Raw genomic sequence first — 56087 nt, 5'->3', positions numbered from 1 at the left:
AAATGAGTATTTATACAACGCTCCTCAAAGAGGTGAAAAACAATAAGATAAATTATGAAAAAATAGAAGAAGTCTTAAAACAGATAAAGGAAGAGATAGAAAAAGGGAATCTTCCTTCAAAAGAAGATTACACTCGTTTCAAGGAAGCTCTCCAAATTATTGAAGCCAAACATTCCATTCTACGAGAAAAGATAAATGGCTTTCAAACAAAGAAAAAGGTAAATGAAACGTACCGCCGATTTGAATGAAAAAAAAGCTGAGTAATCATTATCACTCTATTCTTACAGTTGGTATAAACCACTCACAGTAGATTTTTATTTTTCCATCTATTTTCTTCAAACAAAGTGCTTTTCTTGCTTTTGATTTTATTAAAGAAGAAGAATAAAGCTGTCTAAAAGTAATACAAACTGAATTATCAGGATTAGTGCGAATATGTAAATCTTCTATATCTACTTTAATGTTCTTGCTCTTTTTCCAGATTCTTTTTTTGTATCTTATAAATCTTTCAAAATCCATACATCCTTGAGGAGAGTAAAGCTTAAAATATCTATCGTCTTTTCTTTCCCATAATTTTTTCCAAGTTTCAAGAAATTCTAAAATTTCCTCTCTTTTTATTGGCTGATATACAGCAAGCTCTGTTTCCATTTTTTGAGGTTCTTGGGCAATTTTAGTTTTTTGTTGACTCTTTACTGTTTCTTCTATCCTCTCGTCTAAATAACTATCTAAAACTTCATTTAGATTCTTTTCTGCTATTTTATACTCAGGATCAATCACCGTTGCAAGAGTAAAGAAGGAAATGGCTTTTTTCAGGTAATTCTCATCCTTGCTCTTTTCAAACAACTTAACATAAATTACACCTATATTATTATAAATTGAAGCAGAAGAAACTCCCGTCTTTAATATTTTTTCATAAGTTTTAAGAGATTGCTGATAGTTACCTGTATTGAAAAATCTTGTTGCCTCTTTCAATAGTTCGTCTGTATTTTGAGCAGATACGGGAAAAAGAAGAGATGAGAAAAGAAAACAGATAATAGAGATGCGAAATATGTAATGCGGAATGGGTAAAAGACGTAATATGGATAACAAACTATGCACTAATCTCTCATCTCGCATCTTTTATCTCTCAATTATCATTGAACTATAAACTCCCTATAGAAGATATTTCTAACCTGAACTCCTGATAGTACAGAATTAATTTTAAGGAGGAGATTTTCTTTAAGGAGCTCTTTACCTTCAGGAGAAATAAGTTCCTTAGAAGACATCGCACCTACAGTGGTTATAAGAATATCATTGATTGCAGGTAACTTGCTTTTTAGTTCCGATTCTTTTCCAGTATAACCCAATGCTATTGCTATTCTAATGTAATGACCATCAGATAAATTTATCACTATCGGTTCAAGCTCCATTATTTTAAAAGAGGCAGCTGTTTTTTGTTCATCTTCTCCCTTCTGAAGAACATAAAATAAAACTCCTCCACCTCCTACAAAAACGAACACCGCTAACAAAAACAATAAAAATTTTTTCATCCCTTCTCCTCCGTAACTGAAACCTTAGGTAAATAAATCTTTATTTCTACTCTTCTATTCATAGCCCTGCTATTCTCATCCTTTTCCTCAACCAAAGGTTGAGTATCCGCAACACCAACTGCTCTTAACATTTCTTTTTTAACACCTTTTTTAACGAGGTATTCTACCACAGATATGGCTCTTCTTGTTGAAAGTTCCCAGTTACTACCATTTTTTACTGGAAGACTGTCGGTATGACCAACAACAATGACTTTCGTTCCTATAGGTAACTTCTTTAAAATTTCAGCAAGTTTATCAAGAGAAGGAATAGAACCTTTTAGCTGATATTTCCCTCTTTCAAAGAGAAATTTTTCAGGAAAAATTAACACTATTTCGCCTTCTTCTCCCTTTCCAACTTTAACACCTTCTTTTGTTAACTTTCTTTTCATAATAGTTTCTGCAAGATGAGGAGATATGTCCGGAAGTTCGATTTTTGTTCTATCACTCCCTTCAAAAATACTTCCTTTTCTAAAGAAAATAGAAATCTCAGGAGGATAAGATATAGTGGTAAAGGATAAATAAAGAGCAAAAAACGCTATTAAAATAAATAGGACGTCCATAAAAGATGTTAACCATACGGGATCCTTTCCCTTATTTTCCTTCTTCTCTTCCAGAGACAACCTGCTCTCCTTTAAAGACCAATTCTATTTCCACTCTCCTATTTTTCGCTCTTCCGGAAGGAGTATCATTTGGAGCTATAGGTTCTGTATCTGCACACGCCATTAATTCCAACTTATTGGGAGAAATCTTACATTCTTTTAAAATTACGTTTAAAACTGCTTCCGCTCTTTTGGCAGAAAGAACCCAGTTATCAGTTCCAGGAACATTATCGGTATGTCCTTTTATAATAACTCTTTCAACTGAAGAGTCGTTTAAAACAGGACATATTTCCTTAATAAATACAGAAACTCCAGGGTTCAGAGAATAAGAACCACTTTCAAAGGTTATTTTCTCAGGTAAATTGAGTTTAATGCTTTTTTCCTTTTCTATAATTTTAAACCCTTTAAGATAAGGATACTTTTCCTTTAGTTTCTCAATAGTAGTTTTTATCTTTTTCATAGCTTTCTTCCTACCTGGATAAATAGGTTTTACCATTGGAGGGCCTGAAAGTGATCTTTTCGAAGATAAAAGCCCTTTATCCCCTGAAATCTCACCCTTTCTATGTTTAAATAGAGTAAATTTATCAACATCTAAGGTTGAATGAGACAGAACAACAACAAAAAAAATTATAAGAATGAAGAGAACATCTATTACTGAAAGCTTCCATCTCGACTTAGAAGAAACGATCATTCCTTTTCTTTCTCTTCAGGTTTCTTTACGGAAAACTCAACCTTACCTTTTGTAAGAGATTCTATTAAGGAATCTCTTATCAATCTTGGAGAAAGTCCTTCAAGCATAAAGACTATGGCTCTTTCAACAAGAGTGAGGAGAACTTCTTCTCGCGATCTTAGGTATCTTAGTCTTGAAGCAAGAGGAGTAAATATCATGTTAGAAAGAATAAGACCATAAAAGGTTGTAAGAAGTGCTAACGCAAGTCCTACACCTATAGTTGAAGGATCTTTAAGATTTGCAAGCATATAAACTAGTCCTATAACCGTCCCAAGAAGTCCAAATGCAGGAGCAAGAGTCCCAAGATTTTCTACAAGAACAATTGAATTTTCTATATCCTCAAGATAAGATTTCCTCTCCAGCTCAAGAATCTCTTTTATTGTTTTTGTGTCTGAAACTTCCATGGCAAGCTGAACTGCCCTTTTTATACCTTCATAGGGAACTTTTTTTCCAACTATTTCTCTTTCAAGTCCAAAGAGACCATCTCGACGGAAAGAAATCGAAAGTCTGTTGAAAAACTCCACAAATTCTTGAAGATTAACATGCTGGTAAGAAAACGCTAAAGCTATTGGTTTTAATGTTCTAACGACAACGTCCAAAGGGAGTGAAGCAGCTCCTGCAGTAAATGTTCCAGCTACAACAAATAGTATAGAGGGATAGTTAATAAATAAGTGAAGCTCCCCTCCTAAAAGGAGGGTAACTATAAGTACAAGGAAAGGAGAAAAAAGAATAAGTATGGATAGAATCTGAAACATCAACTACCTCTTAAGATTTATTACTGTTTGAAGTATTTCATCATCGGTTGTTATAACTTTTGTGTTAGCCTGAAAAGCTCTCTGAGCAACAATCATATCTACAAACTCCTGAGTTAAATCAACGTTAGACATTTCCAAAGCCCCACCAACTATTTCTCCAAGTCCTGAATTGGTTGCAAAATCCATTTTGATAAGTGCATAAGGATCATTATTTAAAGGAACTTCTGGAGAAAACGCCCATAGATTGTCAGAAAGTCTTTTCAGAGTATCCTCTGTCATGTCTGCCAGAGGTATCTTGTAGAGCTCTATTCTCTGACCATTATCGTAATGTCCTATTAATGTTCCATCTTTTTCAAAACTTACTTCTACAAGCTGGGATGCTGCATAACCATTTTGTATTGCATTATAAATCATAGATGGTTGAGCAAGCTGAGTTGAACCTGCAAAAGACAAAGTCATAGTTATCGGATTACTTGGAGCATAGTTGGGATCAGCAGGAAGGTTTGGAGGCATTCCGTTTGTAAGCATTTCAGGTGGAATAGAAAGTGTAAAGGTTGTAGAGGGATTGCCATTAGCATCTGTTATCAGATTGCCATCTGTATCGTACATTCTTTCAATTTGTCCGGATTCGTTGAACTGAATTCCACCACTTGCAATTGGTGAATCAAGATTTCCATCAACAAAGGCCACCCACTTCCAGTAGTTAAAGTTTTGGACACCATTATCAAGGTTATCGTCCCTATCAGCCTTTACGAAAAAGAAATCAACATGATGAGCATTTCCGAGGGAATCATAGACAGTAAGAGCTGTTGAAAAGCCGTAAGAATCTGGATTTCTGGGGTCAAAACCTTCCTTTTTAATGAATGAAACAGCCTTTGGAAGTTGGGTATTTAAAACTGTTTGAGAGAAGTCTATTTTTAGAGTATCGTTGTTTCCATCACCATCAATATCTTGGTTGAGGGAAAGTTCAAAAGTAGGTTCTACGTCTTGAGTTTCATCATAGTTCTTCACGCTTACAATACTACCTGTTCCATCAAAAGTTATAATTTTTCTTGTAGTGTTAGTAGAAGCTGCTGGATCAGTTCCAACATCAGCATACCATTTAGAGTTGATAAGTTCATTCTCCAGAACAGTCATCAAATCTGCCAACCCATCCTCTGCAAATGACCCCGCTATATCGATAACCACCTTTTCATCTGGAGTACCATCATTATCAAGATCAGTTGAGACTCCATCACCATTAAGGTCGATACCACTAAATTCAATTCTTTCTGATCCTGAAGTAAGATTTCCTGCATTATCAAATGTAATTGCATCTGTTTGGGTGGTTCCAACCTGAGTATAGCTTCCGTCCTCTGGATCATAGTAGTAAAGAGATACATCCCATTGTCTGTTGGTTGCATCGTAGTTCTCAAGCCTTATAAAAAACTGTCTATCGTTTCCATCGTAGACTGGTATTGGAATATAATCGGTATTGGTTGGATTATCTTGTGTTGAGTCAGGTGCGTCAAGTTTTAGTTTTAGAGCAAGATGAACTTCTGCCTCATGCTGCTTAAAGATAATGTTTGCGTCAGAAGAACTGTTAAGAAGACTACTAAGAGTATATGCTTTACCATTTACGTCATAAACAGTCATCCCTGCAAGGTCAGCAAAAGTAGAGTTTGACTGTCTTATTCTGAATCCAGCATCTATTTTTGAAGTATGGACAGTAGATATTGGAGCATCAGCATTAAGGTTAAATGAAAGAGCTCCTTCTGTCGTTTCTTTCGCAGGAATAACCTCAAAACCCTTCAAATTCACATCTGTAAGATTAGCAGGTGTAGCAGGAGCAAAACTTCCATTTTCGTCTCTTTTTATACCCTGGAGTATTTGACCTGTTGGAGTAACTAAATTTCCTTCTGAATCGATTGTAAATTCACCAGCCCTGGTATAACGAAGCTGATTATTATATGTATCATAAGGATCATCGTAAGCATTAGGATCCCTAACTATAAAAAATCCGTTTCCATTAATCGCTAAATCTGTTGCCCTCCCGGTTGTTTCAAAAGCACCTTGAGTCATTATGTTTTGATAACCTGTTACATATGCACCGTGACCTATGTAAGAAACATTTCCACCAGCAACGTAAAAAGTATTTAAGAGATCTGCAAAATTAGCTCTTTCCTTTTTATAACCCGTAGTTTGAGCATTAGCAATGTTGTTAGAGGTCGCATCAAGAGCATTTTGCTGGGCTTTTGTTCCACTAATGGCTGTATAAAGAGATGGTAACATTTCCTCCCCTCCAATTCGATTTACAAAAATTTATCAATAACACTTAGCTCATTACCTCTATAATGTTACTAATTGGTATTTCTATACTGCCAAAAGTTATAGTTTCCTCTTGCAAATCTACAGCATTAACTATTCCTACTGAATAAACATTTACACCCTCTATTATATCTCCTTTATCGTAGGCTATAACCTTAGCTTGGTATACGCCAGATAGCTGATTCCCGTAATTATCCTTTCCATCCCAGGAAATTGTATAATTGCCTGCAAGCTGTCCAGAAATTTCTATTTCCTTTACAATATTTCCCGAACCATCAACTATTTGAACCTTTACAAGCCCTGCATTTTGAGGAAGTGTATATTCAGCGGTAATAGACCCATCAGCAGAAACTACTCCATCTCCTACTTTTACTTTTTTCCCAAGAAGAGACACAATATTTGTTTTATTCAGACTTGCTATAACATCTCCAAACTCTTTCAAAGTATCTGTAAAGTTATAAGACTGTTCAAGCTGAGCAAGAGCAGTTAACTGTTCTGTAAACTCCTTAGGATTTATCGGGTCTATTGGATCTTGGTTTTGAATCTGAGCTATCAAAAGTTTCAAAAAATCATCTTTTTGAAGAGCTGTATTTTCAGGAGTTTGAATAGCAGAAGAATCTTTAGTTGTTAATATATCCCCAACCTGTGTTATCATTGGAGCCTCCCTTTAGTTAAATCAGAAAATATTATAACAAACCATATATTAAACCATAATATCTATCCCATTTTGTACTATCAATTCTTCCTCTTCGGGTTCTACTTCTGCCACAGGTATAAATTTAGAACCTCTATTTTCTCGAAAGCTTTGATTACCATTGTTCTTTCCTTCACCGTAATAGTTGTTGTAACCTACAGAAACATTGGAAAATCCCAAATTGTTAAGAGTATTAATAAGATTTTGAATTACTGAAGAATTTATCTGGAAATTGTTTTGGGTTGAAAGAAAGAGAAGTTTTGCAATTCCAAGACGACTATTTAGAAGAACTTTTACAGAATTCTTTTCTGACATTTCTGTATAAAACCTGACAACTCCTTCCATAGGCTCGTAATGGGACTTTACAAATTCTCTTAGGGTTTGTAACTCTACTTGAGAAGCTCGAGAACCATTCAAATTAATGCTTTTTTCCTGAGAGATATTATGACTGCTATTAAAACTATCCAATTTTACAGTTAGACTATTTTTATTATCATTTCCTTTACCTTCTTTATATTCCTTAAATACTTTTGAAAATACTTTTCCTTCTCCTACAAGAACTTCTTTTTTCTTAACTATTGTACTTTCCTTATCTTGAATTAATTGTCTATACTCAACTTTTTCTGCTTTAAGTTTTAAATTTCTTTTCATCAAATTCTCAGGAAATTTTTCCGTCTGCATCGATTTTGTAACCGTTGGGATTTTTGAAGAATTATTCCGATCAGCAACTTTCTTAGCAACTTTGGAAACTCTTTTTTGCCAACTTAATTGTACAACATCCTTTTTTCTCTTTTCTACTCCTCTTAGTGTTTTCTCTTCTTTACTTTCTTTTATCCTACCTTTGTTATATTTTTTATTAAAGAAAACTTCTTCTTCTTTCAAAAAATCAACCTTTCTTTCTTCTCTTTTAGCCATCTTAGGTCGAAGAGGTTGTTTAGACTCTTCTTTCTCTATTTCACCTGACTTTATTTTTGTTAATTCTTTCAAATGCTCAAAAAAATGTTTTTCTTCAACTTTTGCTACTGCTATACCAAAAGTCCTTACAGATTTTACAGTTTCTTTTTCTCCCCCACTTGTTTGGTTCACTTGATTAGTCATAAGTCCATTTAACAGTATAACAAAAGAACTATTAGGTTCCCTTTTCTCTTTTTTCTCATTTTGCAAGTGATTAACCCTATCATCCGTTTTAATGACTAAAAGAACATTCCCATCCATCCTCTCACCTCTCACTTCTCACTGTTCACCCCTCTTAATTCTTCCTTTGTTAAAGAATCCATCAAGTTGAATATATTTTTAGCCTTTTCAGGTGCAAGAGAATAAAGAATTTCTACCACCTTCGCAGCATGTTCTACTTCCATGTTTGCTAAAAGATTGGCTGCTTGCATAGAGTTCAAGTGAAGTAGAAGAAAAGCTACAATTTGTGGTTTTACCTTAGATAAAATCTGACCTCCTTCGTCGGGAGGAAGACGGGAAATAACTTTATAGACTTGTTTTATCTCTTCATTGGAAATAGAAATAGATTTTCTACTACTTAGTGTTCCTCCACCAAATACCTTATTCTCTTCTCGCTGAGCTTTTTCGTCAAGAACATTAAGAAGGAAAGAAACATCGTCCTTCAAAGTTTGCAGAAATTTTTCTTTTACCTTCAGCTTAGCTTCTTTATTCTGAAGTTCTTTTTCTCTCTTTTTCAAAACTTTAACAAGCTCTGGAGGTGGAGATAATAGCTCCTTTTCTAAGTTTTTTGATTGAACTGGAGATGAAAGAAGAAGAAAAACTATAATTGCTGTAAACCATCTCTTAATTCTTGTGTACTCGTCAAGTTCTCTAATCTCTTTTGCTTTTTCCTCAGAACTTATCTTATCTTTCAATCTTTTCTTAACAGAATCTATCGAAATTTTCACTTTTATCTTTTCGGAAAGCGCTTCTTTAAGCTTCTTCTCTTCTTCTTCTGCCGATGCTATCTTACTTAGAACCTCTTGAGCCTTCAAAGATAGTTGATTTGTATAGTCAAGTATTCCTGCCAATTCATCGGCCGGAAATATACTGTTCTCCAGTTTTTTAGTCCAGCTATCCACTTCTTCGTTTATCTGGTTAAGTTCTTTTTGAAGAACCAATATCTGGCTCTTTACTTTTGCTAACTTTTCTCTTATTTCTCTCTCTTCTTCAGAAAGTATTTCCTCAGCCTTTTCTAAGGACTCCAGTTTCCTTTTCTCCAACTTTTACCTCAGACCAAGTAATCGACTTCTCATTTCTCGTCTCTAGTCCTTAGTTTTCCATTTTCCATCTTATCCCCACCTCTTACTACTCACTATTGAAAACTCTCTTCAAAAGTTCATAGCTTTCCTCAAAAGAATAACGTTCTGAAGGCTTTTGCTTTATAAATTCTACCATTTTCGGATAAAGTTTTATCGCTCTATCCGTTATAGGATTAGAACCAGGTTTATAAAGCCCTATACTTACTACATCTTTCACTCTCTGATATTCTGCAAACATTGAAACAAAGTCTTGAGCAAGTCGGTAGTGTTCATCAGAAACTATCTGTATCATCAATCTACTTATAGATCTGGTTACATCTACAGCAGGGAAAATCCTTTCACCTGCCAATTCTCTTGACAAAACTATATGTCCATCAAGGATAGAAACAGCAGCATCCGCAACAGGATCTGTCTTTATATCATCCCCCTCTACGAGAACAGTATATATTCCAGTTATACTTCCCCCGCTTCTAAAGTTCCCTGCTCTTTCCAAGATCTTAGGCATAGAAAGGAATACTGATGGAGGATAACCTTTTGTTGTAGGTGGTTCCCCCATAGCTAAACCTACTTCTCTCTTTGCCATGGCATATCTTGTCAGAGAATCAACAAGAAGCAGAACACTCATTCCACGATTTTTGAAATATTCAGCGTGGATGTGGGCAAGTTCCATTGCCTTTATTTTTACAAGGGGATGGTCATCAGAAGTAGAAACAACGACAATAGATTTTCTAAGTCCTTCTTCTCCCAGTATATCCTCTATGAATTCTGTAACTTCTCTTCCTCTTTCTCCAATAAGAGCTATAACATTTACATCTGCTTTTGCATTTCTTGCTATCATTCCAAGTAAAGTACTTTTTCCTACTCCAGCTCCTGAGAAAATACCTATTTTTTGTCCCTTCCCTATTGTTAGAAGCCCATTTAGTACCTTTACACCAACATCTAAAACTTCTATTATCTTTTTTCTATTCAAAGGATTTTCTGGTTCGGTAATTAGTGGCATTGTATCTTCAAAAGGAATCGTTCCTTTATCATCTATTGGTTGATTAAATGCATTTACAACACGACCCAAGAAACCCTTACCAACCTTAACAGTTCTGGAAGAAGAAAGGGGATAAACTTTTGCATTTCCATCAAGCCCATTTACTTCTCCAAAAGGGGTAACATAAGAAATCCCTTTGGAAATAGAAACTACTTCTCCCAAAAGTTCCTTTCCATCAGAAGTTTCTATGACAACTGTATCCCCTACTTTCAATCCCGGAAGGGAAATTTTCAAAGCATTTTCTTTTATTTCAAGGATCTTTCCCTTTAATTTATACGGAAAAAAAGTTTCAAACATTAAAGTTTTCCCTCAAGTAGTTTTTCAATTCCTCAAGTTTTGTTCGCAAACGTCCATCTATATCTATCGCTTCAGTTTTTATAACAACATCACCAGGAACCAGCTCAGGATCTGGTTCGAAAACAAGTTGAAAACTCTCTGCAAGCTTTCTTAGTTCCGGCTGACTTTGAATAAGATCTTCTAACTTTTTAAAGTCTTCTGGATTGAGATAAACAAGCTTTACTCCAGGAGACGATGTTAGGAAACTTGAAACTATTTCCTTTATTGAAGTAAGCGCTACATTTAAAGAATCTTTTCTCATTTCTGGAAGAAGTTTATCCACTATTTCAAAAACAATTTCTATTATAAGTTCTCTTACTCTCTGAAGTGCTTCCTCAGAAGAGATTTTTGCTTCTTGAGAAACTTTTTCAAGATTCTCAAGAAGTCCTCCAAAGTTTCTCAAAACTTCTTCTCTACCGGCTTTTAATCCCATTTCAAAGGCTCTCTTCTCCCTTTCTGTTACTTCCTGTTGAAACTTAGTAGAAAGCTCTTCTATCCGTTTTTTCAGTAGTTCATTTTCCTTCGATAATTCTTCTATTTTCTTAGAAAAAAGCTCCTTTTCCTTCTTCTTTTTTAAAACTTCCTCATTCTCATCTGCACCAAGAGGCCTAAACATCTTACCCTCAGAATTAGGTTAACATAATAACTTATCCAACTATTAAACTGATCCTTCTTCCGATTCTATATTAATTACAAGTTTCCCTTCTTTAAGGAGCTGTTTAGCTTTCTTTACAATCTCCTCTTTTGCCTTTTCTACGTCTGTAGGTGAGAATTCAGATATACTGAGATCTTCCTCAAAGGCAGCCCTCATAGCTTGAGGCATATTGCTAAGGAATTTTTCTCTTAAAGATTCATCAGAACCATAAAGTGCTGCAAGAAGAGTCTGCCTGTCAACAGAAATAATAATATTCTGAATTCCTCTATTGTTAGCATAAAGAAGAGACTCGAATGGGAACAGGATATCTTCTATTTTCTGGGCAAGTTCTGGTTCCTTGTCCCTTATCATCTCAAACAATTTCCATAGTTCGCCACCAAAAGCTCTTAGTATTTCTGCTGCTCTTTCAGGACCTCCAACTTTCTCTGAAGCTGCTATTTCTATCAGCTTCATATTGTCAACTAAGGAATCGCTTGCAATATTTATCGCTTCTGGAGATATTTTCTCCATTCCAGCAATTCTCAAGAGTATGTCAACCTTTTGTTCATCAGGAAGCTCAGATAAAACTTCCATCGCTTTCCTATCTGATAGAATGGAAATGATGAAAGCAAAAAGCTGAGGATGCTCGTACTTAAAGTTCTCTACAAGAAGCGAAGAGTCAATTATGTTAGCTACAGAAAGTTTCTTCTTGGCATCTTGAAGGGCAAGCGTTTTCTCTACTATTTTCTTAACGTTTTCATCATTTTTTGAGATAAGTTCAAGAACTTTTTGTATAAACTTCTTACTAGGAGTCTTCGCAAAAGGTCTATTGTAAAGCCTAAGGAAATCTACAGCAGCCCTCATTATCAACCTTGGAGGTACAGACTTGGCTTTCATCATAAGGAAAGCAATCTTTTGGACTTCACTTTCCTCAAGATGTTCCATTATTTTAAAAGCAACTTCTTCATCTAAGGATAGAAGCAAAATAGCCGCTTTCTCAAGATTTGTCATCTCCATCGTCTCCTAACAAGCTTTTCTAAACCTCCTTTAACAGAAAGCTCCTTCTTCTCTTTAAGCTTTTTAATGAGAATAGCAACAAGCTCTTCTACTGATCTAACACTCTTTCTTTCAAGAGTTACTTCATGAATTGTAATACGATGCTTAACACTGATAGTATTTAGAACTTCTCGAAACTTAGAGAGATCTTTCTTTGAAACAATTCCTAAGAAAGTTCCTCCCGTGAATCGGCAGAAATTTCCTATTCTATTTTTTTGAAGCTCGTGTCCTATGTCTCCAAGTATCTCATCTCCCTTTTCCCATCCTCGGGCAAGGTTGATAAGAAGAAGTCCTTTTATATCAAAAGCCACATAGGCTATATCGGTCCCTTTATAAGTTACCGTAAACTTCTCTTTCCATCTACCAAAAGTAGGAAGTCCTGTTACAACATCTGTAAAGAAGGCTTCCTTTCGAAATCTCTCCAGATCCTCTGTAAGGAGGGAACCACGGAAAATATCCAGCACTCCTACTCTTTTAATTACTTTTATTCCAGCTTCCACAACCTCAGGATAAAACGCCTTTCCAGAATCCCTTCCTATGATTGAAAGAGTCTCTTCAAGAGACAGCGCTTTCCTATACGGTCTATCAGTCGTAAGAGCATCAAAAACATCTGCAACACTTACAATACTTACAGTGAAAGGAATCTTTCTATAGTCTATCCCTAATGGATATCCCTTTCCATCAAGTCTTTCATGATGTTTTAATACAATATTGAGAATAAAGGGAAAATCATATTCTTTCAGAAGCTCGTAACCAAGTATAGGATGTCTTTCAACTAGCTTCCTTTCGGTAGAGGTCAAAGGAGTAGGTTTCAGAAGAATAGCATCCGGAATCCCTATCTTTCCTATATCATGAAGAAAAGCACCAATATAAATTTTAGATAATTTTTCTCTATCAAGACCAAGTTCTTTTCCTATAAGGTATGAGTAAATAGCAACCCTACGGGAATGACCTTCAGTATATGAATCTCTGATAGAAAGTGCTTTCAACAAGACATTGAAATTTTCAAGCCACTTCTGTCCTCTTTCAAGTTTATTTATTTCCTCAAAAACTTCCTTTAACAATACTTCCTTACTTCTAATCAACTGTTCAGCCATCTTCTAATAATCTCCGCTGCTTTCTTCGGATCTTCCTTAACCTTAGACTCTATGTGTTTAAGTATTGCATTCAGAGTTTTATCAACCTTAACACTTTCGGGTTCGTACTTCAGGTCTTCTATCTTTAAACCGGGAACAAGTTTAGCAAGTTCTGAGAGAGTAACAGGAACTTTTTCAGTATCAACTTTTTCAAGGAAAGATTCTATACCTTCTTCTGGCTCAACAGGTGCTCCAGTCGGAATCTGCGTTGATAAAAATTCTTCAATAGATTTTGTAGCAATAGTTTTTTCCTTCCTTTTCTTTAAGATTATGGAGCCGATTATTACCAATAACAGTAAAAGCACTCCAACCGCAGCAAGAATTACCCATTGAGGAATTCCCAATTTCTCAGAAAGAGTTTTAACCGGAGCTGAAATTGTTACTTCTTCTGTAACTTTCACCTGCGTCGATTCCGCTACACTTTCAAATGGTAGTGAAGCAACAGTTACTATATCTCCTCGAGAGGGGCTGTACCCAACAGCTGTTTTTACTGCCTTATCAATTTCTTGAAGTTCATCCTCTGTTAATGGAACATATTTTAGCTTTCCATTCTTTACAACATATTTACCGCTAACTAAAACAGAAACAGTTAATCTTTTTATCGTTGGAGAATTCAAAATCCTTTTTCTCCTTACTTCCCCTGTATTGTAGTTCACAATGGATTTCTTCTTTTCTACTTTTCCTCCTTTTCCAAGGCCAAGTTCTCCTGCAATCTCAAAATCTCTTCCTACAGGAGGTGGAAGATTTGATGTTGAACCAGGGATTCCACCAAGAGACGGGGAAGTGGAGCTAATTTCTTTCTCACGTTTTTCACTCACAATTGCACTTCTGTCAGGATCATATACATGCTCCTCAACTTCTTCCTGAGTAAAGTCTAAGTCAACATTAGCTTTTACAGAAACTCTGGATGCACCATAAACCTTAGCAAGCATTGCCATTACTTTCGACTCTATTTCCCTCTCGACCTTCCTCTTAATCTTTAAGTTTTTCTCTACTTCATCTGAAGAAGAAACATCAAAGACTTCTTCAGAAAGATCGTTACCGAACTGATCAACTACAGATACATTTTCCGGTTTGAGATTTTTAATTGACTTAACTAATAGATTAACAATTCCCCTTATTTGTTCTTTCGTGAGTCTTTCCCCTGGATAAAGTTCAACTACAGCAGAAGCTCTCGGTTCTTCATTTGAAAGAAAAGAAGTTTCCTCAGGAAAAGAAACAATAACTTTCGCAGACTTTACAGGTGATAAAGTTTCTATACTTTTTGCAAGCTCGTTAGCGATAGCCTGCTGATAAAGTATTTTCATCTGATATTTACTCATTCCAAACTTTGGCTCTTTAAAAAGATCAAAGTCTATCTTTCCACTTGAAGGAATTCCTCTTGAGGCAAGAGCAATTCGAGTAGAATAAACCAGCTCTTTTGGAACATAGATAACTTTTCCATCTGAAGAAACCTTAAAGCTTATCCCCTCCTTTGAAAGTTCTTTTACAACTTCTTCAACTGCTGCAGGATTAAGATTTGTGAAAAGAGGAACAAACTTTTCATCTCTTGAGGGAGATGAAACAAAGACATAAAAAAGAAGCGCCGCGAAAATAGTAAAACCAGCTATTCCCCCTATAATAAGGTGCTTATGTTTCTCAAAAAAGGATCTAAGTTTTTCTTTATCTATGCTCTGTAACATTCCTTTGACATTCGGAGCCATCTATTACACCTGCATGTGAATAAATGTCTGATAAGTTTGCATTACTTTATTTCTTATCTGGACAGCAGCTTTTACTGCAAGTTCAGCTTCAGTTGCTGCAACAACTGCTCCAAGTATGTCTTCACTTTTTCCACTTGCAACCTCAAGCGTTTTTATCTCGGCTGTTTTAACAGTTCGGTTAAGCTCTTCCAATTCTTTCTTTAAAGTTTCGGTAAAACTCTTAGTTCCTTTTTCATTATTAGCTGTCTGATCACCCACACTATCATTCAAAAGCCTGAATTGAACTCCTCTTATTTCCATACTCTACCCCCTTTTTCACTCGTCACCTATCTCTCATCTCCCGTCACTCGTCACTTCCTTAGTTAACTTCTCAAAATATCTAAGGTCAAATTCACAAGGTTCTTAGCATTGTTCGCAACATTTACATTTGCTTGATACATTCTGCTTGCTTCAATCAAATTTGTCATCTCTTCTGCAGGATCAATATTTGGATACTTTACATAGCCATTCTCATCTGCATCGGGATTTTCAGGTTCATATTTTATGATGGGAGGGCGATTGTCCTTTACAACTTTATCCACTACCACTCCATATACGTTGTTCTTTGTATCTAAAAGTACTGCTTTAAAGTGGACATCTCTTCTCTTGTAATACCCCCCTTCTGGTGTTGAAGTGGAATCAACGTTAGCAAGGTTACTTGCTATTGTTTCCATTCGGAGTCTTTGCGCTACCATTCCTGAAACAGCTATATCAACCGTTTTAAGCAGACTCATTGTTACCCACCTCCTTCATTTTAAGTTCAGAAGATTCTTCTTCGTTTGCCAAGGTAACGGCAAGCATGTTATTTTCCACTGTTCCAAGCTTTGTTCTAAATCTTGGTTCACCATTTATAACCAAACTCACATTTTCAGGAGAGAAACTAAGAACATCCCCCTTCCTTAGAGAAAGAAGTTTTCTCAGAGTGAAATTCGAATAAAAAACTTTTGCTTCTACTTCTACTGAAGAGCTTAGCACTTTTTCCTTTAAAAGACTTTTCCAGTTTGGAGTTTTTTCCTTCAGAATTTCTCTGTATATAAGGTCACACACATCCAAAAAATCGTAATCTATTAATAAGGATACTGGAAACTTCCAGATATGAAGCTTTAAATTCATATCTACCCGAAACAAAGTATGCTTAAGAGAGTAGGCTACTACTTCACCACTGTTATTTTCATTCCCAGTTATTGATACTTTTGCTTTTGCAAATTCTCTTGAAGTTGTTTCCTGTAGGGAAAAAAAGAGTTGTCCCCAGAAAAACTTCACTATATCCCAATCAACAGCTGAATGAATTATTCTATGCACAAATTCCGGTTGGTACTTGGATAACTTAGGACTACTAAGTATAGAATCAACTATAAGAGGAAAGAGTTCCTTTGGGAATACAAGAAAAATCGGATAGTTTGTCTTAGGAATATTTACAAAAGACACCTCTCCCTTTAGCATTAGTAAATTTTGCTTAGAAAAAACTTCTTCCTTCGAAATCTTTGTTACGGCGAGGTCCACAGTAGTATTAACCATAGAGGAAACAAGAGATAGAAACTCATTTACTACCGAAAGAGTGAATGTGTCCACAAATTTAAAGTCTGTATGAATGTAGTAAGCTTCCTCGCTCTCCTTTCCTGTTTTTTCGAAACTCTTTTGCTCTTGAGGAGATTCTACTTTCTGATCTTCTTCTTCTGAACCACTCTCACCTTTCTGAAGAGCAGGTGCTTCTTCAAGAAGAGTCTGAAGCTCTTCATCTGAAAGAATATCATTAAGAACACTCTTATCTACAAGTTTACCGTTTTTCCCTTTCCCGTTTATCATCTCTCTACCTGAGATTCTTTTTATAGGCATTTATCACATATTTTTTGAACCCAACACCACCTGATTCAGCTAATTTCTCTCCTACCTGCATAATGTACATCTTTTCCCAGAAGCGGGTCTGAGGAGAGAAAAATGGGTTTTCGGTTGATGAGGAAAGTTCAGAAAGAATTTTTTGTAGGAAAATAGCTTCAAACTCCACCGCTACCTTTTCAAGCTGCTTATCCTTACTTGGAAGATTGAGGACAGAGTATATTTCTCCAATAGAGAATATAGAACTCATCTTTTCCTCACAATCTTAACTAACTTTACATATTTACGATATTTATCAAGTTAGGAAGCATTTTAACCAATAAAAGACTCATTTTCAAGTCTGGTTCTTTTTTTCCGATTTGAGCAGGGTAGCAGAGTGGGAAGTTGAAAAGATTATGTACTCTTCACCTTTGTAAGTAAAGATAACAAGTTTCTCTCCACTCCCAATAGGAATAACCTTAAGATTTTCTATACCACTTGAGGCTAATATTCTTTTTCTTTCAATGTATTTATTAACTACAAAAAGGAGGAGTATCAAAGCTAAAAGAACGAAGAAACTCTTCAAATAGAATTCAATCAACTTTCTCCTCATCAGCAATAGAAAGAATTCTAATTCCAACCCTATTATTTTCAACAACTATCTCACCATAACCAAAAAACCTATCATTTACATAGATGTCAACAGGTTCATCGATATACTTATTGAGAGTAATAATCTGATTTTGATCAAGTTCTAAAACTTCTTTAAGAGGCATCTTCAGTTTACCCAAAACTACAGAAATAGTAACAGGAATATCTTCCACTAAGGATAATCTATCTTTTTCCATCATATACCCCCTATTCTCTCTCGAGATCTAAATTATATCAGAGTTCTATTTTTCATTCTAAACACGAATGCCAATATTTCCGCTACTGCTTTGTAGAGCTTTTCAGGTATCTCCTCATCTATATCAACAAGTCGATAGAGCTCCCGTGCAATTTCTGGTTTCTCAACTATTGGAACGTCATTTCCCTTCGCAATCTCAATAATCTTTTTAGCTACATTGTCCACACCCTTAGCAACAACGTAAGGTGCATCTCTTTTCTCAGGCTCATACTTTAAAGCTACTGCATAATGGGATGGGTTTGTAATTACAACATCGGCTTGGGGAACTTCCTGCATCATTCTTCTCATCGCTATTTCTCTCTGTCTCCTCCTGATAGCTGCTTTTACTTCTGGTCTTCCCTCCCTTTGTTTATATTCCTCTTTAACTTCCTGTTTAGTCATTCTTAGCTTTTTCTCATATTCCCATTTCTGGTAGGCAAAATCAACAGCTGCAATGAGAATATAAAGCAATACAGCATACATAAGAAGTTTCATGCATTCTTTAACTATAAAAACAAGTGTCGCCATTGGTTCGGAATAGACAGAGGCCACAAACTTTGAAAAGTCCGACTTTAAAATGAGATAAATAACTATTCCAACAACTATTACCTTTAAAACTCCTTTAAATGCTTCAAAAATAGTTTTCAAAGAAAAGAGTCTCTTTATTCCCTCCACAGGATTCAGTTTATTAAGGTCTGGTTTTAGAGGTTGAAGAGTGAATATAAAGCCAAATTGTCCAACATTTGCAGCTATCCCAACTATCATTAAAAGAACTACTATAAGGAGAAAACTTTTTATGTAAATAACAAAAACGTCTGCTCCAGCCTTAAAAGGAGAAAGCTCAGCACTATTTTCAAGAAGGTAGAGAAAGTTCCTAAAAAAGAAACCTCCAAAGTACTGACCACTAAAGTAAATGAGAAGCAGGAAAAATAACATTACAGCAGCCGTATTAACGTCTATGCTTTTGGCAACCTGTCCTTGTTCTCTTGCTTTCCGCCGCCGATACGGCGTCGCCTTTTCGGTCTTTTCACCACTATCGGTATTTGGCATATTTTCACCTTAGTTAGTAATCAGTAAACAGTGAGTGGTAAGTTGTGAGTTGTGAGTTGTGAAACCTGTTTTTTGTTTCCTGTTTCTTCTCATCTCTCACCACTCACTCTCACTTTGACTTTGTGATATAATACCACATCCTAAGTTTAATGGGGGAACACAATGAAAGTTTATGTGTTTGGATTAATTGCTGCTTTATTTACACTTACGACTTCCTGCCAGACAACTCAAGTTCAAACCCAACTACAAACTCAAAATATTTGCTCAGAAAAATTCGTAAGTTGTCCGCAAAGCAGAGATTACTCAGTTACCTATGACAACTGTTGTAGTTTTCCCATAACTTACAAAACTAAAGAAAGGAAGAAGATCGTTATTATCCCTCAGCAAGAAAAAAGAATTCCATCTTTTAGTATTAGGGAGGAGTAGTTATGAGAGAATTTTTGATGACAGCAATTATAGTTTTGGCTTCTTTGACTCCCGCAAGTTCGCAGAATATTACAAAAAGTGTAAAAGTAAAAGAGCATTTGGATATTCTTTCGTCAATTACACCTGAAGGAAATCTTAATTCAAAAGTAATTTTCCTTGCAGATCAGCTTGTTAGAAATATTGATAATAGGTTCAGATATGAACCTGTTGTTGTAACCACATTCGTCAATCTCGACAACATGAAAGAAACTTCTAGTCTTGGAAGACTTATTGCCGAAAATCTCATACATGAACTTCAAGTTAGAGGATGGAAAGTATTTGACATAAGACTTGCCAAAGACATAGTTGTAAAACCTCAAGGAGAATTCTCCATTACGAGGGATATTAGAAACATTCGAAACTACTATAGAGTTAATTCAGTTATTACTGGAACCTATGCAATAACTTCAAATTCGGTTATAGTCAATGCAAGAATCATAGATGTAAAAAACGGAGTAGTTGTTTCTACAGGTCAAATAATTCTCTCTATTGAAGATGTTGCTTCTCTTCTTACAGATGGATCAGATTCGGGAAGCACGATAAGAATAAAGGGAGAGTATTAATGCTTAGAATTTTCCTTTTGGGATTTCTTCTTTTATTTACCAGCTGTAGCATATCAAATCCATTTGTAAACAAATATCGTTTTACCCCCCAGATTTCTGTAGATTCTATAATTCCAAACTTGAATCTTTCTGAATCTATATCGGATATGGCATCAAAACTTTGTTCATATACTTCCGGAAGAACTATTGTAGTTACAGATTTTGTTGATCTTGAAACGTTAAAACCTGGAAAATCAGGACTTTTGCTTTCCGAACTTTTAAAAAGCAAATTAAGTGAAATCTGTAATGCAAAAGTGGTTCAGGTTGAATTCTCAAAATATTTTACAATTGGTCAAAACGGTTTTAGAGTCCTTACAAGGAATATCCATGAATTAAAGGAGGTCAAGCAGCCCATTACAATAGCAATAGTTGGAACTTATAATCTATCTCAGAATAGGCTTTATTTGTTTTCTCATGTCTTAAATATTCAGACTGGTGTTGTTTATAAAATGGTGGATGAAGAGATAAGCTATAAAGTAGAAGGATTTACCATATTTCAATAGAGTTTTTAGACTTAATTCTCTTCAAACTTTTACGATATTGTAGTTCTACATTTAATATGATTAGGATTTAAGCTATGATAGCAAAGGTTGTTAGTTCTTCTGAAGTGTCTTTTCTCTCGGCTATTGAAGAGATTAGAAAGAAGTTGAAAGATGAAGATTTTACAGATTTTGACTTTGCAATGTTTGCTGTATCTCCTAAATACAGAGACAGTTATATAACGTATACAGTTGAAAAAATCTTGAAAATTCCTCCGGAAAAGTATATAGCATTTCATGCAGTTGATAGTTTTGAGAATTCTAAAATTGTAAATAACGGAATAAGTGCTCTTTTTATAAAGTTCGAAAGAAAAGCAAAAATCAAGGTTTTACCGGTAGAAGGAGTTTATACACGAAAAGATTATGAGGATGTCGTAGAATTTTTGAAAGAAAGAAAAGATGCCTTAAATCTCATATTTGCAGGATTTTGTAATCAAAAGCTTGCATTTGTTATAGAAGATAAACTTTCTAAAGCTCTTCCTGAAAAAGGAGAGAAAACATTTCTTATTGGCGGTGTTTCTTCTGGTGCGCGAACTTATCAGTTTTATAATGGCAATATTATAAAAGATGGTTTTTTAATAGTTTCTATAGAAGGGGTCGATTACAAACTCGGGATATCTCTTGGATTTGAATCTGTGGGAGAGATTTACACCGTTACAAGATCCAAAGATTATAGAGTTTACGAGATAGATAGGAGCTCAGCCTATCAACTTGTAGATAGACTTCTTAAAGGTGTTAACAACTATACTGTACGGGATTTATGGTACTTTCCAGTTATTCTTCTTGATGACGAAGAAGGATATGTCTCAGTAGTGAGAACTTTTAAAGATATTTCAAATAAAGAATTCATCGAATTTTTTGGACCCGTGAAGGAAGGAAGCAAATTTAAATTGAGTTTTGGGGATCCAGAATCTTTAATTTCGGCTGATAGAAAAGAAGCGTCAAAAATAGCTTATAGTATGGATAAGATAGAACTTGCATTGAACTTCTCCTGTATTGCAAGACAATATGTTCTAGAAAATCTTCAGCAGGAAGAAATAAAAATTTACTCCTCTCTTTTTAACGCTCCTTTATTTGGTTTCTTTACTTTTGGAGAAATAGGACCAGACAAGCTTTTTAGAAAGCTTAAATTTTATAATCAAACATCTCTAATAGTTGCGATTAGGGAAAGGTGATGGAAACAAAGTATAAAATACTCCAAAATCTTCTTAAAGAAGTCACCCGTCGTTACGACTATCTATTTGAAATGAAAGAAAGACTGCTTAAAGAACTTGCTTTCCAGGCAATGCATGATTTTCAAACAGGACTTTATAATTACAAGGCAGTGTTTGAGCTTGGAGAAAGAGAAATCAAAAAACTGAAAAGAGGAGAAAACAAGAATTTATGGGTCGTATTTATAGATCTTGATAACTTTAAACAGGTCAATGATAACTTTGGTCATAGGAAAGGAGATGAAATTCTTAAAGAATTTGCATCCTTTTTAAAAGAAAGCTTTCGAGATTATGATATCATCGGAAGATTAGGTGGTGATGAATTTATTATCGTACTAACTAACATAGATAGCAATACTTTGAAAAGAAGGCTTTTATCCTTTAAAGAAGAAGTAAGAGAGAAATTTAAAAAATTTGATATTTCAACAAGTATTGGAGTAAGTTGTTCACCATACGATGGAGATGATTTTGACCGTCTTGTTACAATTGCAGATAGTAGAATGTATGAAGCTAAGAAAAGTGGTAAAGATAAAATCTCATGGTAGTATTCAGCGGTTAGAAACTCTTCTTTTCAAAAGAGAGAGGAAACCGCTCAGTTAATTCAAAGAGAAAATAGTCAGTTGACAGCTTCCTTCTCTCTTCTAATATTTAACTTTAACAATACCCGTTGTGACGGGATGGGGTGATAAACCACCCCGCAATCTCCTTGACGGAGATTGCAAAATCCCCTTAGTTTAGTGAGGGGATAGTTTAATTGGAGAGGAGATATGAAGGTCTTAGGTGTTCTCGGTGATGCTCTTGTTGAAGGAATGAAATTAAGAGAAAAGCGAATGGAAGTTGTTGCAGGAAATATTGCAAACGCAAGCACTCCAAATTTTACTCCATTTAAGCTTTCTTTTGAGAAAGAGTTTCAAAAAGCACTTGGAGAGTTACAGGAGGAAATAAACCTTAAAACCACTTCCCAGAAGCATATTAAAGAACCACCTGATGTGGAAATAAAAGACCTGTCTAAGAAGATTTCTCCGGAGCCGAAATATAGAGCTCCCATCGGAATGGACAAAAACCTTGTTGACCTTGAAGAAGAATACGGCATTATGGTTAAAGATTCTCTTCTTTACAAGACTCTTTCCCAGCTCTTTGCAAAAGAAGTATATATTAACAAATATGTCTTAGACGAAGCTGGAAAGGTTTAGAACACAATTCTCATTTTTCAGAGTTCCTTTCAGCTTGAAAGACTCTTAAATATTTTTCCTTTCATACGATATTATAATTTAGCTTGTTATCTTTCCAAAGGCAGCATAGGTTATTGTAAAATAGTGTTTTAAGTTAGTAATTACAGAAGGCTTTAACCAGAATTAGGGAGATAAGGATCATGGAAATTCGAAGAATCGGGGTAGAAGTTTATAAAAGTTTTTTAGAAGATAAAGTTTCTCCCAAAAATCTAAAAAAAGGTGGTAGTAGTAAATCTTCCAAGATTACGGAAGGAGTAGTTACAGAAATTTCCATTTCTTCAGCGTCTCAAGAAAGAGAAGAAAGAATAAAGGAAATAAAATTCCTCATAGAAAGCGGACTTTATAAAATCGATCTTAAATCAATCGCAGAGAATCTTATAGAAGAGTTAATAAATGATTGAAGCTCTTCTTTTAGAGTATAAGAGACTCTTAGAAGAGAGAAGATCTGCTATTTTGGAACTCGATGGTTTCAAGGTAGAAGCTATTTTGCGAAAAGAAGAGGAAGTTTTATCAAAATTAGAAGAAAAGCTTTCCGAACTTACCAAGCTTTCACCTTCTATAAAGTCTCTTGCAGAGGAAGTTTATACTCTTCACGATGAAATTGCTCGCCTTACATTCGAATTTATAGAAACCCTTAAGGAGGAACTTGAAGAATGAATATATTTTCAATGTTTAATACAGGAAAACAAGGACTTTTCACTTCCCAGTATGAAATGAGCATAGTAGATCAAAACCTTGCGAACTTAGGAACAGATGGTTATTCAAGAGAGGCTGTCTCAAAAGAGGCAACAGTTCCTTATCCAGGAGTAAACATAACAAGAGTTTACAGAAAAATAGACCCCATACTTGAGAAAAAAATCAATCAGGTTAGTCAAGATTTGGGATACTACACAAGTAAATCACAATATCTGGGCTACATAGAGACCATTACCAATGAATTAAATGACGGAAGTTTAACGGAAAAGCTGGCGAGTTTCTTCAATGCATGGAGCGACCTTGCAAACGAAGCAGCAACAATGCCTGCTGACCTAACTGCTCCCAGTCCTGTAAGAGCAGCCCTTATTCAAAAAGCAGAAGACTTAGCTAAAGCTATTCAGGACAGATATCTTGGTATTCAGAACATGAGAAAGGATACAAAGAAAGATATTACTTACACAATATCCCAAATTAACAAGCTACTTCGGGACATCGCAAACTACAACAAAGCTATATCAAAAACAGACACACCTGAAAAAGAAGCCGCAGTTTTAAAGGATAAAAGACAAAAAGCTCTTAATGACCTCGCCCAGCTCATAGATATAACCTACATTGAGCAACCCGATAAAACAGTAACAGTTTATGGACCTCCCGGTTCCCTTTTAGTAACAGCAGACACAGTATGGCCTATTGTGATGAGCGAAGACAACATCGGCAGTGTTCACGTTTTTTGGTACACAGGCAAAGAATACGTTGAAATCCACCCAGAAAAAGGCAAGCTTGGTGCTTTACTTGAGATTAATAATCAAAAAATACCTGAATACACAGCCTATTTGGATAATCTTGCATCAACAATAATGGATTCTGTTAACAATATTCACTCCCAGGGATGGAGCATAGAAGGAACCACAGGTATAAACTTTTTCACTGGGACAGGAGCAGGAGATATAGCAGTAAACAGCAAGATTGTTGAGAACCCTAACAGGATAGCTACCTCTTCTCTACCTGATACTGTAGCAAATAACGATATTGCTCTACAAATTTATGAACTTCAGAACCAGAAAATCTTCGCCTCCAACTCCATGGCCCCAGCGGAATACATTGCTGCATTCACAGCTCAAATCGGTGTAGATACCAAGAACTCAACAGATAACAAAAACGTAACAGATGCTATTTTGTCGGCTTTAAAAGAAAAGAAGTCTTCCATTTCCGAAGTCAACAAGGACGAGGAACTTGCCAAATTAATGGTTCTTGAGAAACAGTTTCAAGCAGCTTCAAAAATCATAACCGTAGCAGATGAACTTTTAACAACTGTTATTAACATGATTCGATAATGGAGGTAGATGGCGATGTCAAGAATAGGAGATCTTTTTCTTGAGAATAAATTCATAAAAAACACTCTTCTTGCGAAAAAGCAAATGGAAGCTGCTTCATTCAGAAAACTTCAAAAACCTTCAGATAATCCTTTTGATGTTGCAAGAGTTGTCGTAAACCGATTTCGTTATATTTCCTTAGAAGAGTACGAAAACAACATAAAGTTTATCCGGCCAAACTTAGAATACTCAGAAAAGGTAATGGGAGATATATTCACAGATATCATCACCCGTGCAAGACAACTGGCAATCAGAGGTGATGGACTCTTAACCCCAGAGGAAGCAGCAAATATTGCTGAAGAAGTAAAGCTTTTAAAAAAGAACCTTCTGGATTATGCCAATGCTCAGTTTACAGGTAAGTATATATTTTCAGGAAGTTCTGTAAATGTCAAACCATTTACCTTTGCATATTCTCAGGGAATAACAACAAAAGTATTCTCAAACGACTACAACGTTGACGTTCTTTCTACAAACTCTGTTGCTCTTGACGATACAGCACTTTCAGAAGGAGACACTTTAACTTTTAGGATAGGAAACGATGTAGTTTACGTAAAAGCACTAAAGGATATGACCCTTCAGGAAGTGATAGATGTAATTAACTCCAAGACCGATGAAAAAAATATCCCTGCTTTTGCTTATGCATCACCTCAGGGAGATGGAACCTATAAGCTCTTAATTCGCTCTGGTGAAAAGACATTATCTCCAGAAGATGTAGAATTGGGTTCTATTCTCGGTTCGCCTGATTATCCCCACCTTGCTCTTGAATACGACGAATTAAATCAAACGGGAGATACTTTCTCTTTTGACTTTGTCAAAAATGGAACTACCACAACTATTTCTGTTACTGCCACGAAAGACATGGGACTAAAAGAGCTGGCAGATGAACTAAACAAAAAAATAAAAGAAAATGGAATATTAGCTGAAGCAGTAATAACAAGAACAAAAGAAGGCGGTTTTTATCTAAGAATAATATCCGGTGATCCAGAAGCAAGAATAGAAAACCTAACTGATGAAGGAGGAAGAATAATCTCCACTAATCATGCTTCTTACATAATTAATGATCCTGATGGTAAAGCTGTATATCTTGGGGACTACAAAGTATTCAACGCAGAAGTGGATGAATCAACACGGATAGAAGGAAATGTAATTCTTGCCAATGAAATTACCCAGCTCTGGGACGTTTTATCTGAACTTGAAGGAGCTGTTCTTTCAAAATCCGGTTACAACCTGACTTCCACCAATGCAGTCAGCTCTTCAACAACTGTTCTTGCGAATGGCAAAACATTCAAATTTTCATTTGCTGGAACAACTGTTGAACTAACTAACAACTCTGGAGATGATTGGAATCTTGATGAGTTCTTGAAAAATCTGAACGAAAAAATAAAAGAATATGGACTTGAACTCGAAGCAAGAGTTTACGAATCCTTATCAAATCCGGGTTATTTCGGTTTGAAGTTATACTCCTTAGACCCAAACGGCGGACCTATCAATATAATTCAGGATGATACGGTGTTCGCAGGAAACTATACCGCCAACTATACTCCTTCCGACTTCATCTCAGATGTCATTGGAAGAATTGACGAAATTTCACAATCCTTGAACGCAAAAAGGATAGAGGTAGGAAATGCTCTATCTAGACTTGAATACTACGAAAACCTCGTAAATGAGAAGAAAACTAAAATAACAGAAATAGATAACGAACTTGAAAACGTTGATCTTGCAGAAGCTATGGCTTCCATTACCAAGTATCAAAATATCTACCAGATGAACCTTCTACTTCTTTCAAAAAGTCAGAGTATAAGTCTCCTGGATTTCATGAGGTAATTATCTTCCCCCAAAGGTACTCTCTGCTATCGCGGAGAGAAACGGTTTCGGGACAAAGGAACAAATATAATTGTCCAGCATAAGCTGGGGCCGGTATGTCCGTCCCAGTGGGACATTGTCAACCATCTCAATGTAGCGGTGCCACCACAGTGTGCATCAGCTACAAGCTCCTTCCGTTAGAGAAGAGTAGTTGGCGAGGTAATTATGCACTTAGTATTAAGGTATCTACCAAAGGGATCGTGAAAGTTGGGAAGGACACTGAGAACTTATTGAAGGAATACTCTATGCTCTGGTTTCACCATGGTTGTGTCAAGAATTTTGTGTAAGCCATTAAGGTACCTTGGAAGAGATAAACAAGTGGAAACAAAGAAAGCTCAAAAGGAGATACTCAGTCATAATGCTTGACGGAATGTGGCTATCTGTCAGGAGAGATACTGTTGAGAAAGAAGTTGTTCTTTTTGCTCTTGGTATAGATGAGGAAGGATACAGAGAAATACTTGATTTTGAAGTTAATCCTTCGGAAGGAGCTGAGAGCTGGCTGGAAATGATAAAGAGGCTTTATGACCGTGGTGTGAGAGAAGTTCTCCTTTTCGTAGCTGATGGAGTTACTGGACTTGAGGAAAGGATAAAGGAGTACTTTCCTAAGGCTGATTTTCAATCCTGTGTGGTTCACAAGGTGAGAAATACTCTGAACAAGGTAAGAGCTAAAGACAGGAAGAAGATAGCGAAGGAGTTAAAGAGGATATATCAAGCTTCTACGGAAGAGGAGGCTTTGAGGGGTTTTGAGAAGTTCAAAGAGAAGTGGGGATCAAAGTATCCTAAGGGGCGCTTGTCAAGAAAAGTGTGTCTTTACCCATCTCCAAACCTCTCTTCAAACAGGACATAGAGAAAATGTTTAACCTTAACAACAACAGGTATTTTCCTGTTCCACTTACCGGAATGGAGTTCTTTAAAAATGAGAGACAACCTAACTTCAAGATTCCTGATAGAGTGGAAATACCCACCACTCATCTGTTCAGCATCCTCAATCTTCCTGTTAACACTTTCGACAAGATTTGTTGAATACAAGGACTTCCTCAACTCCTTAGGGTACTTAAGAAACGACAGGTAATAAACCTTTTTCCTCTCAACTTCCTGAACGTAGGAAGGATTCCCCTTTCTCATTATTTCCAACATCTCCTCAAAAAGCGTTAATCCATGCTCATAAGAAACCGCACTCTTAATGGAATCAAGGAACTCCTTGGCTTTCCTAAAACTTTCAGGAGTCAGGTGTTTTTTGAGATTCCTCACAAAGTGAACAATACAAAGCTGGACATCTGTCTTGGGAAAGTAGCTCTCAACAACTCCAGAAAGACCAGGATAGTCATCGTGGGTAACTACTAAAACCCTTCTTATGCCCCTTGAAAGAAGGTTCTTTAGGACATCTTTCCAACCTTGCAAGTTCTCGTTTCCCTCTTTTATCATTGAGACAAGGACTTTTCTCTCTCCATCAAGGGAAGTTCCAACAATTATGTAAACTGTGTAAGGTGTGATTACTCCATCAACCATGACAGATGTATGCTTTGCATCAAGAGAGAGAGAAAACCAATCAGGAGGAAGAGGAGAATTGTTTAAGGCTTTAAATTCCTTCTGAAGCTCTTGTAAGACTCTTTCAAAGTATTCCTCACTAACTGGAAGGTCTAAATCTCTTATTGCTCTCTTTGCAGCTTCTATGGATTTTGAAGAAAGTATCAGGGAGTATGCAAGGTTGGTAAAATCAGAGGGAACACATCTTTTCCACTTTTCGGGCAGGAAAGATGGACGGAAAACTCCCATTCTTGTTCGTGGAATTGAGAGGTTGTAGGTCTGAGAACCTGCGTGGAGTTTTCTATGTCTGAATCCGTTTCCTTTATCGTCTGGAGTGTTTTGAAGGTAAATGTTTCTTTCTACGAGAGCGAGGAGGTTTAGGAGGTAGGAGACCATCTCTTCGTGCGATTTTGCTGTGAGGGCTTTTTGGAGTAGGTCTCTTATGATTGGGTTGTTTAGTGTTTTCATGTGTTCACCTCCTATTTGGAATTTTTGTCCTCCCTAGCAGGGAGGACACACTTTTTAGGATAACACCCTACCCGTCGTCGAAGCTCTGTTCTGTATGTGGATATAAGAACGAGAATCTTAAACTCTCTGATAGGGAATGGGTGTACCCAAATTGTGGAACAAAGCACGATAGGGATTACAATTCGACAATTAATCTTCTAAAAGAAGGAATGAAAAAAACTCAAGGAGTCGCTCACCTTACGAGCGGTAGGGGTGGAACGCCCCGAACTAACGCCCGTGGAGAGTGCGGTTGCACTCGTTGAAGCGGGAAACTCCTCATTTCAATGAGGAGTAGTTCACTTTGAAAGATTGCAACATTCAATTAAACTCTTCAAAATGTGAGACAAACCGGCTTAATTTTCCCTTTCTCCAAACGATATGTGTAAGTAGAAACCATAATAAATGGAGGTAGCGATGGCTATCAAAATCCCACCTATCCAAGTTCCACAGATTCAACCACCTCAAGTACAGATACCTCAGATTCAGGTACCTCAGGTAACAACACCAGAAGTAACTGTCCCAACAGTAGAAGTCAACGTATCAGTACCCGAAGTTTCTGTTCCACAAGTTGCAACTCCAACTGTTAATGTTCCAGAAGTTTCCGTTCCAGAAATTTCCGTCCCCACTGTTAATGTTCCAGAAGTTTCCGTTCCAGAAATTGAGATTCCCCAGGTAACTATTCCTCAAATTGCTATTCCAGAAGTCAACGTTCCTGAGGTTGCTGTTCCGGAAATCAACGTTTCAATCCCTCAAATCACAATTCCAGAAGTTGAAATTCCACAAGTCAACATTCCTCAGATTAATATTCCAAACGTTAACGTAGCGTCTCCAACCGCTCCTACATCTTCTAGTGCTCCAACTGGAAACACAGCTCCACCAGAAACAGTTCCAGTATCAACAACATTTGAAATTCCTGAAACCGCAACTGCTGAAAACCCTGAAGAGATTACAGTAGGTAACCTCAACATTAAGGTATGGTATGAAGATGTAATGCAAACAATCACAGAAGAAGAAGTAAGTGCATTTAAAATGAATGACGAGAACTTTGCAACTATAAAGAAGAATGGTTCTGTAAATCTCGTTGAGAACTTAGGCAACATCGAGCCACCAGTTGGAGAGAAGTTTTTGGCAGTTAATTCTGGTGCTTTGACTGGAGGATGGAGTGACGACGCCAAGATTTCTAAGTCTTCAGCGGAAATTACACTGACAGTTCCGGAAAACGCCAAATCTGTATCTTTCTACTACAATGTAGTTTCTGAAGAGCCAATGGAGTGGGTAGGAAGCCAGTTCAACGATAAGGTAACAATTCAGCTTCTTGATGAAAATGGTGAGGTAATAGATACACTTGCTCAGGAGTCCATCAATGCTTCTGAGTGGGTTGAAAAGGTTAATTACAACTTCCCTGGAGGAGATAATACTACCTATGCCATCGGATGGCATAAGATAGAACTCGGAGCTGACCAGCTTCAGGCTCTTGCAGGGCAGACCGTAACTCTGAAGATTACTGCTCAGGATACAGGAGACACCATTTACAATACCTCTGCTCTGGTCTCTGACATTAACTTCGTTACCGAAGTCGAAAAGCAGGTTCCAACGGGTAACAAGACTGTATGGTTTGAAGCAACTGCTGATGGTGGAGATGTTGAGAACTATCAGCTCGTTCTCCACTCTGCAAATGGCGAACTCCCTCAGTGGATAGGAGGTAACCCTTATACTGTAAACCTTGCAGAGGGTGAGACGGACAAGGAATACTGGACACCCCTCGCAGCAGAAGAATTCCCAGCCCAACTTGAAGTTATTGTTCCTGAAGTCCAGACTGAAGAAGCTGGTGGAGGAGGAACTGGTGGTAGTGGATTAACCATAGGAACACTTATACCTATCCCCGGAGTTGTCAGCTACAACACAACTACCATCTCAACGCCAAACGGAAATATTTCTGTAGAAGTTCCTGTCCTTGACACGGTTGCTTACCTTAACATGGTTTACGGAAGCCTTCCAGTTGAGCTTCCAAGTGGAACAGTTGAAATAAGTGTTCCAACAAATGTAAGCGTTATAGATGCCAATGCTATCTAAGTGTAAGTAATAGTAGAAAATGGTATCAAAAGCTCCTCCGCTCGGAGGAGCTTTTTTTTAGAATACAACGGGGGATCAATCATGGCATTTCAGATCCAGCCAACCATTCTTTACACTTCCTATAAAATCCAACTCAATTTACCAGAAGTTCCTCAAGTTTCAAATGTTTCTATCCCTGAAATTGAGTCCGAAGAACCCGAAGTTAAACCAGCTGTTCCAACAGTAGAAGTGAAGGAACCATCTTTACCGGTTCCAGCAGAACCACAGTTATCAGCTATTCCTTCCTTTCCAGAAGTTACAGTAACCATTCCTGAAGAACCAGCAATTTCCATTCTCCAAATACCAACAGTAACACCACCAGAAATTCCTGAAACAGAACCAAGCATCCCTACACCTGAAGAACCACAAATATCTCTCCCAGCTGAAATTCCACAACCAACTGTTCCTTCCATAACTATACCAAAAGTTTCTCCCCAAATTCCACAACCTCCCTCTCCACAAATTCCAAAAGTGGAGATTCCAGAAGTATCTGTTGAAGTTCCCCAGGTTGAGGTCCCCGAAATAGAAGTTCCAAAAGTTAAAGTGGAAGTTCCTAAAATCTCTGTTGAGATTCCAGAAGTTCCTAAAATTGAACTTCCAGAGGTAAAAATACCTCTACCGGAAATAAAAATCCCACAACCGCCTCAGATAAACATAGGGGAAATTGCAGTTCCTAAGTTCTCTGTCCCTGAAGTAAACGTTGAAATTCCACAAATAGAAATTCCAGAACTTCCTGATGTAGAAGCGATACTTGACAGCATATTTGAATTAATAAACGTATCTGTTACTATTACAATTTCTATCCCAGAAGTTGAAATAAGCACAAGCAGCGGGTAATAAAAAAATACCAGAGGAAGGAGGTGCAGGATGTCCAAAAAGCTCTACATGGATCTAACAGCATTCTTAGGAGAGATTTACGGTAAAAGTTTTCTCTCCTACAGAATATCTCTTGAGAACTGGCTTGTTCTGAGGCAGATTCTTGCTTACACGCAGGGAGAAAAGCTTGACAATGAGAAGCTTCAGAAAGAAGTAAAAGAAATGTTCGACAGGTTCAACAAGGAACTTCTTGAAAACCTTGAAAGACTGACAAAAGAGCTAAAAATAGAAGCTAAGCCACCACAAGAAGCAGAAGAGAAGAAGAAAGAAGCTTAATTTTTTTTTAGTCCCTACGATATTTAAGAAAAATCAAATCAAAAGGAGGTGTAATCATGATACCCAACATGAGCTTTGCTATTGGTTACAGTTCAGAGTACGGGGCGCTCCAGAACAACCTCTTCTCTATTCAGAAAAAGCTCGACAAGACTATGGAGAACCTTTCTACAGGTTCAAAAGTCAACGACATGAAGGACGATATGTCCGGGAAAGCTATCGCTGACGTCCTTCAGTCCTGGAAAGTAGGAACAGACGAGGCTATTGAAAATCTCAAAGAATTCATCTCCTTCACAAAAACAGCAGAAAATGCCCTTGACAAGCTCCAGGAAATTCTCTTTGACATGAAGCAGACAGTTGACAGACTTACAGGAATTGACAATCCGTCAGAGAACGGTATGGCTCAGAACGAACTTGAAGCCAACCTGATGGCTTACGAGAGAATCGTGGAACAGACTCAGTTCAAGGGCTGGAAAGTATTTGATGAAGGCTTTATGTACCTTGATACAGGAAACGCTGCAGGAATGAATACGTTTCGTTACAGGAACTTCAGGTTTGCTGCTGGAAGAGAAAACTCAATGACGTGGGACTTAGGTCTTGCTCCAAAGTCCTACAACGTTGGAAAGGTCAAACAATATGAATTTAACACATTTATCCTTGTAAGTGCTGGTAGTTTTGACGCAGAAGGAATTGTAGCGAGTGATGGATATAAATTGACAACACAAATTGTAGGATTGGTAACAGATGGAAATAACTCAACATCTGATAACGTTACCCTCTCTAGTGGAGAGCAGATTTATGATTCAGTAGCAGGAGAAATTACAAGTACTGGCGGTTTTGTTGGAGTAATCAGAAAAGGTGACGTGATTATCAACGGTATAGACCTCTTTGAAGCTGCAAAGGCTGTTGACCCAACAGTCAAGGAGAGCACCGGAATTAACAGAATTGATATTCTTGAGAAAGCTCTTGAATATGCATTTGGAGGAAACGCTTCAGTTCAGGTTGTTCTTGAAAGTCAGAATTTAACATATCTGAGGGCAACGTCAATCGCTTCCTTAGGTGCAGATTGGGCAGTTGCTTCGGCTTCTTCTGTTGCAACTGCAGGATTACTTAAAGTCAAGTTCTACATCAACGTTCCAAACGAGTTTGACCTTGCCGGTAAAGGAATGGGAGACTCCACTGCAGTAAATACGGCTCTGGGAGCCATGTTTGGAGTAGCAACAAAAGATTCAGCAGGTAATGTAGCCTGGGGAACTCTTAAACAAGAAGCAATGCAGCTCCTTCCAAACTCAACACTTAACTTCGTCAACGCTATGGGTAATAGGGCTGACTACAACGACGGTGCATGGCAGGAGCTAATTTACGACGCTACTGGAAATGCAATAGACATGTCTAGATTTGAAGAAATGTTCTTAGTTTACGATAGTGCTGCTGATAGTGATGCCACTGCGAATATTACAGGCTTCAGAGGAAAAACCGAGGAAACAGCAATTAACACAAACCTTAACACTGTAAACGTCCTTGGAATGGAGCAGGCTGGAGATGCAAAAGTAATCATTGAAGCAGCAATCCAGCAGATTGATGAAATGAGAGGAATTCTTGCTGCATACCAGAAGCAAGCTGAATATCTCATCTCCAACAGACAGGTTGAATCCAACAAGGTGGAAGCTCAGGTTAGCCAGCTCACAGAAACAGACTATGCAGAAGAGCTTGCTAAACTGACCAAGCAGCAAATCGTCCAGCAGGCTGGTGTTAACATGCTCGCTCAGAAGCGTCAGATGGCTCAGCTCATTACACAGCTTCTCAGGTAATTGGCGTAATGTGAGACGCAAAACAAAAAACGAAAGACAAGGGGGCTTTATGCCCCCTTTTTTATTAGAAATATGAGATGCAAAATGCAAGATGAGTAACGCGAAACGGACAAATCATCACGCATCTCACATTACGCTTCACGGAGGAACAATGGTTTACGTTCTTTCTTTTAAAAAGTTAAAATTTGTAGAAGAAATAACAGGAAACAAGGGAAAAGCAAGAAAAGTTGCTAAAACAACTGTGGAAAGTGGTTTAAAGACAATTGAAGAAAAAGCCAAAGAACAAAAGGCTGTTAGCTGAACTAAAGGATGAACTTAAGAAAAGAACTGGCGACAAAGGAGGACATTTTACTGGCAAAAGAAGAGCTTTATAGTGAAATCCATAAACTTTATGGAGAGATCCACGTGAATCAAAAAATAGAAACAGTCAGAGAGGAACTTAAAGGGGAAATTAAGGTACTGAAAGTTATGATTTATGCTCTATATGGATTTGTTATTTTGTTTACCAAGGGAACGATTGAGTTTATATTTCAAAGTGCTGGGAATTTTGAAGTAATGGGAGATGAGGGACGAGAAATGTGAGACGCGAAACGTAAGATGCGAAATGCGAAAATATAAAAATAAAAAGAAGGAGTAACGTAGGATGCAGATAAGCAAAGATACAATGAGAAGAAACTTTGAAAGGAACATGAACCTTCTTAAAAGGGAATTTCCCCACGTCCATCAACTAATGGAAAACTACAAACCAATCAGGTTTCGTTTTATTTACAGGGATGGAAGGATAGACATTTTTGAACCAATGACACTAAATATTCTTTATGACTTCCATCTTGAAGAGTTTATTGATTACCAACTTGACAATTTTCTGGAATACTCCACCCTTCTGATCCGCAAACCACCCCCAACTCCCGAAGTTTACACCGATGATTTATTGCATACACAAATTTTGAGAGATGTCTTAACCCCCTTTACAAAGTACGAATCCTACTCTCCAGACTTTTTCAGAGTTCCTAAGGGATTTGCTCCATTTACAGTTGTAATAGGTATAGGAGGAGGTGTCCTTATCAAGAAACTTCTTGAAAGATTCAACGTGAAGAAACTGTATGTAGCTGAACCCAATGTTGACTTCTTTTATCTATCTCTTTTTCTCGTAGATTGGGAAAAAGATATTTTCTCAAAGATAAATAAAGATAATGTTTCTTTTCAAATAGGAGTTCCTCCACAGGAACAAGAAAATGTTATCTATGAAACACAGCTCAGGGCATTTTTTGAGGAAAACCCATTCACAAGCGCCTACGCTTTTATCTTTCGTCACTACCGAACAGAACTCACAGCCAAGATACTTAAACAAGCCGTTTCAGCCTTTGACCTTTCAAAGAAAGGATGGGGATTTATAGATGACGAAATGGAAGCATTTGAACACTTTGTTGAAAACCTCAATCCGGATTCTTTGATTCTTCACACAAAGAAAAAGCTAAAAGCTCCAGAAAGAGTGTTCGTTGTTGGTTCAGGTCCCTCCCTTGATGAAACAATTGAAGTCATAAAGAAGAATCAGGATAAAGCTCTAATTTTTGCCTGCGGAACAGCTCTAAATCCTCTTTTAAAAGAAGGCATAACACCCGATTTTCTGGTAGAGTTTGAAAGGACGTACCACATTAACGAAGTTCTAAATACTGTTGACCAGGATACATTAAAATCTCTGAACCTTCTAGCTCCAGACATTATTCATCCGGAAGTTCCTCCAAGATTTAAGGAAACCTTTTACTACAATAGAACAAGTTCCGTAGCTATGCACCTTCTAAAGCCCAAAACCATTCCCGTTGCTGCTTATCCAACGGTTACAAACGCCGCTGTGAGCGTGTCTCTTGAAATGGGAGTAAAAGAAATCTATCTTTTTGGAGTTGATTTTGGATTCAAAGAAGGAAAAGAACCCCATGCCTCTGGAACGGTTTATGAAGATAAATTCAAAAACGTAGAAGAAAAACTTAAAAGAACAGCCCGCTTTATTCTTGAAGGTAACTTCGGCGGCATAGTGTTTACAGATTCTGTCTTCAACTGGGCAAGGCGCTCAATGGAAGAATGTATTTTTTATTACAGGGCGACAGGTAAAAGTTTCAAGATTTATAACTGCTCCGACGGAGCAAAAATTGCCGGTACAGAATCCCTAAGACCAGAAAATTTACACTTGAGAACTCTAAACAAATCCACTCAAATGAAGAGATTTCGACATCATTTTAGTAAAGCAAAAATTGCTACTTCACCTCTATCCTTTGAAAAGATAATAGAAGGAGTAGAGTTTGCTGAAAGAACATTTCCAAAAGCTTTTAAAAGGGAAGTAAAAACTCACGAAGACCTTTATGTATTAATGGAAGATTTAAACGGCGTAATTCAAATTCTTACTCATTCTTATCCTGCTATTTCAACTTTTATAAGGGGAACCCTTAAACACGCCTTTCACCTTCTTTATGTCGGTAGTCTATGCCTGAAGGACTTTGACGAGATAGAACCTGCATTTAAGGATGCAAGTAACGTATTTTTGGATAGATTCTATGATATGATGGATAGGTTAAAAGAGTTCCTTTACAAACGTGAAGATAAGTATAGAAAACTAAGTTCAAGGAAATCTTAACTTAAATGAACTGTAAACGATATATTACATAAGTAATGGAAACTTTACTGGAGGAGAAGATGATTAATCCCATGTCAGAGATCGGATGGAGCTTTTTTTCCGATATAGATTACCAGTCTATTCTTGATAAGTACAGAGAAGCTCTTGAGGCACAATATCTAAAGCCAATAGAAGAAAAGGCGATAGATATAAACGAGAAGAACGCCGCTATTCTTGATGTAAAGGATTCTCTGGAAAAATTTAAATCAACCGTAGAATCTCTTTTTTCCGATACAGGAATTTCAGCTAAAAAGGTTTCTGTATCCGACGAGACTGTCTTAACTGCTTCTGTAAGTGACAATGTAGCAACAGGTATTTACTATGTAAAAGTAAATCAAATAGCTACTGTAGATCAGTGGCTTTCAGCAAATGGTGTTACTGACCCTTACGATACTTCCGATTCTTCGAACATTGTTCTGACAAATGGAGAAAGTTTTTCATTCAAGTATCATGGAGTTGAAGTTAAAGTAATGGCAGATGGAAACTGGCCCCTAAGCGACCTTGTCAATGCTCTAAACAGTAAAGCTGATGAGCTTGGGCTTCACGTTGCAGCATCCATAATTAAGGTTGGAGATGACTTTAAACTGATGTTAACCGGAGAAGACACAGGAGCAGATTTCACCATTACAAATATATCAAATAATAGCACACTCGGAAATGGTGATGATTATACCCATTTGCAGACTGCTCAGGATGCAAAAGTGGAGTTTGGAAATACAAGTCCTATTACAATTACTTCTCCTAATAATTCATTTGAACTTGTAGATGGCTTAACTATTACTCTAAAGAAAGATTCTCCCTCCACTGTAATTATAGATGTCCAAAACGATATAGAAAGTCTAAAACAAAAAATTCACGATTTTGTTGATGCTTACAATGAACTTGTGGACAAGATAAAGTCCTATACAGAATTCGATGAAGGAACCTATGAGACAGGACCTCTTTTTGGTGAATCTTACGTGGCAGATCTCAGAGCTGCTTTGATAGACCTTGTGTTAACCAATGTTGATGTTGACGCTACTTTTACAGAGAACTGGGGAGGAGATAATTCTGAGCAGGAACTTCATAACCTTGCCCAACTGGGAATTGACTTCGATTCAGAAGGACATTTAAAAGTCAAGGATTATAAACTTGAATGGTATCTTGAAAATCACTTTGATGCTGTTAAAAAACTATTCACTGCAACCGGGGGGTTAATAGATAAAGTAACTGAAAAGATAGATAGGATCACGGATCCAACAACAGGATTTATCGCCCTTATTCAGGAAACTTATCAAAGTAAACTTGACCTTTATAAGTCTCAGCATGAAAAAGCACAAAAAGAAGTAGATGCAGAGCTCGAAAGAATGCAGGAGGAATTTCTAAAGCTTGAGCAAATAAAATCCCAGATGGAGCAAATGCAAAATACCCTAAAGGCTTACTTTGATGTAGGCGAGAAAAATTAACGATAGGGAGCGAAAATGCTTAATGATCCCCGTAAAGTGTACGGTCAACATGAGGTTTCTACTATTTCTGCTGAAGAAGCGATGATAAAATTGCATGAGAAACTTTTAGAGAGAATAGAAAAAGTAAGGAAGCTTTCAAAAGAGATAAAGAATTTTCCAGCAAAGAAGGTGGCAGAAGAAATTGACAGGTTTAACTCTCTTTTGAATGAAAGAGGAAAGGAAATAGATTTGATTATTAACACTATTGATGCAATTAAACAGCTTATAAGCGAAGAAACTCCTTCTGATTTAAAAGAACAAATATACTTGACTTACAATACTTTAAAGGTTAACTTCCTTAGAGGCATTTTACAGGAAAAAGATGAATATTTTGAAGATGTTGCAACTTCCGTAAAAACCTTACTTGACGGATGGAAAGAAGCTCTCCTCAAAAGTAAGGAGGATTAGTGAATCTAAGTGGAAAGCAGGTTCTCGTAACGGGAGCCGGTGGTTTCATAGGTAGCCACCTTGTAGAACGCCTAGTTAAAGAGGAATGTAAAATAAGGGCGTTAGTTCACTACAATTCACTCAACAGATGGGGATGGCTGGATACATTTCCTGAGGAAGTTTTTAGCTCAATTGAGGTTATTACTGGAGATATCCGAGATCCCCACTTTGTTGATGAAATAATGAAAGAAACTGATGTTGTCTTCCATTTAGCCGCACTTATTGGAATTCCTTATAGTTACATAGCTCCTGATAACTACGTTGACACAAACGTAAAAGGAACGCTAAATATTCTTCAAGCATGTAAACGCTGGAGTGTTGAAAAAGTTTTGATTACTTCCACATCTGAAGTCTATGGAACTGCTCTATACGTTCCAATAGATGAGAAACACCCCAAGCAGCCTCAATCTCCCTATTCAGCTACTAAAATCGCTGCTGATGCTCTAGCCGAATCTTTCTATCGCAGTTTTGATCTACCCGTTGTTATAGTTAGACCTTTTAATACGTATGGTCCCCGGCAATCTGCAAGAGCTGTAATTCCTACAATAATTACCCAACTTCTTTCTGGCAAAAAAGAGGTTAAACTCGGTTCTCTCCACCCAACAAGGGATCTTCTTTTTGTGAAAGATACAGTTGAAGGATTTATTGAGATAGCAAAATCTGATAGAACTGTTGGAGAAGAGATAAATATAGCTACAGGAAAAGAAATTTCTATTGGAGAGCTTGCTAAAAAGCTTATAGAACTGATAAATCCCGATGTGAAAATTGTAGTTGACGAAGAGAGAATTAGACCTGAAAAGAGTGAAGTTGAAAGGCTCTGCGGTGATAACAGAAAAATAATGAAATTGACAAACTGGAAACCCAAATACTCTCTTGAAGAAGGTTTAAGAATTACGGTTGATTGGTTTAGAGAAAAAGAAAATCTTTCTTTTTACAAACCGGATCTCTACAATGTCTGACAGAATGGTCTATCTTGATGCCCCTTTACTTGGAGAAAGAGAGAAGGAGTACCTATGTAAGGCAATAGACATTGGTTATGTCTCATCTGTAGGTCCTTTTGTCCCAGAGTTTGAAAAAAAACTTGCAAAGTATTTAGGAGTGGAAAATTCCGTTGCTGTCCAGAGCGGAACAGCAGCACTTCACCTTTCTCTTTACGAACTCGGAATTGGGAAAGGAGATGAGGTAATAGTTCCGGCTCTCACCTTTGTAGCGACTGTTAATCCCATCGTTTACGTTGGAGCAAAGCCGATTTTTGTTGATGTTGATATAAAAACCTGGAACATAAATCCAGAAGAGATTGAGAAAAAAATAACTGAAAAGACAAAAGCTATCATTCCTGTTCACCTGTATGGTAATCCCTGCAATATGGATGAGATCCTGAACATAGCTAAGAAGTATGAACTCTATGTAATAGAAGATGCCACCGAAAGTTTAGGAGCAAAATACAGTGGAAAGTTTACAGGTACATTTGGAGACTTTGGCTGCTTTAGTTTCAATGGGAACAAGATAATAACAACCGGTGGTGGAGGCCTTGTGGTTGGAAAGAACAAAAAAAGACTTGAACACATAAGATTCCTTGCAAATCAAGCCCGAGATATTTCTCACAATTACTATCACCCAGAAATTGGATTTAATTACCGCATGACAAATATTGAGGCTGCTCTTGGTCTTGCTCAGTTTGAACGGTTAGAGGATTTTATAGAGAAAAAGAAGCTTTTTAATTCCATTTATAGAGAAGAACTCGGAAAGCTTAAGCATGTTTCGTTTCAAGAGGAGTGCAAAAAAGGGGAAAGTTGCTGGTGGTTGACAGCTATTACAATAGAAGGGATTGACATCTCTGAACTTCAGAAGAGATTATTGAAAGAGGGAATTCAAACGCGGAGAATTTTTACACCAGTAGTAGAGTTTCCAATGTACAAAATGAAAAAAGAAAACTATGAAAGTTCTTATAAAATTTTTGAATCCGGAATATGCTTACCATCCTCTCCTCTAAATAGCAAAGATGATATATTGAGATCTTGTAAGATTTTAAAAGGACTAATTTAAATTATGAAAGAGATTATACTAATAGGAGGTGGTGGTCACTGCAAGTCTTGTATAGACGTTATTGAAGCAGAAGGTCGTTTTAAGATAGCCGGAATTGTTGACCTGAAAGAAAAAATAGGGAAATCTGTCTTTGGTTACAAGATTATAGCTTCTGACGAAGACATTCCCATACTAGTTAAAGAGTATAAACATTTCCTAATTACTATTGGCTCTATTGGAAAACCTGACAAAAGGGTAAATATTTTTAAAGAACTAAAAAAATACGGTGTTTCCCTACCTACTATTGTATCTCCTTTAGCTTATGTTTCCAAATATTCCTCCATCGGAGAAGGAACCATTATCATGCACAACGCACTCGTAAATGCCGGTGCGAGTATAGGAGTAAATTCTATAATTAACAGTAAATCCATTATAGAACACGACGTAAGGATTGGGAATCATTGTCATATATCAACCAACGTTACAATAAATGGAAAGACCGAGGTTGGGAACTTTTCATTTATAGGGAGCAGTGCAATTATTCTGAACGGACTAAAAATAAAGGAAAGAACAATAATAGGAGCCGGTGCTGTTGTAATAAAAGATATAAAAGAGCAAGGAACTTATGTTGGAAACCCTGCAAGGAGAATTAAATAATGAACGCTAAGACCTTCATCATTGCCGAAGCAGGTGTAAACCACAACGGAAGTCTTGAACTTGCTAAGAGACTGGTTGATATTGCTGTAGAAGCAGGAGCAAATGCTGTCAAGTTTCAGACCTTTAAAGCCGAGGCGGTTATCAGCCGGTTTGCTAAAAAGGCAGATTATCAGGTTAAAACAACAGGAAGTGAAGAATCCCAGCTTGAAATGGTGAAAAAGTTAGAACTGGCGTACGATGAATTTGATATTCTCTATTCTTACTGTAAGGAAAAGGGAATAATTTTTATGTCAACACCTTTTGATATTGAGAGCGCAAGGTTTTTAAGAGATTTAGGACTGGAGATTTTTAAAATTCCTTCTGGAGAAATAACCAACTACTTACTCCTCCGTGAAATTGGAAGTTATGGAAAAGAGGTCATATTATCCACTGGAACGGCAGACCTGGGAGAAATAGAAGATGCTTTAGACGTTCTGATAGAGGCTGGAACTCCAAGAGAAAAAATCACTGTTCTTCATTGTAATACAGAATATCCAACCCCCTATGAAGATGTTAACTTAAAAGCAATGCTTACAATTAAAGAAGCTTTTAAAGTTAGGATTGGCTATTCCGATCATACCCTTGGCATAGAAATACCCATTGCAGCCGTTGCTCTTGGAGCTGAAGTAATAGAAAAGCACTTTACCATTGACAAAAATTTACCTGGACCAGATCACAGGGCAAGCCTTGAACCAGAAGAGTTAAAGAGGATGGTGAAAGCTATAAGGAACGTTGAAAAAGCACTTGGAACTGGAATTAAGAAACCTTCAGATTCCGAAAGGAAGAATCTACCTATTGTTAGAAAGAGCATTGTAGCAAAGAGAAATATAAAAAAGGGAGAGATTTTTAGCGAAGAGAATTTGACTGTTAAGAGACCCGGAACAGGAATTTCACCTATGAGATGGAAAGAAATAATCGGTAAAAGAGCAAGCAGGGATTTTGAGCAAGATGAAATTATAGATATATGAACTAATGAGGGACTTATGAGTAAAAGAAAAGTTTGTATATTTACTGGAACAAGGGCAGAATATGGTCTTTTGAAACCATTAATGGAAGAGATAAAAGGAGAACCCTCCTTAGAACTTCAAATCGTAGCCTCAGGAATGCACTTATCTCCGGAATTTGGATTAACTTATAAAGAAATAGAATACGACGGTTTTACAATAGACGAAAAGGTAGAGATGCTTCTATCCTCAGACACCCCATCTGGGATCTGTAAATCCATTGGACTTGGAATTATCGGGTATGCAGATGCTTTAGAAAGATTAAAACCTGATGTTACTGTAGTTCTTGGAGATAGATTTGAAGCTTTGGCATTTGCAATAGCATCTTACATAAACCGAATACCCATTGCTCATTTATACGGGGGGGAAGCTACATTTGGATTGATAGATGAGGGAATCAGACACTCAATAACAAAATTTGCATATTTGCACTTTACCTCTACAGAAAAGTATAGACAACGGGTTATTCAACTTGGTGAAGATCCTTTAAGAGTTTTCAATGTTGGTGCTATTGGTTTAGATAATATTAAAAGAATGAAACTTTTAGATAAAAAGGAGGTTGAAAATAAAATTGGCAAGAAATTTAGAAAGAGAAATCTGCTTATAACTTTCCATCCAGTTACTTTAGAAAAAGGAGCTTCTGAAAAGCAATTTAGAGAGTTATTGAAAGTTTTAGATGAACTCAACGAAACTCTGCTCATTTTTACTAAAGCAAATGCAGATACAGAGGGAAGGAAAATAAATTATTTGATAGATGAGTATGTAGCAAGTCATCCTGAAAAAGCAATTGCTTTTACTTCAATGGGACAGTTGTTGTATTTGTCCACTATGCAATATGTAGATGCTGTTGTAGGAAATTCCTCAAGTGGAATTATAGAGGCTCCTTCCTTCAAAATAGGTACAATAAACATAGGGGATAGACAAAAAGGTAGAGTTAAAGCAGAGAGCGTAATAGACTGTAAACCCCAATATGAAGATATAAAGAGAGCTTTCAAAAAACTTTATTCGCGAGAATTTCAACAAATGTTGAAACGCGTTGCAAATCCTTATGGTGATGGGAATACTGCTCCCCGTATAAAAAACATTTTGAAAAGCGCAAAGTTAACAAATATTAAAAAAGAGTTCTATGATTTACCTATAGGAGAAATACTATGAGCATAAAGATTCTCTATATAGGTTCCGTACTATTTTCTGCTAAAGCATTAGAAAAGTTAGTAAGTATGAATGCAAACCTAGTAGGAGTAATTACGAAAAAAGAATCAAAATTTAACTCGGATTTCTATGACTTATCTTGTATAGCAGAAAAAAATGGCATTCCCTGGATATATGCTAAAAATATAAATGATACGGAAGTTGTAAAATTCATAAGAGAAAAGAAGCCAGATGTAATATACTGCTTTGGATGGTCTCAATTGCTTAAGAAAGAAATTTTGAATATACCAAGGATAGGGGTTATAGGGTTTCATCCCACTAAGCTTCCTCAAAATAGAGGAAGACATCCCCTAATATGGGCACTATTTTTAGGATTAAAAGAAACAGCATCCACATTCTTTTTTATGGATGAAGGAACTGATAGCGGTGACATCTTGTCTCAGGAAATAGTTGAAATAAAGTATGAAGATGATGCACAAAGCTTATACAACAAGATTTGTGAAGTTGCTTCAAAACAAATAGAAACTTTTACTGTGGAGCTGGAAAGAGGAACTTTTAAGCGTATACCCCAGGATCATTCAAAGGCTAATTATTGGAGAATACGTTCTAAAATAGATGGTTTAATAGACTTTAGAATGACAAGCAGAGCAATTTATAACCTAGTAAGAGCCTTGACAAAACCTTATCCAGGTGCAGAAGTCTTATACAAAAACAAAGCTTACAAAGTATGGAAAGTCAAAGAAGAAGTTGTAAATCTTCCAAATATAGAACCTGGCAAAGTATTAAAAGTAAATGGAAGAAAGATATTAGTGAAATGCTATGAAAACGCTGTTTGGTTATTGGAACATGAAATAGATGAAGTACCTAAAGAGGGAGATTATGTACTATGAGGAGAATTTTAGTAGTGTCTCCACATCCTGACGATGAAACATTAGGTGCTGGGGGAAGTCTATTAAAGCACAAAGATAAAGGAGATAGAATTTTCTGGTGTAACATTACTAATCTCAAAGAAGAATACGGATTCAATAGGAATATCGTAGAAAAAAGAAACAAGGAAATAGAAAAGGTTGCTATTACTTATGGATTTGAGGAAATTTTCAACTTGGAATTACCTCCTACTCAGCTAACAGAGAATCTTTTAAGTAGGCTAATTGAGAGCTTAAGGCAAATACTAATGAAAATAAAACCAGAAGTTCTCTATATTCCTTTTTATGATGATGCCCATTCTGACCATAGGATTACATATAATGCGTTAGTTCCATTTCTTAAATCTTTCAGATATCCATTCATTAAGAAAGTATTGATGATGGAAATTATTAGCGAGACCGACAATCAGTTTAAAGGAAACTTTAAGCCAAATGTTTTTGTTGACATTTCAGATTACTTGGAGAAAAAAATAGAAATTATGAAAATTTACAAAACGGAAATAGGAAAACATCCTTTTCCTCGAAGCCCTGAGAATATAAAAGCCTTGGCTCTATATAGAGGTGCACAATGTAATTGTAAGTACGCTGAAGCATTCATGCTTCTTAAGGAGGTTATCTTATGAAGAAAGAAATATTTATATATCCAGAAACTTCCATTAAAGAAGCTCTCAAAAAATTAGATAAAACAGCAGAAAAAATTCTACTTGTAGTAGATGAAGAAAAGCGTTTGGTTGGAACACTTACAGACGGAGATATAAGAAGATATATCATAAAAACAGGCAAACTTTCAGGTATGGTTAAGGATATTTATAATAAAAACCCTATTGCAATGCAGGAAAGTAGTTTATCTGAGAAAGAGATAAAAAAGGTTTTCATAGAGAAAAAAATTGAAGTATTGCCTATTGTAGACGAAAACAATAAAGTAGTTGATTATCTAACATGGACTCGGGTTTTTTCTGAAAAAGAAAAGACTCGGCTATATAAAGGTAAAGAAATAAATGTGCCAGTAGTTATAATGGCTGGAGGTAAAGGAACAAGACTTTCCCCGTTTACAAAAGTTCTCCCTAAACCCCTAATTCCTGTTGGAGAAAAAACAATAATTGAGCACATAATAGACAGGTTTTACCGATTCGGAGTAAGAAAGTTTTACATAACCCTTAATTACAAAGGAGAAATGATAGAGGCGTATTTTAAAGGTCTTGAGAAAGACTACGAAGTTGAGTTCATCTGGGAAGAAACATTCCTTGGAACTGCTGGAAGCTTAAAGTTACTTGAAGATAAATTAGAGAAGGATGTATTTTTTGTATCTAACTGTGACATTTTAGTGGACGCAGACTATAGCGAAATTCTGGATTTTCACAGAAATAGCGGTTCCGTTTTCACGTCAGTTACAGCTATACGTCACTACCGAATTCCTTACGGTGTAGTCATGACATCTAATGGGGGAGTTATTGATAAAATTATGGAAAAACCTGAATATACATTTCAGATAAATACTGGAGTTTACCTATCAAATAAAAACGTTCTTGAACTTATTCCTCAAGGCTCTCCATTTGACATGCCAGAGCTCATAAATACTCTGCTGGAAAGAGGAGAAAAAGTATTTGCTTATCCTGTAAATGAAGGAGCTTACATAGACATTGGAGAATGGAAGGAGTATAAGATGGCTCTAAAGAAGCTATCTTTGGAGGAATAAAATGGTCAATAAAATCCTGATTATCGGCTTTGGTTCTATTGGAAAAAGACATTTCTCTATTTTAAGAGAACTTTTACCAGTTGCTGATTTTACAATCGTAACGAAACAAAAAGTAAACGACAATAAAGTCTCTGTTTTTCAAAACCTTGAGGATATTAAAAACCTTCAAAGTTTCGATTACATTATTATTTCATCCGAAACTTACAAGCATTACTCCCAGCTAAAATTCATAACTGAACAAGTAAATGGAAAAATTATTCTCGTTGAAAAACCGATCTTTCATAAATATATGAAACTTTCGCCGGGTAATAACAGAGTTTTCGTTGCTTACAATCTCCGTTTTCATCCTATTATCCAAAAAATAAAGGAAGAAACGGAAATAGAATCCCCCTTCTTTCTAAATGCTATAGTAGGTCAGTATCTTCCTACATGGAGGCCTGATAGGGATTATAGGAAGGTTTATAGCGCCTCCAAAGAGAAAGGAGGAGGAGTTCTATTGGATTTAAGCCACGAGATAGACTATCTTCAGTGGATAGGGGGAGAAATAGAAAAGATAATGGGGTTTGATGTGAAACTGTCTTCCTTAGAAATAAACTCTAACGATCTTACCTCTGCAGTAGGAAAAACCAAGCAAGGAGCAATAGTAAACTTTTCCATGGATTATATTAGTAAGATTCCCATCGGATTATATTAGTAAGATTCCCATCCGAAGGTTAGTTGTCCATACAGATAGAAGAACATTTGTTGGCGATCTTATAGAAGGAAAACTTACAATTTCCAATTCTGAGAGCAACAGAGAGGAAAAAGTGTTTAAAATAGACAGGAATTTTACCTACCGTGAAATGCACAAAGAGCTACTTTCCGGATCTCCAAAGAATGCTTGCACTTATGAAGAAGGGTTGAAAACTATGAACGTCATAAAACAGCTTCAAGGAGAAATAGATGTTTAAGGATAAAACAGTTCTCTGCACTATATGTGCAAGGGGAGGTTCTAAAGGAGTCAGAAATAAAAACATAAGAATTCTTGCGGGAAAGCCCCTCATCGCCCACACAATTGAACAGGCTAAGGAATCGGGCGTGTGTGATGCAATTGTTGTTAGTACAGACTCAGATAAAATAATGGAAGTAGCCAGGAAATATGGAGGAGATGTTTTTTTTAAAAGACCTGCTGAACTATCAACAGACACAGCCCCTAAATTACCCGTCATAAGACATGCTTTGATTGAGAGCGAAAAACATTATGGAATTAAGTTTGACGTTATCATAGACCTTGATGCAACCTCTCCTTTAAGAGACGTTGAAGATATAATCAGGGCTTTAGAACTCTTTTTTAGTGGTGACTATGACAACCTAATAACAGCAACTCCTGCAAGGCGTTCCCCCTACTTTAATTTGGTAGAGCTTACAGAAGACGGAAGAGTAGTTCTTTCAAAACCTCCTCAAAAACCTATCGTTAGAAGACAGGATTCCCCCCCTTGTTTTGATATGAATGCTTCCATATATATTTGGAAAAGAGATGTTCTGCTTGAAAAAAATACAGTTTTTCTTGAAAAAACTGCCCTCTACGTCATGCCACCAGAAAGATCTATTGACATAGATTCCGAACTTGATTTTGAGATAGTGGAATTCCTCATGAAGAAGAAGTTGGAGGAAAAAAATGCTTCTAAATAATAAAGTTGTTGTTGTTACGGGTGGTGCTGGTCTTTTAGGAAGCGAATTTATTAAGGCAATTGTAAAAGAAGGTGGAATTGGAATAGCTACCGATATAAATGAAGACAGGGCAAGAAAAGTTGCAGAAATAGTAAATCGGTCGGGCTTGCCAGGAAAGGCTGACTATTGCAAAATCGACATAACCTCAAAAGAATCAATAGAGCACACTATATCTCTTGCACTAAAAAAGTATGGAAAGATAGATGCTCTTGTAAATAGTGCATATCCAAGAAATCCCAACTATGGACGGAAATTTGAGGAAGTGACTTATAAAGACTTTTGCGAAAATATTAACCTGCACCTTGGAGGTTATTTTCTAACTTCTCAACAGTTTGCTCTCTACTTTGAAAAGCAAGGACACGGTAACGTTGTTAACATTGCTTCTATATACGGAGTTATTCCTCCAAGATTTGAAATATATGAAGGAACAAATATGTCAATGCCTGTAGAGTATGCATGCATAAAATCCGCAATAATTCATCTTACAAAATACATGGCAAAGTATTTCAAAGGAAAAAACATACGGTTTAACTGTATCAGCCCAGGAGGAATTCTTGATAATCAACCTGATGTATTCTTGAAAAAGTATAATGCCTTTGGCCTCTCAAAAGGTATGCTCTATAAAGAAGACGTCAACGGAACTCTCATTTTCCTATTAAGTGATATGAGCAAACATATTAATGGACAAAACATAGTTGTTGATGATGGTTGGACTCTATGAACTTCTCCTCACTGAAATGAAAAACTTCCCACTTCAACGAGTGCAACTGCACTCTTCACAAACAGGCATAAAGTAAACAACTCTTCTCTGAAAAACAACTCACCATTCGAGATTGCAACGAAGGAATAAGCTCTCCTAATGTTTTTAGTGTTTATGACTAAAATAAAGAGCTAAGGCAAGCATTAATACACCTGCTGCAAGGTAAAGGGTTTCAATGGGTGTTTCGTATTTGATATGGATAGCGTATTTAAAAAATGTAACTATTAAAACCATTAAAACAACTTTCGCAAGTTTCTCCTTTAGGTCATCAAGACTGTGAATAGCTAATATCTTTGAAGATCTTTCGTCACTTTCTGCCTGGTCTATCTTGCTAATGAAAAGCTCATAAAGTCCTAAGGAAAAGATAATAAGAACAGTTGCAATTAAGTAAAGGTCAACAGCTCCTATTATCGCTCCAACCAGCTTTTTGTGATCTTCTGAAGAGATGTGGAAGTGGTTTTCAAATAGGTGTTCTACAGGCTCAAATATCTCAAAAGAAGCTACTATGAAGAGAGATAAAGCTGCAAGTAGGGAAAACAGAACTGCAAAGAGAACCATAAGTCTTGAACGCCACAAGAATCCTTCAAAAATCTTTTCTACAAACTTCATCAGATACCTCCAAATAGAGTATGTTCGATGTAGAACAAGATAAGAGCAACTACAACTGTTACAATAGCCACAGGTGTTCCATACTTCATAAATCTAAAGAAATCTATCTTGTAACCGTTTCTTTCAGCAATATCTGCAGTAACAATGTTTGCAGAAGCTCCAATCAAAGTCAGGTTACCACCAAGACATGCACCAAGGGATAGAGACCACCAGAGTGGATCCATAATGCTTCCCATTTGTGCTTCCATTCCCTTTAGGACGTAAGCCATCGACATAGTAAACGGAATATTGTCAACAAATCCTGAAATTATCGCTGAAGAAAAACCAACTATAAGAATACCTTGATGGATATTATCTCCTATTCCCTCTATAAGCCAAGTTGCTGCAGTTTCGAAAACTCCGTTAACTTCAAGAGCTCCAACAACCATAAACAGACCCATGAAGAAAATAAGTGTTGTCCACTCAACTCTCTCCAGTATCCATGCAGGTGAAAGTCCACTAACAAGTGCAAGAATAGTAGCCATCAGAAGGGCTATAACGCCTGGCTCAAGTCCTAAGTTATGACCAACTATAAATAAGACGATAGTTATGAGGAAAATAGTTACCGATTTTTTCATCAATTTCCTGTCAAGGAGAGATTCATCCACTTCTCCTGAGAGAATTTCCTTTAACTCCTCAGGAGAAGCTTTCGCTTCTAAGAATTTGCCTTTTGCCATCATAATGTGCATAACAATAAGTCCAAGAATAAAGGCAATAATAGCATAAGGAGCAACTTCTATAAGAAAATCGTTAAAAGTCTTCCCTGCAATACTTCCAATGATGATGTTTGGAGGATCGCCAATGAGTGTAGCAGTACCGCCGGTATTTGAGGCAAGAACGATAGCTATAAGGTAAGGAATTGGATTGAGCTTTAGCTTCTCGGCAATGTTAATCATCACAGGTGCCATGAAAAGAACAGTTGTAACGTTGTCAAGTAATGCAGAGAAAACAGCTGTCAGGAGTGAGAAAACCCATAGTACTTTTGTCGGAGAGCCTTTTGTAAGCTTAACTGCCTTTGCTGCAATAATATGGAAGAAACCGCTCCTTCCCATAACCGTAACAATATTCATCATTCCGAAGAGAAGGAGAATTGTATTCTGATCTATAGCTTCCCAAGCCTTCTCAGGAGTAATGACACCAATGACAAGAACTAAAGAAGCTCCAACAAGGGCTGCAATTGTCCTGTGAAAAAACTTTTCAAGGAGAATCATTACGTAAGTTGCAACAAAGAGAAGGACGGAAAGCTCCGCAAGTTCCGCTTTTGTCAAGTGGATGTTAAATGCATGAAGTATTCCACCTACTGTTTCATGTCCACTTTCAGTTCCGTGTGTCATTAATCCTCCCATTTTTTAAGTAGCTCCTGGGCTGCACTAAGACTACCTTCTGTCAATTCACCGGCAATCATTATAGCAATTTCTTTTTCTCTTTCTTCATCCGATAGAGTTTTTACAACAACTTCACCTTTACTATTCTTCTCCACTTTAAAGACTCTGTCTGCTGCTGCAACAACCTGGGGAGAATGCGTCACAGCAATTACCTGCTGTCTCTTTGATATATCTTTCAATTTCTCAGCTACTCTCGATAGCACTTTACCCGACATACCAGCATCAACTTCATCAAAAACCATTGTTGTTTCTGGTGTTCCTGAAAAAGAGAGAACAGAAAGAAGAAATCGGGAAAGCTCCCCTCCAGAAATCGACTCAGAAAGCGGGGAAAGAGGAAACTTTGGATTTCCTGAAAAGAGAAACTGAACAGAATCTATACCCTTTGGTGAAAAATTTGGAAGGCGCTCAATTTTTATTTCAAACTTTGCTGATCCCATATTAAGTTGAGAAAAAGAAGAAGCTAAATAATTTTTTAGTTTTTCAGCTCCTTCTTTTCTTAAAGCCGAAACCTTCAGTGCCAACTCTTCAAGTTTTTTTCTTAGCTCTTCCTGTTCCTTTTGAAGTCTTTCAATTTCAAAGTCTAAGTTCTCCAGAATTTCCAGTCTCTCTTTTGCCTTTTTCAGGAAGTTCTGAATTTCCTGATATGAGTTTCCATACTTCCTTTTAACCTTTTCAATCTCGTAAAGACGATCTTCTATATCTTCAAGGGAAATCTCTTCTTCGGGAACATCAAAACTGCTTTCTATTTCAGAGAAAACCTCTTCAACTTCGTAATAGATAGAGTTAAGCCTTTCAAGAATTTCCTCCCCTATTTCTAAACGCTCTAACTCCCTGATAACCGCTCCCAACTTTTCAAGAACAGAACCATCTCCCTCGTAAAGATGTGCTCTGGCAAACGCTTTAAATTCCCTTATCCGCTCTGATTTTGAAACAATTCCTTTCAATCGCAGGAGTTCTTCTTCTTCCCCTGGTTGAATGTTTGCACTCTCAATCTCTTCTATCTGGAAACGAAGAATATCAATTTCCCTATCTCTGGCAGACACCTCATTTACAAGCTCTTTTATCTTTTCCTCTTTCTGCCTGTAAAACTCATAAAGTTCTCGATACTCTTCAAGTAAAGGGAAAACTCCAGAGAAGACATCAAGGAGCTCCAGTTGATAGGAAGGTTTTAACAATTCAATCGACTGTCTCTGAGACTGAAATGTTATCAGAGGAGAAATTCTATCCTCAATCAATCTCTGAGGGACTCTCATTCCGTTCAGGAAATACCTTGAACGGCCACCTCTTATCTCTCTTCTGACAAAGATTTCCTCTTCTCCAACAGTAAAAACAGCCTCAACAAAACACCCCTCAGAGACAACGTTGCTTTTTCCGCCTTTGAGGAATTCTATAGAACTGAGAAGAAGGGACTTACCTGCCCCGGTCTCACCTATTACAACGTTGAAACCAGGAGAAAACAGGAGCTCTGCAGATATTGAACCAAAAGATGAAAGTCTGAGTTCTTCAATCATACCCTTACGATTCTAACAACCTCTCTACTTCTTTGAGAACTTCTACCCTTCCTTCTCTCGTTTTTGAGGAAAAAGGGATAACCCTCAAATCCTTATCTCCAAACCCTTCCTCTATCTTCTTCTTCAGCTTCTGTTTCTCTGAAGATTTCAGTTTATCAACCTTCGTTGCAACAACAACATAAGGAATTCCAAAGAAATCCAGCCAATCCTTCATTTGTCTATCTTTCTCAGTAGGACCAACTCTCGAGTCAACCAGAAGGAAAACTCCTTTCAGAGTATCCCTCTCTTTTAGATAGTTTTCTATCAATTCTCTCCAGCGTTTCTGCTCTTTAAATGAAACCTTTGCAAAACCATAACCAGGAAGGTCAACCATAAAAAACTTGTTATTAACGAGATAGAAGTTTATAGAACGTGTCTTCCCTGGCTCAGAACTCACCTTTGCAAGCTTGAAATTGTTGGCAAGGGTGTTCAGCAAAGATGACTTCCCAACGTTTGACCTTCCAACAAAAGCAACTTCACGATAAGGTGTCTGAGGTAAATCCTCTGGAACATAAACCGTTTTATAGAGCTCAACCTTTCTTATTTTCATCATTTCTCGTTCAGTAATTCCTTAACTGCCTTTTCAAAAAGAACATCGTACTGAGGAGTGTATCCAACGTTGTAATATCTGACATAACCCTCTTTATCAATTATAAAAGTTTGAGGTATTGAATCCATTCCTGTAACTCTTCCTGCGTAGTTTTCCCAGACCTTTTCATCAGAGGCAACAACAGGATACGAAATTCCCATTTCTTCCACAAAAGGCTTCAGCTTGGAAGAAGGCTCTCCAATGTAATCAACAGAAAGACCAATAACAACCACTTCTCCTTTGTATTCCTGATAGAGTTTATTCAGAAATGGAATTTCTGCCTTACACGGTGGACAATAAGTTCCAAAAAACTGAAGGACAACAACTTTACCCCTATAATCAGCCAATCTTACAGGATTTCCGTTAACATCAGTAAAGTTGAAATCGAAGGCTTTAATGCCTTTTTCCTGCTCTGAAGACGCTTCAGTCTTAACAGTTTGAGGTCCCTGACTTTTCTCCTTTTCACAAGCTGAAAAAACAAAAGCAGAAAGTACCAAAGCAACAGCTAAAAGCCTTTTCATTTTAGCCTTCCTTTTCCTCCAGATATTTTGTGGCAGACATTGCAGCAACAGCTCCATCAGCTGCGGCAGTTACCACCTGTTTAAGGAATTTATGTCTAACATCTCCTGCAGCAAACAATCCCGGAGTCTTCGTCCTCATCTCTTTATCTGTGATGATAAATCCCTGTTCAGTTGTTTCAACAAGATGGACAACAGGAGCAACATTGGGTTCATTGCCTATGAAGATAAAAACACCATCAACCGGTAACTCCGTAGTTTCAGCAGTTATTGTATCCTTTAAAGTAAGAGATTCAACAAACTGAGTACCGTTGATGGAAACAACAACCTTATTGAAAACAGGCTCTATTTTTTCGTTCCTTTTCACTCTATCCTGAATTATCTTCACAGCCCTGAACTTATCCCTTCTGTGAATCAGATAAACCTTACTGGCAAACTTCGTTAAGTAGAGAGCCTCTTCAAGAGCAGAATCACCACCGCCAATCACTGCAACAACTCTATCCTTGAAGAACGCTCCATCACAGACAGCGCAATATGAAACTCCTCTGCCTATAAACTCTGCCTCTCCTGGAACGTTGAGCTTCTTTGCAATTGAACCGGCTGCCCAGATAAGAGTTTTACCTTTTATCTCCCCACCTTCCACTCTGACCACAAAGAGATCCCCATCAAGATCGACCGAAGATACAGGCTGTCCATTTTCTATAACAGCTCCAAACTTTTCAGCATGAACTCTTAACTTCTCCGAAAGTTCAAATCCTGTAATTCCGTCATGGAAACCAGGATAATTCTCAATCTGCTCAGTAATCAGAAGCTGACCACCTGGCATCATCTGATCAAGAATGACTGTTTTAAGCTGAGAACGACCGGCATAAATGCCGGCAGCCAGTCCTGCTGGACCAGCTCCAACAATAACTACATCCCAAACTTTCATCAATTACTCCCCAAGCACTCTCTCTATCATGTTCTCAAAAACTGCTTTTGGCTGAAGACCAACCTTAACATCTGCAACGTCCCCGTTAACAAAGAGCATTACAGTTGGAATACCCCTGATTCCGTACTGCATGGCAAGCATTGGAAGCTCATCAGTGTTTACTTTAAATACTTTTACTTTTCCAGCATACTGCTCAGCAAGCTCCTCAATTGTTGGAGCAAGCATTCTACATGGACCACACCATGGAGCCCAGAAGTCAACGAGAACAGGAACATCTGAAGAAAGGACTTCTCTTTCAAACTCTTCCATGGATTTAATTTCTTGAGCCATCTAATCTACCTCCTCTGACAAAAGTTTTATTATTTCAACAACCTTTGGATTCTCTATTTTGTAACAGGTTTTAACGCCATCCTTTCGAAAAGAGATTATTCCAGCATTCTTTAGTATGTTAATATGCTGAGAAACAGTCGGCTGAGGAATTCCCAGCTCCTGCCATATCTCCTTTACACACTTTTCTCCATCAGCAAGATACTTTACAATCTTTACCCTCGTAGGATGCCCAAGTGCTTTAAGAACTTCTGCTATTTTCTCACAGTCTGTCACGGTAGCCTTTCCCTCCAGAGAATTTGCAGGAAATTGTATCATAATTAATATTTAAACTATCCCCCGCTTAAACTAGTGAGGATTTTGTAATCTCCTTTAAGAGATTACAAGCTGGTTTATCAGCTTGTCCCGTCACAACGGGTATCCATCTGTTTACTTTCCCTCTAATCCACTTAAAGTGGTAGAGGGAAACAATTTCAAGGGAAAGTTCCTTCCTCTCCCTTTTAGCTCCTCTCTTGAGCAAGTTAACAGAACCGTTTAAATCTCCACTGAGCTTTCCACACTCAGGACAGATTACATAGTGTTGATATGGTCTCTTGACTTTACTCTCACATTTAAAACATCTTGAACTGGTATTGTATTCTGGAATCGGTTTTATCCCGATTCCAGCTTCATTGAACTTTTCTGTAAGTCTTTTCATTACGTATGCTCTTATCCAGAAATTATGCAGGAGAATGTTCAATTTCCCAAAGTCTTTTTCTTCTCTGATCCCTCTTAAGTCTCCTACATAGACTTTCTTAACTCCTCTTAACTTACAAATCTCAACAACAATGTTAAGAACAGCGTTAATGGACTGCTTTAATCTTCTATCTCTTTTCAGGTAAATCTTTTGGAGTTTCTTTGTTTTAAATTGCTTATTTTTGCTAACAACAGATTGATACTTAGCTATCCTCTTATTCCAATACTTATGGTCTTTTACAAGTTCTCTGCTTTTAAACTGGAAAACTTCTATTCCTTTTCCTGTCTCTACTGCAAGTGTCAGCAGGTTGCGTATTCCAAAGTCTATTCCTGCTATCTTGTCTCCTATCTGTTTAGCTTCTCTTGATGGGAGATTAACAGATACATAACACCACCACTCACCAGCCTTACAGAAAATTTCTGCTCTTCCAAAACTTTTAACTTCTTCATAAGGAATTGAGTATTTTGCTCTAATTCTCAATCTTCTATCGTTCATGTCTTTGGGAACTGTTAGTTCAAAAGAAAAATCCCCCAATCGATAACTTCTACTGCTTTTTACGTAGATACTCATAGGAAGCGTTCGATTTTTCTTTCTATCCTTCTTGTACTTTGGAGGATTCACTTTCTTTATGTGTGGAGGGAGTTCTCCTTTCTTTTGCTGTTCTTTAAGCTTTAAAAAAGACTTCCAGTCTTCTGATAGCTTTTTAAGAATTTCCTGTGCTATATCTGAGGAAAGAACTCTATATTCAGGTAAGTCTTTTGCTATGTAGTAGAGGGAGTATTCACTTACTTTGACTTTTCCGAAAGAGAAATACTGCTGTCTCAAAAGGTAGTTAACACGGTTGTAGAGGGAACTGCACCTTAACTGGAGCTCTCTTAATTTCTTTTTCTCTTCTCCTGTAGGATACAACCTGACTTTTACTATCCGCTTCATGGTTTTAAATTTAAAGTTGACAGCTTAAATTTCAAGTTTTTGTGACTTCTCCTTGCTTTGAAAAATAGGTTTCCGACCCCTAAATTAATATATGATTATTCCTGCATATCCAACAACCTGGGAATAATCACCAGTCACATCCCCTGACGTCCTGTACATGACGAGCTCTGCATTCTCGGCTCCAAGGAGCTTAGAAGCTATAAGACCAACAGTTGC

66 protein-coding genes (2 of these 66 only partly in view) are annotated in these 56087 nt (G+C 37.0%); 34 read left to right on the top strand and 32 right to left on the bottom strand.

Translation table 11 applies throughout. The features are described 5' to 3' along the window. Together ACYQ3A_RS05790 and ACYQ3A_RS05785 are read left to right on the top strand one after the other, a co-directional pair. Window positions 1-6 carry the end of a flagellar biosynthetic protein FliQ gene (locus ACYQ3A_RS05790; RefSeq protein WP_459896213.1) on the top strand. The gene continues 264 nt to the left of window position 1, outside the view, so 6 of the gene's 270 nt are visible here — the last part of the coding sequence; its start codon lies beyond the left edge, outside the window; it ends in the stop codon at window positions 4-6. Then, the gene (locus ACYQ3A_RS05785) at window positions 3-248 is read left to right on the top strand and encodes a hypothetical protein (protein ID WP_459896212.1); all 246 of its coding nucleotides are present in this window, start codon (window positions 3-5) and stop codon (window positions 246-248) included. The genes ACYQ3A_RS05790 and ACYQ3A_RS05785 overlap by 4 nt, the downstream gene beginning before the upstream one ends. 22 nt (window positions 249-270) lie before the next feature. Here the strand turns inward: ACYQ3A_RS05785 and ACYQ3A_RS05780 are convergent, their stop codons facing one another. The 21 genes from ACYQ3A_RS05780 to flhB all read right to left on the bottom strand — a co-directional run bounded on the left by ACYQ3A_RS05780 (window position 271) and on the right by flhB (window position 18599). Then, a complete protein-coding gene (locus tag ACYQ3A_RS05780) occupies window positions 271-1113 on the bottom strand; it encodes a tetratricopeptide repeat protein (protein WP_459896211.1) in 843 nt (280 codons plus the stop codon). Window positions 1114-1130: 17 nt separating this feature from the next. After that, the gene (locus tag ACYQ3A_RS05775) at window positions 1131-1526 is read right to left on the bottom strand and encodes a flagellar basal body-associated FliL family protein (protein WP_459896210.1); all 396 of its coding nucleotides are present in this window, start codon (window positions 1524-1526) and stop codon (window positions 1131-1133) included. Further along, window positions 1523-2185 (bottom strand): OmpA/MotB family protein, encoded by a 663-nt coding sequence (locus ACYQ3A_RS05770; protein WP_459896209.1) that lies wholly within the window; start codon window positions 2183-2185, stop codon window positions 1523-1525. Before ACYQ3A_RS05770 ends, ACYQ3A_RS05775 begins: the two co-directional genes overlap by 4 nt. Next, the gene (locus tag ACYQ3A_RS05765; protein ID WP_459896208.1) at window positions 2157-2855 is read right to left on the bottom strand and encodes an OmpA/MotB family protein; all 699 of its coding nucleotides are present in this window, start codon (window positions 2853-2855) and stop codon (window positions 2157-2159) included. The genes ACYQ3A_RS05770 and ACYQ3A_RS05765 overlap by 29 nt, the downstream gene beginning before the upstream one ends. Then, a complete protein-coding gene (locus ACYQ3A_RS05760) occupies window positions 2852-3649 on the bottom strand; it encodes a motility protein A (RefSeq protein WP_459896207.1) in 798 nt (265 codons plus the stop codon). The genes ACYQ3A_RS05765 and ACYQ3A_RS05760 overlap by 4 nt, the downstream gene beginning before the upstream one ends. A 3-nt stretch (window positions 3650-3652) precedes the next feature. Next, on the bottom strand, window positions 3653-5920 hold the full coding sequence (locus tag ACYQ3A_RS05755) for a flagellar hook-basal body complex protein (protein ID WP_459896206.1): 2268 nt from the start codon (window positions 5918-5920) through the stop codon (window positions 3653-3655). Window positions 5921-5963: 43 nt separating this feature from the next. Continuing rightward, on the bottom strand, window positions 5964-6611 hold the full coding sequence (locus tag ACYQ3A_RS05750) for a flagellar hook assembly protein FlgD (RefSeq protein ID WP_459896205.1): 648 nt from the start codon (window positions 6609-6611) through the stop codon (window positions 5964-5966). 48 nt (window positions 6612-6659) lie between these two features. Continuing rightward, window positions 6660-7865 carry a hypothetical protein gene (locus ACYQ3A_RS05745; RefSeq protein ID WP_459896204.1) on the bottom strand — a complete coding sequence of 402 codons (1206 nt, stop codon included), beginning with the start codon at window positions 7863-7865 and terminating at the stop codon, window positions 6660-6662. Window positions 7866-7876: 11 nt separating this feature from the next. Further along, window positions 7877-8866: a magnesium transporter MgtE N-terminal domain-containing protein gene (locus ACYQ3A_RS05740; protein ID WP_459896203.1), complete on the bottom strand. Its 990-nt coding sequence runs from the start codon at window positions 8864-8866 to the stop codon at window positions 7877-7879. 85 nt (window positions 8867-8951) lie between these two features. Next, window positions 8952-10241, bottom strand: coding sequence for a FliI/YscN family ATPase (locus ACYQ3A_RS05735; RefSeq protein ID WP_459896202.1), 1290 nt, complete (start codon window positions 10239-10241; stop codon window positions 8952-8954). After that, window positions 10234-10896: a FliH/SctL family protein gene (locus ACYQ3A_RS05730; RefSeq protein WP_459896201.1), complete on the bottom strand. Its 663-nt coding sequence runs from the start codon at window positions 10894-10896 to the stop codon at window positions 10234-10236. The genes ACYQ3A_RS05735 and ACYQ3A_RS05730 overlap by 8 nt, the downstream gene beginning before the upstream one ends. A 42-nt stretch (window positions 10897-10938) precedes the next feature. After that, on the bottom strand, window positions 10939-11925 hold the full coding sequence (locus ACYQ3A_RS05725; protein ID WP_459896200.1) for a FliG C-terminal domain-containing protein: 987 nt from the start codon (window positions 11923-11925) through the stop codon (window positions 10939-10941). Continuing rightward, window positions 11922-13067: an HD-GYP domain-containing protein gene (locus ACYQ3A_RS05720; RefSeq protein ID WP_459896199.1), complete on the bottom strand. Its 1146-nt coding sequence runs from the start codon at window positions 13065-13067 to the stop codon at window positions 11922-11924. The genes ACYQ3A_RS05725 and ACYQ3A_RS05720 overlap by 4 nt, the downstream gene beginning before the upstream one ends. Continuing rightward, window positions 13052-14809: a flagellar basal-body MS-ring/collar protein FliF gene (gene fliF, locus ACYQ3A_RS05715; protein ID WP_459896198.1), complete on the bottom strand. Its 1758-nt coding sequence runs from the start codon at window positions 14807-14809 to the stop codon at window positions 13052-13054. The genes ACYQ3A_RS05720 and fliF overlap by 16 nt, the downstream gene beginning before the upstream one ends. Window positions 14810-14812: 3 nt before the next feature. Further along, entirely contained in the window at window positions 14813-15109 is a 297-nt protein-coding gene (gene fliE, locus ACYQ3A_RS05710; RefSeq protein WP_459896197.1) for a flagellar hook-basal body complex protein FliE, read from the bottom strand. Between the two features lie 62 nt (window positions 15110-15171). After that, window positions 15172-15582: a flagellar basal body rod protein FlgC gene (gene flgC, locus ACYQ3A_RS05705; RefSeq protein WP_459896196.1), complete on the bottom strand. Its 411-nt coding sequence runs from the start codon at window positions 15580-15582 to the stop codon at window positions 15172-15174. Next, on the bottom strand, window positions 15569-16654 hold the full coding sequence (locus tag ACYQ3A_RS05700; protein ID WP_459896195.1) for a FliM/FliN family flagellar motor switch protein: 1086 nt from the start codon (window positions 16652-16654) through the stop codon (window positions 15569-15571). Before ACYQ3A_RS05700 ends, flgC begins: the two co-directional genes overlap by 14 nt. 4 nt (window positions 16655-16658) lie before the next feature. Beyond that, complete coding sequence (locus tag ACYQ3A_RS05695; protein ID WP_459896194.1) at window positions 16659-16934, bottom strand: rod-binding protein; 276 nt, start codon at window positions 16932-16934, stop codon at window positions 16659-16661. An 84-nt stretch (window positions 16935-17018) separates the two neighbouring features. Continuing rightward, window positions 17019-17264, bottom strand: a complete 246-nt coding sequence (locus tag ACYQ3A_RS05690; protein WP_459896193.1) for a hypothetical protein — start codon at window positions 17262-17264, stop codon at window positions 17019-17021. After that, window positions 17257-17511, bottom strand: coding sequence for a flagellar motor switch protein FliN (gene fliN / locus ACYQ3A_RS05685; RefSeq protein WP_459896192.1), 255 nt, complete (start codon window positions 17509-17511; stop codon window positions 17257-17259). The genes ACYQ3A_RS05690 and fliN overlap by 8 nt, the downstream gene beginning before the upstream one ends. A gap of 32 nt (window positions 17512-17543) precedes the next feature. Then, window positions 17544-18599, bottom strand: a complete 1056-nt coding sequence (flhB, locus tag ACYQ3A_RS05680) for a flagellar biosynthesis protein FlhB (RefSeq protein WP_459896191.1) — start codon at window positions 18597-18599, stop codon at window positions 17544-17546. 428 nt (window positions 18600-19027) lie between these two features. Here flhB and ACYQ3A_RS05675 point away from each other — a divergent pair, with 428 nt between their 5' ends. From ACYQ3A_RS05675 to ACYQ3A_RS05630, 10 genes are all read left to right on the top strand, one after another. Beyond that, window positions 19028-19627, top strand: coding sequence for a FlgO family outer membrane protein (locus tag ACYQ3A_RS05675; RefSeq protein WP_459896190.1), 600 nt, complete (start codon window positions 19028-19030; stop codon window positions 19625-19627). Beyond that, window positions 19627-20169 carry a FlgO family outer membrane protein gene (locus ACYQ3A_RS05670; RefSeq protein WP_459896189.1) on the top strand — a complete coding sequence of 181 codons (543 nt, stop codon included), beginning with the start codon at window positions 19627-19629 and terminating at the stop codon, window positions 20167-20169. The genes ACYQ3A_RS05675 and ACYQ3A_RS05670 overlap by 1 nt, the downstream gene beginning before the upstream one ends. 143 nt (window positions 20170-20312) lie before the next feature. Continuing rightward, a complete protein-coding gene (locus tag ACYQ3A_RS05665) occupies window positions 20313-21380 on the top strand; it encodes an FIST signal transduction protein (RefSeq protein WP_459896187.1) in 1068 nt (355 codons plus the stop codon). Then, window positions 21380-21961: a GGDEF domain-containing protein gene (locus ACYQ3A_RS05660; RefSeq protein WP_459896186.1), complete on the top strand. Its 582-nt coding sequence runs from the start codon at window positions 21380-21382 to the stop codon at window positions 21959-21961. The genes ACYQ3A_RS05665 and ACYQ3A_RS05660 overlap by 1 nt, the downstream gene beginning before the upstream one ends. 222 nt (window positions 21962-22183) lie before the next feature. After that, a complete protein-coding gene (gene flgB / locus ACYQ3A_RS05655) occupies window positions 22184-22609 on the top strand; it encodes a flagellar basal body rod protein FlgB (protein ID WP_459896185.1) in 426 nt (141 codons plus the stop codon). A gap of 179 nt (window positions 22610-22788) precedes the next feature. After that, window positions 22789-23049: a flagellar biosynthesis anti-sigma factor FlgM gene (locus ACYQ3A_RS05650; RefSeq protein WP_459896184.1), complete on the top strand. Its 261-nt coding sequence runs from the start codon at window positions 22789-22791 to the stop codon at window positions 23047-23049. Then, window positions 23042-23305 carry a hypothetical protein gene (locus tag ACYQ3A_RS05645; protein WP_459896183.1) on the top strand — a complete coding sequence of 88 codons (264 nt, stop codon included), beginning with the start codon at window positions 23042-23044 and terminating at the stop codon, window positions 23303-23305. Before ACYQ3A_RS05650 ends, ACYQ3A_RS05645 begins: the two co-directional genes overlap by 8 nt. Continuing rightward, complete coding sequence (gene flgK, locus ACYQ3A_RS05640) at window positions 23302-24678, top strand: flagellar hook-associated protein FlgK (protein ID WP_459896182.1); 1377 nt, start codon at window positions 23302-23304, stop codon at window positions 24676-24678. The genes ACYQ3A_RS05645 and flgK overlap by 4 nt, the downstream gene beginning before the upstream one ends. Window positions 24679-24693: 15 nt before the next feature. After that, window positions 24694-26541, top strand: coding sequence for a flagellin (locus ACYQ3A_RS05635; RefSeq protein ID WP_459896181.1), 1848 nt, complete (start codon window positions 24694-24696; stop codon window positions 26539-26541). Between the two features lie 340 nt (window positions 26542-26881). After that, window positions 26882-27427 carry an IS256 family transposase gene (locus ACYQ3A_RS05630; RefSeq protein ID WP_459896180.1) on the top strand — a complete coding sequence of 182 codons (546 nt, stop codon included), beginning with the start codon at window positions 26882-26884 and terminating at the stop codon, window positions 27425-27427. Here ACYQ3A_RS05630 and ACYQ3A_RS05625 read toward each other — a convergent pair. Next, window positions 27391-28575, bottom strand: coding sequence for an IS256 family transposase (locus tag ACYQ3A_RS05625; protein WP_459896178.1), 1185 nt, complete (start codon window positions 28573-28575; stop codon window positions 27391-27393). The genes ACYQ3A_RS05630 and ACYQ3A_RS05625 overlap by 37 nt on opposite strands. Here ACYQ3A_RS05625 and ACYQ3A_RS05620 point away from each other — a divergent pair. The 22 genes from ACYQ3A_RS05620 (at window position 28566) to ACYQ3A_RS05515 (ending at window position 48215) form a co-directional block, all read left to right on the top strand. Beyond that, window positions 28566-28877, top strand: coding sequence for a zinc ribbon domain-containing protein (locus tag ACYQ3A_RS05620; RefSeq protein ID WP_459896177.1), 312 nt, complete (start codon window positions 28566-28568; stop codon window positions 28875-28877). The genes ACYQ3A_RS05625 and ACYQ3A_RS05620 overlap by 10 nt on opposite strands. 151 nt (window positions 28878-29028) lie before the next feature. Next, window positions 29029-30687 (top strand): hypothetical protein, encoded by a 1659-nt coding sequence (locus ACYQ3A_RS05615; RefSeq protein WP_459896175.1) that lies wholly within the window; start codon window positions 29029-29031, stop codon window positions 30685-30687. A gap of 81 nt (window positions 30688-30768) precedes the next feature. Then, a complete protein-coding gene (locus ACYQ3A_RS05610) occupies window positions 30769-31563 on the top strand; it encodes a hypothetical protein (protein ID WP_459896174.1) in 795 nt (264 codons plus the stop codon). 30 nt (window positions 31564-31593) lie between these two features. Continuing rightward, window positions 31594-31878: a hypothetical protein gene (locus ACYQ3A_RS05605; RefSeq protein ID WP_459896173.1), complete on the top strand. Its 285-nt coding sequence runs from the start codon at window positions 31594-31596 to the stop codon at window positions 31876-31878. A gap of 56 nt (window positions 31879-31934) precedes the next feature. After that, window positions 31935-33686, top strand: coding sequence for a flagellin N-terminal helical domain-containing protein (locus ACYQ3A_RS05600; RefSeq protein ID WP_459896172.1), 1752 nt, complete (start codon window positions 31935-31937; stop codon window positions 33684-33686). A 151-nt stretch (window positions 33687-33837) separates the two neighbouring features. Further along, window positions 33838-33987, top strand: a complete 150-nt coding sequence (locus tag ACYQ3A_RS05595) for a hypothetical protein (protein WP_459896171.1) — start codon at window positions 33838-33840, stop codon at window positions 33985-33987. 8 nt (window positions 33988-33995) lie between these two features. Then, window positions 33996-34268, top strand: coding sequence for a hypothetical protein (locus ACYQ3A_RS05590; protein WP_459896170.1), 273 nt, complete (start codon window positions 33996-33998; stop codon window positions 34266-34268). 61 nt (window positions 34269-34329) lie between these two features. Continuing rightward, window positions 34330-36315 carry a motility associated factor glycosyltransferase family protein gene (locus ACYQ3A_RS05585; protein ID WP_459896169.1) on the top strand — a complete coding sequence of 662 codons (1986 nt, stop codon included), beginning with the start codon at window positions 34330-34332 and terminating at the stop codon, window positions 36313-36315. Window positions 36316-36374: 59 nt separating this feature from the next. Beyond that, the gene (fliD, locus tag ACYQ3A_RS05580; RefSeq protein WP_459896168.1) at window positions 36375-37799 is read left to right on the top strand and encodes a flagellar filament capping protein FliD; all 1425 of its coding nucleotides are present in this window, start codon (window positions 36375-36377) and stop codon (window positions 37797-37799) included. A gap of 15 nt (window positions 37800-37814) precedes the next feature. Further along, the gene (locus tag ACYQ3A_RS05575) at window positions 37815-38246 is read left to right on the top strand and encodes a hypothetical protein (RefSeq protein ID WP_459896167.1); all 432 of its coding nucleotides are present in this window, start codon (window positions 37815-37817) and stop codon (window positions 38244-38246) included. Continuing rightward, window positions 38246-39244 carry an NAD-dependent 4,6-dehydratase LegB gene (locus ACYQ3A_RS05570; protein ID WP_459896166.1) on the top strand — a complete coding sequence of 333 codons (999 nt, stop codon included), beginning with the start codon at window positions 38246-38248 and terminating at the stop codon, window positions 39242-39244. Before ACYQ3A_RS05575 ends, ACYQ3A_RS05570 begins: the two co-directional genes overlap by 1 nt. Next, window positions 39237-40331, top strand: coding sequence for a LegC family aminotransferase (locus ACYQ3A_RS05565; protein WP_459896165.1), 1095 nt, complete (start codon window positions 39237-39239; stop codon window positions 40329-40331). Before ACYQ3A_RS05570 ends, ACYQ3A_RS05565 begins: the two co-directional genes overlap by 8 nt. A 3-nt stretch (window positions 40332-40334) precedes the next feature. Next, entirely contained in the window at window positions 40335-40967 is a 633-nt protein-coding gene (locus ACYQ3A_RS05560) for an acetyltransferase (protein ID WP_459896164.1), read from the top strand. Continuing rightward, a complete protein-coding gene (gene neuB, locus ACYQ3A_RS05555; RefSeq protein ID WP_459896163.1) occupies window positions 40967-41974 on the top strand; it encodes an N-acetylneuraminate synthase in 1008 nt (335 codons plus the stop codon). The genes ACYQ3A_RS05560 and neuB overlap by 1 nt, the downstream gene beginning before the upstream one ends. A 15-nt stretch (window positions 41975-41989) precedes the next feature. Then, window positions 41990-43165 carry a UDP-N-acetylglucosamine 2-epimerase gene (gene neuC / locus ACYQ3A_RS05550; protein ID WP_459896162.1) on the top strand — a complete coding sequence of 392 codons (1176 nt, stop codon included), beginning with the start codon at window positions 41990-41992 and terminating at the stop codon, window positions 43163-43165. After that, the gene (locus ACYQ3A_RS05545) at window positions 43162-44052 is read left to right on the top strand and encodes a formyltransferase family protein (protein ID WP_459896161.1); all 891 of its coding nucleotides are present in this window, start codon (window positions 43162-43164) and stop codon (window positions 44050-44052) included. The genes neuC and ACYQ3A_RS05545 overlap by 4 nt, the downstream gene beginning before the upstream one ends. Beyond that, on the top strand, window positions 44049-44711 hold the full coding sequence (locus ACYQ3A_RS05540) for a PIG-L deacetylase family protein (RefSeq protein WP_459896160.1): 663 nt from the start codon (window positions 44049-44051) through the stop codon (window positions 44709-44711). Before ACYQ3A_RS05545 ends, ACYQ3A_RS05540 begins: the two co-directional genes overlap by 4 nt. Next, entirely contained in the window at window positions 44708-45784 is a 1077-nt protein-coding gene (locus tag ACYQ3A_RS05535) for a nucleotidyltransferase family protein (protein WP_459896158.1), read from the top strand. The genes ACYQ3A_RS05540 and ACYQ3A_RS05535 overlap by 4 nt, the downstream gene beginning before the upstream one ends. A 1-nt stretch (window position 45785) precedes the next feature. Then, the gene (locus ACYQ3A_RS05530) at window positions 45786-46478 is read left to right on the top strand and encodes a Gfo/Idh/MocA family protein (RefSeq protein WP_459896157.1); all 693 of its coding nucleotides are present in this window, start codon (window positions 45786-45788) and stop codon (window positions 46476-46478) included. Between the two features lie 112 nt (window positions 46479-46590). Further along, complete coding sequence (locus ACYQ3A_RS05525; protein ID WP_459896156.1) at window positions 46591-46734, top strand: hypothetical protein; 144 nt, start codon at window positions 46591-46593, stop codon at window positions 46732-46734. Next, window positions 46727-47455 carry an acylneuraminate cytidylyltransferase family protein gene (locus ACYQ3A_RS05520; RefSeq protein ID WP_459896154.1) on the top strand — a complete coding sequence of 243 codons (729 nt, stop codon included), beginning with the start codon at window positions 46727-46729 and terminating at the stop codon, window positions 47453-47455. The genes ACYQ3A_RS05525 and ACYQ3A_RS05520 overlap by 8 nt, the downstream gene beginning before the upstream one ends. Continuing rightward, on the top strand, window positions 47442-48215 hold the full coding sequence (locus ACYQ3A_RS05515; RefSeq protein WP_459896152.1) for an oxidoreductase: 774 nt from the start codon (window positions 47442-47444) through the stop codon (window positions 48213-48215). The genes ACYQ3A_RS05520 and ACYQ3A_RS05515 overlap by 14 nt, the downstream gene beginning before the upstream one ends. Window positions 48216-48359: 144 nt before the next feature. On the opposite strand, the gene ACYQ3A_RS05510 is transcribed toward ACYQ3A_RS05515, so the two are convergent. From ACYQ3A_RS05510 to amrB, 10 genes are all read right to left on the bottom strand, one after another. Next, complete coding sequence (locus tag ACYQ3A_RS05510) at window positions 48360-48863, bottom strand: YqhA family protein (RefSeq protein WP_459896151.1); 504 nt, start codon at window positions 48861-48863, stop codon at window positions 48360-48362. Next, window positions 48863-50236, bottom strand: a complete 1374-nt coding sequence (locus ACYQ3A_RS05505) for an ArsB/NhaD family transporter (RefSeq protein WP_459896150.1) — start codon at window positions 50234-50236, stop codon at window positions 48863-48865. Before ACYQ3A_RS05505 ends, ACYQ3A_RS05510 begins: the two co-directional genes overlap by 1 nt. Then, window positions 50236-51798 (bottom strand): DNA repair protein RecN, encoded by a 1563-nt coding sequence (locus tag ACYQ3A_RS05500; RefSeq protein ID WP_459896149.1) that lies wholly within the window; start codon window positions 51796-51798, stop codon window positions 50236-50238. The genes ACYQ3A_RS05505 and ACYQ3A_RS05500 overlap by 1 nt, the downstream gene beginning before the upstream one ends. Window positions 51799-51802: 4 nt before the next feature. Then, on the bottom strand, window positions 51803-52387 hold the full coding sequence (gene yihA / locus ACYQ3A_RS05495) for a ribosome biogenesis GTP-binding protein YihA/YsxC (protein WP_459896148.1): 585 nt from the start codon (window positions 52385-52387) through the stop codon (window positions 51803-51805). Continuing rightward, a complete protein-coding gene (locus ACYQ3A_RS05490; protein WP_459896146.1) occupies window positions 52387-52947 on the bottom strand; it encodes a TlpA family protein disulfide reductase in 561 nt (186 codons plus the stop codon). The genes yihA and ACYQ3A_RS05490 overlap by 1 nt, the downstream gene beginning before the upstream one ends. 1 nt (window position 52948) lies before the next feature. After that, window positions 52949-53875: a thioredoxin-disulfide reductase gene (gene trxB, locus ACYQ3A_RS05485; RefSeq protein WP_459896144.1), complete on the bottom strand. Its 927-nt coding sequence runs from the start codon at window positions 53873-53875 to the stop codon at window positions 52949-52951. Between the two features lie 3 nt (window positions 53876-53878). Continuing rightward, complete coding sequence (gene trxA / locus ACYQ3A_RS05480) at window positions 53879-54205, bottom strand: thioredoxin (protein WP_459896142.1); 327 nt, start codon at window positions 54203-54205, stop codon at window positions 53879-53881. Beyond that, the gene (locus ACYQ3A_RS05475) at window positions 54206-54478 is read right to left on the bottom strand and encodes an ArsR/SmtB family transcription factor (RefSeq protein WP_459896140.1); all 273 of its coding nucleotides are present in this window, start codon (window positions 54476-54478) and stop codon (window positions 54206-54208) included. It lies immediately after the preceding gene. A gap of 67 nt (window positions 54479-54545) precedes the next feature. Further along, window positions 54546-55871 (bottom strand): RNA-guided endonuclease InsQ/TnpB family protein, encoded by a 1326-nt coding sequence (locus ACYQ3A_RS05470; protein WP_459896139.1) that lies wholly within the window; start codon window positions 55869-55871, stop codon window positions 54546-54548. Window positions 55872-55955: 84 nt separating this feature from the next. Continuing rightward, on the bottom strand, window positions 55956-56087 hold the 3' end of the coding sequence (gene amrB / locus ACYQ3A_RS05465; RefSeq protein WP_459896137.1) for an AmmeMemoRadiSam system protein B. Its footprint extends 672 nt past the window's final position; the window shows 132 of its 804 coding nt (coding positions 673-804); its start codon lies beyond the right edge, outside the window; it ends in the stop codon at window positions 55956-55958.

The sequence above is a fragment of the Desulfurobacterium crinifex genome (assembly GCF_054656775.1).
Note: the sequence above shows the minus strand (reverse complement) of the source record. Positions and strands in the feature narration are given on the sequence as shown.

Bases quoted from the DNA above. Each gene is read 5' to 3' on its own strand.
- ACYQ3A_RS05785 (WP_459896212.1), top strand. From the start codon at position 3: ATGAGTATTTATACAACGCTCCTCAAAGAGGTGAAAAACAATAAGATA.
- ACYQ3A_RS05780 (WP_459896211.1), bottom strand. From the start codon at position 1,113: ATGCGAGATGAGAGATTAGTGCATAGTTTGTTATCCATATTACGTCTT.
- ACYQ3A_RS05775 (WP_459896210.1), bottom strand. From the start codon at position 1,526: ATGAAAAAATTTTTATTGTTTTTGTTAGCGGTGTTCGTTTTTGTAGGA.
- ACYQ3A_RS05765 (WP_459896208.1), bottom strand. From the start codon at position 2,855: ATGATCGTTTCTTCTAAGTCGAGATGGAAGCTTTCAGTAATAGATGTT.
- ACYQ3A_RS05760 (WP_459896207.1), bottom strand. From the start codon at position 3,649: ATGTTTCAGATTCTATCCATACTTATTCTTTTTTCTCCTTTCCTTGTA.
- ACYQ3A_RS05755 (WP_459896206.1), bottom strand. From the start codon at position 5,920: ATGTTACCATCTCTTTATACAGCCATTAGTGGAACAAAAGCCCAGCAA.
- ACYQ3A_RS05750 (WP_459896205.1), bottom strand. From the start codon at position 6,611: ATGATAACACAGGTTGGGGATATATTAACAACTAAAGATTCTTCTGCT.
- ACYQ3A_RS05745 (WP_459896204.1), bottom strand. From the start codon at position 7,865: ATGGATGGGAATGTTCTTTTAGTCATTAAAACGGATGATAGGGTTAAT.
- ACYQ3A_RS05735 (WP_459896202.1), bottom strand. From the start codon at position 10,241: ATGTTTGAAACTTTTTTTCCGTATAAATTAAAGGGAAAGATCCTTGAA.
- ACYQ3A_RS05730 (WP_459896201.1), bottom strand. From the start codon at position 10,896: ATGTTTAGGCCTCTTGGTGCAGATGAGAATGAGGAAGTTTTAAAAAAG.
- ACYQ3A_RS05725 (WP_459896200.1), bottom strand. From the start codon at position 11,925: ATGACAAATCTTGAGAAAGCGGCTATTTTGCTTCTATCCTTAGATGAA.
- ACYQ3A_RS05720 (WP_459896199.1), bottom strand. From the start codon at position 13,067: ATGGCTGAACAGTTGATTAGAAGTAAGGAAGTATTGTTAAAGGAAGTT.
- fliF (WP_459896198.1), bottom strand. From the start codon at position 14,809: ATGGCTCCGAATGTCAAAGGAATGTTACAGAGCATAGATAAAGAAAAA.
- fliE (WP_459896197.1), bottom strand. From the start codon at position 15,109: ATGGAAATAAGAGGAGTTCAATTCAGGCTTTTGAATGATAGTGTGGGT.
- flgC (WP_459896196.1), bottom strand. From the start codon at position 15,582: ATGAGTCTGCTTAAAACGGTTGATATAGCTGTTTCAGGAATGGTAGCG.
- ACYQ3A_RS05700 (WP_459896195.1), bottom strand. From the start codon at position 16,654: ATGATAAACGGGAAAGGGAAAAACGGTAAACTTGTAGATAAGAGTGTT.
- ACYQ3A_RS05695 (WP_459896194.1), bottom strand. From the start codon at position 16,934: ATGAGTTCTATATTCTCTATTGGAGAAATATACTCTGTCCTCAATCTT.
- fliN (WP_459896192.1), bottom strand. From the start codon at position 17,511: ATGGAAAAAGATAGATTATCCTTAGTGGAAGATATTCCTGTTACTATT.
- flhB (WP_459896191.1), bottom strand. From the start codon at position 18,599: ATGCCAAATACCGATAGTGGTGAAAAGACCGAAAAGGCGACGCCGTAT.
- ACYQ3A_RS05675 (WP_459896190.1), top strand. From the start codon at position 19,028: ATGAGAGAATTTTTGATGACAGCAATTATAGTTTTGGCTTCTTTGACT.
- ACYQ3A_RS05670 (WP_459896189.1), top strand. From the start codon at position 19,627: ATGCTTAGAATTTTCCTTTTGGGATTTCTTCTTTTATTTACCAGCTGT.
- ACYQ3A_RS05660 (WP_459896186.1), top strand. From the start codon at position 21,380: ATGGAAACAAAGTATAAAATACTCCAAAATCTTCTTAAAGAAGTCACC.
- flgB (WP_459896185.1), top strand. From the start codon at position 22,184: ATGAAGGTCTTAGGTGTTCTCGGTGATGCTCTTGTTGAAGGAATGAAA.
- ACYQ3A_RS05650 (WP_459896184.1), top strand. From the start codon at position 22,789: ATGGAAATTCGAAGAATCGGGGTAGAAGTTTATAAAAGTTTTTTAGAA.
- ACYQ3A_RS05645 (WP_459896183.1), top strand. From the start codon at position 23,042: ATGATTGAAGCTCTTCTTTTAGAGTATAAGAGACTCTTAGAAGAGAGA.
- flgK (WP_459896182.1), top strand. From the start codon at position 23,302: ATGAATATATTTTCAATGTTTAATACAGGAAAACAAGGACTTTTCACT.
- ACYQ3A_RS05635 (WP_459896181.1), top strand. From the start codon at position 24,694: ATGTCAAGAATAGGAGATCTTTTTCTTGAGAATAAATTCATAAAAAAC.
- ACYQ3A_RS05625 (WP_459896178.1), bottom strand. From the start codon at position 28,575: ATGAAAACACTAAACAACCCAATCATAAGAGACCTACTCCAAAAAGCC.
- ACYQ3A_RS05615 (WP_459896175.1), top strand. From the start codon at position 29,029: ATGGCTATCAAAATCCCACCTATCCAAGTTCCACAGATTCAACCACCT.
- ACYQ3A_RS05610 (WP_459896174.1), top strand. From the start codon at position 30,769: ATGGCATTTCAGATCCAGCCAACCATTCTTTACACTTCCTATAAAATC.
- ACYQ3A_RS05605 (WP_459896173.1), top strand. From the start codon at position 31,594: ATGTCCAAAAAGCTCTACATGGATCTAACAGCATTCTTAGGAGAGATT.
- ACYQ3A_RS05600 (WP_459896172.1), top strand. From the start codon at position 31,935: ATGATACCCAACATGAGCTTTGCTATTGGTTACAGTTCAGAGTACGGG.
- ACYQ3A_RS05595 (WP_459896171.1), top strand. From the start codon at position 33,838: ATGGTTTACGTTCTTTCTTTTAAAAAGTTAAAATTTGTAGAAGAAATA.
- ACYQ3A_RS05590 (WP_459896170.1), top strand. From the start codon at position 33,996: ATGAACTTAAGAAAAGAACTGGCGACAAAGGAGGACATTTTACTGGCA.
- ACYQ3A_RS05585 (WP_459896169.1), top strand. From the start codon at position 34,330: ATGCAGATAAGCAAAGATACAATGAGAAGAAACTTTGAAAGGAACATG.
- fliD (WP_459896168.1), top strand. From the start codon at position 36,375: ATGATTAATCCCATGTCAGAGATCGGATGGAGCTTTTTTTCCGATATA.
- ACYQ3A_RS05575 (WP_459896167.1), top strand. From the start codon at position 37,815: ATGCTTAATGATCCCCGTAAAGTGTACGGTCAACATGAGGTTTCTACT.
- ACYQ3A_RS05565 (WP_459896165.1), top strand. From the start codon at position 39,237: ATGTCTGACAGAATGGTCTATCTTGATGCCCCTTTACTTGGAGAAAGA.
- ACYQ3A_RS05560 (WP_459896164.1), top strand. From the start codon at position 40,335: ATGAAAGAGATTATACTAATAGGAGGTGGTGGTCACTGCAAGTCTTGT.
- neuB (WP_459896163.1), top strand. From the start codon at position 40,967: ATGAACGCTAAGACCTTCATCATTGCCGAAGCAGGTGTAAACCACAAC.
- neuC (WP_459896162.1), top strand. From the start codon at position 41,990: ATGAGTAAAAGAAAAGTTTGTATATTTACTGGAACAAGGGCAGAATAT.
- ACYQ3A_RS05545 (WP_459896161.1), top strand. From the start codon at position 43,162: ATGAGCATAAAGATTCTCTATATAGGTTCCGTACTATTTTCTGCTAAA.
- ACYQ3A_RS05540 (WP_459896160.1), top strand. From the start codon at position 44,049: ATGAGGAGAATTTTAGTAGTGTCTCCACATCCTGACGATGAAACATTA.
- ACYQ3A_RS05535 (WP_459896158.1), top strand. From the start codon at position 44,708: ATGAAGAAAGAAATATTTATATATCCAGAAACTTCCATTAAAGAAGCT.
- ACYQ3A_RS05530 (WP_459896157.1), top strand. From the start codon at position 45,786: ATGGTCAATAAAATCCTGATTATCGGCTTTGGTTCTATTGGAAAAAGA.
- ACYQ3A_RS05520 (WP_459896154.1), top strand. From the start codon at position 46,727: ATGTTTAAGGATAAAACAGTTCTCTGCACTATATGTGCAAGGGGAGGT.
- ACYQ3A_RS05515 (WP_459896152.1), top strand. From the start codon at position 47,442: ATGCTTCTAAATAATAAAGTTGTTGTTGTTACGGGTGGTGCTGGTCTT.
- ACYQ3A_RS05510 (WP_459896151.1), bottom strand. From the start codon at position 48,863: ATGAAGTTTGTAGAAAAGATTTTTGAAGGATTCTTGTGGCGTTCAAGA.
- ACYQ3A_RS05505 (WP_459896150.1), bottom strand. From the start codon at position 50,236: ATGACACACGGAACTGAAAGTGGACATGAAACAGTAGGTGGAATACTT.
- ACYQ3A_RS05500 (WP_459896149.1), bottom strand. From the start codon at position 51,798: ATGATTGAAGAACTCAGACTTTCATCTTTTGGTTCAATATCTGCAGAG.
- yihA (WP_459896148.1), bottom strand. From the start codon at position 52,387: ATGAAAATAAGAAAGGTTGAGCTCTATAAAACGGTTTATGTTCCAGAG.
- ACYQ3A_RS05490 (WP_459896146.1), bottom strand. From the start codon at position 52,947: ATGAAAAGGCTTTTAGCTGTTGCTTTGGTACTTTCTGCTTTTGTTTTT.
- trxB (WP_459896144.1), bottom strand. From the start codon at position 53,875: ATGAAAGTTTGGGATGTAGTTATTGTTGGAGCTGGTCCAGCAGGACTG.
- trxA (WP_459896142.1), bottom strand. From the start codon at position 54,205: ATGGCTCAAGAAATTAAATCCATGGAAGAGTTTGAAAGAGAAGTCCTT.
- ACYQ3A_RS05470 (WP_459896139.1), bottom strand. From the start codon at position 55,871: ATGAAGCGGATAGTAAAAGTCAGGTTGTATCCTACAGGAGAAGAGAAA.